The sequence below is a fragment of the Massilia consociata genome (assembly GCF_042432755.1).
GTDB classification, from domain to species: domain Bacteria; phylum Pseudomonadota; class Gammaproteobacteria; order Burkholderiales; family Burkholderiaceae_D; genus Telluria; species Telluria consociata.
In genome coordinates, this window is sequence record NZ_JBHLWP010000044.1 from 1 (window position 1) to 57,671 (window position 57,671).

Here is a 57,671-nt window from a genome sequence, read left to right on the forward strand (position 1 = left end):
TGGTACAAGCAGCGCTGGCAGATCGAACAGCTGTTTCGAACGCTCAAGCGACAGGGCCTTGGACTGGAATCGAGCCAGCTGGAAGAGTCTAGCGAACTGCTGAAGCTTACAAGCATCGCTACATTGACAGCCGTGCGCACGCTCCAACTAGTCAATGCACGCGACAACGACACTGGGCAACCAGCAAGCGATGCGTTTGACGACGATGAGATCGACGTGCTGAGCAAGCTGCAAGAAAAATTCCAGGGCAAGACCGCCAAACTGAAAAAACCATTTGCCTTGCGCAGCATGGCTTGGGTAGCGTGGATCATTGCCCGGCTGGGTGGCTGGAAGGGCAGCCCTAGCGAAACCAAGGCTGGCCCTATTACCATGCTGCACGGCCTCCAGCGGTTCAACGGAGTGATGCAGGGTTGGAGACTTGCAAAGATGTGGGGCTAGGTTAGGGCGCAGGCCGGGATCCAGTTTCGCCGCACCGCGTTAGCCTGACCGTCAGTGCGCATGCTCATGATCATGCCCATGCCCATGCCCGTGCCCGTGCCCGTGCCCCTCCAGCGCACATCCATGCTGCGTCGTCCCTTCCTCCACCTGCAAGGTGCAGTGGTGGATCGCAAAATCGCTGCGTAGCTTCGCCACCATCTCGTCCAGCACCCGGTCCCCCGGATACCCGCCCGGCATCACCACGTGCGCCGTCAGCGCATTTTCCGTCGTGCTCATCGCCCAGATGTGCAGGTCATGCACCTCCTTCACGCCGGGCTGGGCCGCCAGGTAAGCGTGCACCGCGCCGGCATCCACGCCGGGCGGCACCGCCGCCATCGACAGCTGCACCGACTCGCGCAGCAGCGACCAGGTGCCGACCACGATCACGAGCACGATCGCCAGGCTCACCGCCGGGTCGATCCAGGTCCATCCGGTTCCCATGATGACCAGGCCGGAAATCACCACGCCCAGCGACAGCGCCGCGTCGGCCGCCATGTGCAGGTAGGCGCCGCGCAGGTTCAGGTCGCCCTTGCTGCCGGCCATGAACAGCCAGGCCGAGAAACCGTTGATGACGACCCCGATCCCCGCAACGATCGAGACCGTCATGCCCTGGACCGGCGCCGGGTCGGTGAAGCGCTGCACCGCTTCCCAGGCGATGGCGCCGCAGGCCACCATCAGCAGCAGGCCGTTGGCCAGCGCTGCCAGGATCGAGGAGCCGCGCAGGCCGTAGGTATAGCGGCCGCGTGGCGTGCTTTTCGCGAGCACCGCGGCGCCCCAGGCCAGCACCAGGCCCAGCACGTCGGACAGGTTGTGGCCGGCGTCCGCCATCAGCGCGGTGGAGTGGGCGAGGAAGCCGTAGATGAACTCGATGGCGACGAACAGCGTGTTCAGGCCGATCGCAAGCGCGAAGGCGCGCCCGTGGCCGGCCGGGTCGGGCAGGTGGTGATGGTGGTGCCCGAGTCCGCCGTGGTGCGCGTGGCCGTGGTGATGCCCATGATCGTGGTCGTGATGATGTTGGCTCATGCGTCCATTCCGGTCGAAGGTTCGGCGATGTGCTCGAACATGTTGGCGAGCAGGCTGCTGATGTGGGCGTCGGCCGCCGAGTAGAACACCTGCTTGCCCTGGCGCTCGGCCTTGACGATGCGGGCGGCGCGCAGCAGGCGCAGGTGGTGGCTGACCAGGGAACTGGACAAATCGAGCGAGGCGGCGATGTCACCCACGGCCGTGGGCTGGGCCAGGCAGGCCAGCACGATGCGCAGGCGGGTGGCGTCGCCGAGCAGGTGGAACAGGTCGGCGAGCTGGTCGACCGCGCCGGGTTGGTATTCTGGATGAACTAACATATTCAACATGTGAAGATTTGTTCACATGTTAGGTCAAATCCTCGCGCCCGGCAAGGTCGGCGGGCGCCGGCCCGCTCAGGGCCGGGGAGCGGGCAGCTGTCCGTCGCTGTCGCGCAGCTCCGCCTGGCCCAGGCCCAGCGGCTGCAACTGCGGCAGGATGCGGCGCCGGTCGCCCACCGCTACCACTTTCAGCTGTTCCGGCTGCAGATACTTGCGCGCCACCGCCTGCACCTGCGGCGCTGTCACGGCGCGCAGCTGGTCGGGCAGGCGCCGGTAGTAATCCGGCGGCAGGCCATACAGGTAGATCTCGGCCAGGCTGGCGCCGATGTCGGCATTGGTCTCGAACTGGCCCGGCAGCGACAGCACCTGCGCGTCGCGCGCGGCCGCCAGCTCGGCGGCAGGCAGGGGCGCGTCGCGCATGGCGCCGACCTCCTTGAAGATTTCGCGCACCGAGGCGCCGGTTGCGTCACGCCGCACGCTGGCGGCGATGATGAAGGGGCCGGGCGTGCGGTCGAGGCGGAAGTACGAATGGATGCCGTAGGTGTAGCCCTTGGTTTCGCGCAGGTTGTCGTTGAGGCGGCTGGAGAACATTCCGCCGAGCGCGCCGTTCATGACCTGCAGCGCGGGGAAATCCGGCGTGTCGCGCGCGACCCCGATGCTCGTCACGCGCAAGGCGGTCTGGCCTGCGCCCGGCTGGTCCACCACGACCAGGCGCGCGCGGGTGCCGGCCGGGGCCCCCGAACGGTCCGGCGGCGCTTTTGCACGGGGCCAGGCGCCGAAGCGCGCTTCCACCAGTGCCTTCAGCTCGCCGCGCGAGATGTCGCCCGACACCACCAGCGCGGCATTTTCCGGCACGTAGTGGCGGCGCCAGAAGCCGACCAGGTCGTCGCGCGTCACGCTGCGGATCGCCGGCTCGGTGCCGAGCTGGCCGTAGCCCTTGGGGTGCTTGCTGCCGTACAGCGCGCCGGCCGCGGCCACCGCCGCCACGGTCTCGGCATCGTCGCGCTGCTGGATCAGCTCACCCACGCGGTCGGCGCGCTGGCGCTCGACTTCGGCGGTGGGAAAGGCCGGGCGCAGCACGATGTCGGCCATCACGTCGAGCGCCGGGGCGATGGTCGAGCGCAGCGACAGCAGCGACACCATCGAGGCATCGGCGCTGGTGCCGGTGTCGAGGAAGGCGCCGAGCTGCGCGATCTCGTCGGCGATCTGCGGCGCGCTGCGGGTGGCCGTGCCTTCTTCCAGCATCTGCGCCGTGAAGCCGGCCAGCCCCGGCAGGTTGTCCGGATTGGCGGCGCTGCCGCTGCGCACCACCAGCTGGGTCGAGACCAGCGGCAGCGCCGGGTTGTAGTGATGGATCACCGTGAGGCCATTGGCCAGCGTGAACGATTCGCCCTGGGGCAACGTGAAGCCCGGCGCCGGCCCGGCCTTGGGCGGGTGCGCGCGCCACGGCTCGGGCGGGTTGATGCCCGGGTCCGTGGCCGCGCCCGCGGTGCTGCCGGCCTTGGAGGCGGACGACACACGTGGCGCACGCGCCGCGCGTGGAAGCGGCGGATCGTTCAGCACCGGCTTGCCGGGCAGGCCGGTGACGACGGCGCGTGCCTGCTGGCGCAGGTAAGTGCGCACGGCGCGCTGCACGTCGGCGGGGGTCACGCGGCGCAGGCGTTCCAGGTCTTTCGCCAGGTAGCCGGGGTCGCCCGTGTACTGGTTGTAGTGGTTCAGCTGGTCCGCCAGCCCGTCGCCGCCGAGCTTTTCGATCGAGGACAGCAGCGCCGTCTCGAGGCTGTTGCGCGCGCGTTCCACCTCGCGCTCGGAGGGGCCGAGCTCGCGCAGCTGCGCCAGCTCGGCGTCGATCGCCGCCTCCAGCTCGCGCGCGCTGTGTCCGCTGCGCGCGGTGACGTCGATGACGAAGGTCGAGGTCAAGCCGTAGGAGTTCTGGCTGGCGTCGACTTCCTGGGCGATCTGGCGCTCGTACACCAGCGTCTTGTACAGCCGGCTCGACTTGCCGCCGCCGAGGATCTCGGCCGCCACCGCCAGCTCGGCGTCGCCGGCCTGGTAGGCGGGCGGCGTGAGCCAGCCCATGAACACGCGCGGCAGCTCCACCCGGTCGTGCACGACGACGCGGCGTTCGCGCGTGATCGGCGGCGTGGCGATTGCCGGACGCGCCACCGGCGGGCTGCGCCGGAAGCTGCCGAAGTAGCGCTCGACCAGGGCGCGCGCCTTGGCCTTGTCGATGTCGCCCGCGATGACGATGCTGGCATTGTTCGGGCCATAGTAGCGCGCGAAGAACTGGCGCACGTCTTCCAGCCGGGCGCTCTGGATGTCGGCGTGCGAGCCGATGATCGAGGCGTGATAGGGGTGGTCCTTCGGGAACAGCGCGTGCGCCAGGGCTTCCTCGACCACGCCGTAGGGTTCTTCCTCGACCGTCTGGCGGCGTTCGTTGCGCACCACGTCCTGCTGGTTGGCCAGCGCTTTCTGGTCGAGCACGTCGAGCAGGTAGCCCATGCGGTCGGCATGCACCCACAGCGCCAGCTCCAGCTGGTTCGACGGCACGGTGTCGTAGTAGCTGGTGCTGTCGTAGCCGGTGCCGCCGTTGCTGTCGGTGGCGCCGGCGCCCTCCAGCAGGCGGTCGGCCATGCCGCGCGGGATGTGGCGGGTTGCGGCGAACATCATGTGCTCGAACAGGTGCGCGAAGCCGGTCAGTCCCGGCGTCTCGTTGGCCGGGCCGACGTGGTACCAGATGTTGACCGCCACGATCGGCAGCCGCCGGTCTTCGACCAGGATCACCTGCAGTCCGTTGGCCAGCGTGGTTTTTTTGAAGGCGACGACGGGAACCGGCGGCGCTACCTGCGCTCCGGCGTCATCCGCGACCATGCACACCCATCCCAGCAAGGCCAGCAGGAGGATTTTCATACCGCACTCCGTCGGCGCCGCGCGCCATGAGGGTCGAGGAAATCATGCTAGTGACAAACCAATCAAATTCAGTGACAACTCAGTAAAAGCTCAGTGAAAGCTCAGTGACAACGACCGCGCCCGTGGTCCAGGCGCGCCCCCGCCGGCACGCGCCCGGGGTCGGCCGGCAGGAAGCGCCACTCGTAGGCGCCGTCCAGCAGGCGCAGCGCCAGCACGCCGTCGAAGCTGGCCTCGCGCACCTCGCTGTTGTCGAGGATGCGCAGGAAGGGCGTGGCATAGGCGCCGCCGGTGCCGACCACGAACTGGCGCACGCCGCGCGCGCGGTCCAGTTTACCAGTTGCGTCCTGCGGGGCGAAGCGTTCGTAGTCGTGGTCGTGTCCGGACAGGAGGATCTCGACGCCGGCCGCGTGCAGCAACGCAAAGGCGTCGCGCATCCAGCCCGATTGCCGGTGCCCGCCCGAGGTGAACGCCGGGTGGTGCCAGAAGGCGAGCGTGCAGCGGCTGGGTGCGCGCGCGAGTTCGGCGCGCAGCCAGTCGAGCTGGGCGGCGTGCGCCGCGCCCTTCAGGTTGCTGTCGAGCGAGATCACCTGCCAACTGCCCAGCCGCACGCTGTAGTAGCTCCGTCCTGCGCTCCCGGCCCGTTCGCCGAAGTAGGCGAAATAGGGCCGGGCACCCGGCGTGGCGTATTCGTGGTTGCCGGGCGTGGGCCAGGTGCGGTCGCGAAAGCGCCCCCAGGTCGGGCCATAGCAGTCGCGGAACTCGGCCGCCGTGCCCTTCGGGTAGGTGTGGTCGCCCAGTGTCAGCACCGCGGACTGCGGGTCGGCGCGCAGCAGGTTTTCCACCAGCGTGGCGGTGGCGGCGGCGCCGGACCAGCGCGGGTCCGGGTGCTTGCAGCGGGCGATGTCGCCGGCCGCATAGACGGTATAGGCCGCCGTGGGAGCGCCGGTATCGGCAGCCGCGAAGGTGGGGCCGGCGCAGGCGAGCAGCGCCAGGCCGCCGGCCAGGCTGTGGAGCAGGCTGCAGGTCGGCCCGCTGGCCGCTCTGTACTGGGCACGGCGCAAGGCGCGGGGCACGGAGGACGCCGGACGCCGCTGTTTATTCGATGAAGCGCAGCAGGCCGCGCAGCGCATGCGCCACGGTCTGCTCGCGCACCGCCTTGCGGTCGCCCTGGAACACCAGCCGCTCAGTCAGGGTGGTGCCGCCGCGCGACCAGCCGAAGCAGACCGTGCCGACCGGCTTGCCCGGCACGGCGCCGGTCGGGCCCGCGATGCCGGTGGTCGATACCGCGACATCGGCGGTGCTGTTGGACAGCGCCCCTTCGGCCATCTTGCCGGCGACTTCCTCGCTGACCGAGCCGAACTGCGCGATCAGCGCGGGCGGCACGTCCAGCAGCTCGGCCTTCGAGGCGTTGGAATACGTGACGAAGCCGCAGTCGAACCAGCCGGTGGAGCCGGCGATTTCGGTGATCGCCTGGGACACGCCGCCGCCGGTGCACGATTCGGCGGTGGCCAGCACCAGGCGCTTGGCCTCCAGCGCACGGCCAACTTGGGTAGCAAGGTCGAGAATATCGTTCGTCACGTGAGGCTCCTTTGAGTGCGGCCTGGGCCGATTGCGCCTGCCTGCTGCCTGCTGCCTGCTGCCTGCTGCGCCAGGCCGGCGTCGCTGGGAAGGTGGTGCACGCACGCGCGTGCACGGTTCATTCTAGCGCGCTCCGCCCCGCCGTGGCACGGCTCGCATGGTTAAAATGCTACCCGTGCCGCATGGCCTGCACGTGGGTGCGTCGGCGATCAGGCGACAGCGTGAAATCAAAATGGTTCCGTGCGACATGTGGCCCGGGGCTTACGTTATGCTGGAACAGTTGCCGGGACTCCCGGCCACACCCTAATCCGTTTTTTCGTAGGACTGAAATGCCGCTCGAACGACACGCGCGTGACCGGATGGCGCCGGCGCAACCGTGCGGCAGGGCCGTCATGGCGCGCTCCGCTTCCCAGCCGATGGGCCGGCATTCCCGTGCGGTCGGCCCATGTTCGCCCGGCGGGCCGGCGCCGGAGGCCGCATGATCGGACCGCGTTCGATCCGCAAGAAGCTGGTGGCAATCGTGATGGCGACCACGCTCGCCGCACTGCTGGTGTCGATCGCCATCATCATCGGCTACGACCTGCGCAGCTACCACCGCACCCTCGTCAACGACCTCGCCACCCAGGCCGAGCTGGTCGGCCACATGAGCTCGGCCGCGCTGACCTTCGACGACCCGCGCCTGGCCAACGAGAACCTGGCGCTGCTGCGCACCCGCCCGCAAGTGCGCGCCGCCGCGATCTACGACGCCGGGGGCGCCCTGTTCGCGTCCTACCTGGCCCAGGGCGAGACCCGCGCCGTGCCTGCCGAGCTGACCGGGGCGCCGCGCAGCGATGACGACGATTTGGTCCTGCACCAGCGCATCGTCGAGGATGGCGATGCGATCGGCACGGTCTACCTGCGCGCCGAGAACCAGCTGCTGGCACGCACGCTCGACTACCTGAGCATCGCCGTCGGCGTGACCCTGCTGGCGATGGGCGTGGCGTATCTCCTGATCCGGCGCATGGGGCGCATCGTGACGGCGCCGATCGTCGCCATCACCGAGATCGCGCGCGACGTCGTCGCCACCCGCGACTATTCGCGCCGCGCGCCGCGCATCAGCGACGACGAGGCGGGGGAGCTGGTCGATTCCTTCAATGCGATGCTGCTTGAAATCGAGGGGCGCACGCGCGAGCTGGAAACATCGAGCAGCGAGATCGCGCGCGAGGTCGCCGAGCGTTCGCGCGCCCAGCAGGAGATCATGCGCCTGAACGAACAGCTCGAGCAGCGCGTGGACGAGCGCACCCTGCAGCTGGCGCTGGCCAACGCGGAACTGGCCAACGCCATCGAGGAAGCACGCAGCGCCAACCAGGCCAAGTCGGCCTTCCTGTCCTCGATGAGCCACGAGCTGCGCACGCCGCTCAATGCGATCCTGGGCTTTGCCCAGATCCTGACATCAAGCACGCTGCCTTCGACGCCCGAGCAGAAGAAGGAATTCGCCAACCACATCTTGAAAAGCGGCCGCCACCTGCTCACCCTGATCAACGAGATCCTCGACCTGGCCAAGGTGGAGTCGGGCACGGTGACGCTGGCGATGGAGCCGGTGCCGCTGGCCGACACCCTGCTCGAGTGCCGCACGATGGTCGAGCCGATCGCGGCGGGCCGCGGGGTACGCGTGCTGTTCCCCGAGACGCCGGGGGCCGTGGTGCTGGCCGACCGCACGCGCCTGAAGCAGGTGCTGCTCAACCTGCTGTCCAACGCCGTCAAGTACAACCGCGAGTCCGGCGTCGTGGTCCTGTCCTGCGAGCAGGTGGCGCCGAACAGGCTGCGGCTGTCGGTGCAGGACACCGGCGCCGGCCTCGACGCCGCGCAGGTGGCGAGCCTGTTCCAGCCCTTCAACCGGCTCGGCCAGGAAGGCGGCCAGCAGGAGGGCACCGGCATCGGCCTGGTGGTCACCAAGCGCCTGGTGGAGCTGATGGGCGGCGAGATCGGCGTGAGCAGCAGCCCCGGCGTGGGCAGCGTGTTCTGGATCGAGCTGGCCAGCACGGCGCCGCTGGCGCCGTCCGCCCCCGAACCGGCCGGCGCGGGACGTGCGGAGGTGCCGGCCGTGCCGGTCGAAGGGGGGGCACAGCTGACCCCGCACCTGCTGCTGTATGTCGAGGACAATCCGGCCAACCTGCGCCTGGTGGAAGAGATCGTGCGCTTCCGCCCCGACCTGCGGCTGATCTCCGCGGCGGACGGGCACACCGGCCTGGCGCTGGCGCGCAAACGGCTGCCCGACATCATCCTGATGGACCTGAACCTGCCCGGCATGAGCGGCATGGAAGTGCTCGGGCAGCTGCGCGCCGACGCGGCCACCGCATCCATTCCCGTGATCGCCCTGACCGCCAACGCCATGCCGCGCGACATCGAACGCGGCCGGGCGGCGGGCTTCATGCATTATCTGACCAAACCGATCGACATCGACAAGTTCACCGAAGCGATCAACAGTACGCTGGCGCTGCTTCACCCCGTGGAAGCGGAAGCGGAACCAGCCGGAAGGAAGGCCGAATGATTTCACCGTTGGATATCCGCCGCGCGCGCATCCTCGTCGTCGACGACGAACCCGTCAACGTCCAGCTGCTCGAGTACCTCCTGAAGACGACGGGATATGAGAACGTCTCGAGCACGAACGACCCGCGCCAGGTGGTATCGCTGCACCTGAAGCACCGCTTCGACCTGATCATCCTCGACCTGCACATGCCCGGCATGGACGGCTTCGACGTGATGGAGGCCCTGAAGCCGCTCGAGAGCGATTCGTGGCTGCCGGTGCTGGTGGTGACGGCCGAGCCGGACAAGAAGCTGGCCGCGCTGGAGGCCGGCGCGCGCGACTTCATCGGCAAGCCCTTCGACACGGTCGAGGTCATGACGCGCATCCGCAACCTGCTGGAAGTGCGGCTGCTGCACCGCGAGTCGCAGGACTACGGCGTGCAGCTCGAGCGCGAGGTGCGCGAACGCACCGCCGAGCTGGCGCGCTTTCGCGGCGCGATGGACGCCACGCCGGACGCGATCTTCCTGATCGACACCGCCAGCATGGCCATGGTGGACGTGTCCGACGGCGCCTGCCGCATGCTCGGCTTCTCGCGCGAGGCGCTGTTGCGCATCGACCCGGTGGCGCTGGGCCTGGGCACGCGCGAACTGCTGGAACGGCACCTCGCGGCCGACGCGCCGGCTGCGCGGCAGGGGGAAGAGGAAAAAGTGGAATTCGGCGCGCTGCCGGGCGACATCGTCGAGACCGAACTGCTGCGCGCGGGCGGGCAGGGCGCGGTGCCGGTGGAGATCAGCTGGAAGCTGCAGGACCTGGGCAAGAGCCGCATGCTGATCGCGGTGGCGCGCGACATCAGCGAGCGCCTGCACGCGCAGGAGCGCATGCGCCACATGGCCAGCTACGATGCGCTCACCGGCCTGCCGAACCGCACCCTGTTCTTCCAGAACCTGCGAGACGCGATCGAGCTGGCGCGCGACAAGAACTGGCGCGTGGCGGTGCTGTGCATCACGCTCGACCGCTTCAAGATCATCAACGATTCGCTCGGCACCGTGCTCGGCGACGAGCTGCTGCGCCAGTTCAGCACGCGCCTGGTGCGCGTGGTGCGCCTGCGCGAATCGGCCGGCCGGCTGGGGGGCGACGAGTTCGCGCTGACGCTGACCATGACGCGCGACCAACAGGAGGCGGTGAACGTGGCCAACGAGGTGCGCGAGGCCCTGCGCGCACCGTTCGACCTGCACGGCCAGCAGGCGGCGCTGACGGCCAGCATCGGCATCGCGATGTACCCGGAGGATGCGACCGAGCCCGGCACGCTGGTCAAGTATGCCGACACGGCGATGGTGCGCGCCAAGGAAGCGGGCCGCGACGGCTACCGCTTCTTCACCGCCGGGATGAACGTGCAGGTGCTGGCGCGCCTGGACCTGGAGCTGGCGCTGCGCGGCGCGCTCGAAGGCGGGCAGTTCGTGCTGTACTACCAGCCCAAGCTGGAACTGAACACCGGCCGCATCTCGGGCGTGGAGGCGCTGCTGCGCTGGAACCGCCCTGGCTACGGGCTGGTCTACCCGGCCGAGTTCGTGCCGGTGATGGAAGAGACCGGCCTGGTGGTGCGGATCGGCGAGTGGATCGTGGACGAGGCCTGCCGCCAGATCGCGGCCTGGAACGCCGAAGGCGTGCGCGACGTGCGGGTGGCGGTGAACGTGTCGAGCCGCCAGTTCGTCGAGGGCGACCTGGAAGGCGTGATCCGCGCCGCGCTCGAGCGCCACCAGGTGGAGCCTGGGCTGCTGGAGCTGGAGCTGACCGAAAGCGCGCTGATGTCGAATGCGGAGCACACCATCGCCGTGCTGGGCCGGCTGAAGGAGCTGGGCATCCGCATTGCCATCGACGACTTCGGCACCGGTTACTCGAGCCTGGCCTACCTGAAGCGCTTCCCGATCGACAAGCTCAAGATCGATATCGCCTTCGTGCGCGACATCGTGACCACGCCGGACGATGCGGCGATCGCGCTGGCCATCATCAGCATGGCGCACAGCCTGCACATGCAGGTGATCGCCGAGGGCGTGGAGACGCGCGCGCAGATGGCCTACCTGCGGCGCCACCGTTGCGACGAGATCCAGGGGTTCCATTTCTCGCGCGCGTTGCCGAGCGACCAGCTGGCGCGCCTGGTGCAGGACAACCGCGCGCAGCCGGACAAGCCGCAGGAGCAGGACGACAAGGTGCAGACCCTGCTCATCGTGGACGACGACGTGAACGTGCTCACGGCGCTGCACCGCCTGTTCCGGCGCGACAACTACCGCGTGCTGACGGCCTCTTCGCCGGCCGAAGGTTTCGAGTTGCTGGCGCTGTACCGGGTGCAGGTGATCCTGTGCGACCAGCGCATGCCGGTAATGAGCGGCACCGAATTCCTCAGCAAGGTCAAGGAGATGTATCCGGAGACGATCCGCATCATCCTGTCCGGCTACACGGGCGTGGAGTCGGTGCTCGACTCGATCAACCGCGGGGCGATCTACCGCTTTTATACGAAACCGTGGCACGACCTGCAGCTGAGGGAGAACATCCGGCTGGCGTTCCGGCATTACTGGCTGACGTACGGGCCGTACGACGACCGCAAGACGCCGCGGGACGACGACGGAAAATCAGGCGTTGCCTGAACGCGCGGTCGGCTTGTCCAAGCGCGCGTTCAACCGAAATGGTCCCACCCGCTCAGTTTCAGGTCCAGCGGCGCACCCTGCGCATCCACCATCCGCAAGCCCGGTTCCGCCTCGATCCGTCCGACGCGCGTCACCGCCGTCCCGCTGATCCGCCCGGCTTCCAGCACCGCTTCCCGATTGGCTACCGGCGCCGTGAAGCACAACTCGTAATCGTCCCCGCCCGCCGCCGTGAACCGGCGCCGCAGTTGCAGTTCCTGCCGCGCCAGCACCGGACCGGCCGGCAGCGCGTCCACGTCGAGCGTCGCGCCGACCCGCGAGGCCGCCAGGATGTGCCCCAGGTCGCCCACCAGTCCGTCCGAAATGTCCAAAGCGGCATGCGCCACCGGCTGCGCCGCCAGCGCCAGGCCGAGGGCCACTCGCGGCGTGGGCATGTGCATCCGCTGCGCCGCCTGGGTATGTTCGTGCGCCGCGAGCGCGACTTCCTTCCAGTAACCGGCCAGGGCCAGGCGCGCATCGCCCAGCGTTCCGGAAATCCAGATGTCGTCCCCGGCCCGCGCCGCATCGCGCCTCAGCGCATGTCCGGGCGTCAGTTCGCCGAACACCGTAATGCAGATGTTCAACGGGCCCTTGGTCGTATCGCCGCCGACCAGCTCGCAGCCGTGCGCGTCGGCCAGCGCGAACAGCCCGCGCGAGAAGCCCTCGAGCCAGGCCGGATCGGCAGCGGGCAGCGCCAGCGCCAGCGTGAAGCCGACTGGGCGTGCGCCCATCGCGGCCAGGTCGGACAAATTCACCGCCAGGCTTTTATGGCCCAGCATGAACGGATCGGCGCCGGCGAAGAAATGCCGGTCCTCGACCAGCATGTCCGACGAGATCGCGAGCTGGCGGCCAGGGGCCGGGGTGAGCAGGGCGCAGTCGTCGCCGATGCCGAGGTCGGCGCGGCCGCGGCGGTCGCGCTGGAAGAACTGCTTGATGAGGTCGAATTCGGAAAGCATCCGGGAATTATAGGGGAGGGCGCCCTCCGGCCGAATTGATGCTGCGATAACGTTCCTGGCATCGCTTGCAACAGCCGGGACGTCAATCTATTAGCTCGACAAATAAATAAACTTGAAATATCTGCAAAACTTATGGATCCTGAGACTGCTTGTTGAAAATACGTAGCCTTTGTCAACTGTTCGTCTGATAAAATTGGAGGTTCCCCTCTAGTTTCAGGAAGGCTGCCCGGCATGGACTCGTCATCGGACAAGAAAGAAGAATTGCGTCAACAACTGCGTGCTGCAGCGCTCGAATATCACCAGATTCCCCGCCCCGGCAAGATCAGCGTCACCCCGACCAAGGGACTGCTGAACCAGCGCGACCTGGCGCTGGCGTATTCGCCGGGCGTTGCCGCGCCTTGCGAGGAAATCGTCAAGGACCCGGCCAATTCGTACAAGTACACCGCGCGCGGCAACCTGGTCGCCGTGATCTCGAACGGCACCGCCGTCCTCGGCCTGGGCAACATCGGCCCGCTGGCCTCGAAGCCGGTCATGGAAGGCAAGGGCGTGCTGTTCAAGAAATTCGCCGCGATCGACGTGTTCGACATCGAGATCAACGAGACCGATCCGGACAAGCTGGTCGACATCATCGCCTCGCTCGAGCCGACCTTTGGCGGCATCAACCTCGAGGACATCAAGGCGCCCGAGTGCTTCTATATCGAGCGCAAGCTGCGCGAGCGCATGAAGATCCCGGTCTTCCACGATGACCAGCACGGCACCGCGATCATCGTCGGCGCCGCCATCCTCAACGGCCTGAAGGTCGTGGGCAAGGATATTAAACACTGCAAGCTGGTGGTGTCCGGCGCCGGCGCGGCCGCGCTGGCCTGCCTCGACCTGATCGTCGACCTCGGCTTCCCGATCGAGAACATCTACGTGACCGACCTGGCCGGCGTGGTCTACAAGGGCCGTACCGAGCTGATGGACCCGGACAAGGAACGCTTCGCCCAGGATACCGAGCACCGTTCCCTTGGCGACGTGATCCCCGATGCCGACATCTTCCTCGGCCTGTCCGCCGGCGGCGTGCTGAAGCAGGACATGGTCGCGAAGATGGCGCCGAACCCGCTGATCCTGGCGCTGGCCAACCCGAATCCGGAGATCCTGCCGGAAGACGCCAAGGCCGTGCGCAGCGACGCCATTATCGCCACCGGCCGTTCGGATTACCCGAACCAGGTCAACAACGTGCTGTGCTTCCCCTACATGTTCCGCGGCGCGCTGGACTGCGGCGCGACGACCATCACGCGCGAGATGGAAATCGCGGTGGTGCACGCGATCGCCGACCTGGCGCACGCCGAGCAGTCGGACATCGTGGCTTCGGCCTACGGTATCGCCAACCTGTCGTTCGGCCCGGAATACCTGATCCCGATGCCGTTCGACCCGCGCCTGCTGACCCACATCGCGCCGGCGGTGGCCAAGGCGGCGCAGGACGGCGGCGTGGCGACGCGTCCGATCGAAGACCTGGCGGCGTATGCCGAAAGCCTGCAGCAGTTCGTATACCGCAGCGGCACCTTCATGAAGCCGCTGTTCTCGGTGGCCAAGGCGGCGCAGGCGGAAGTCAAGCGCATCGTCTACGCCGAAGGCGAGGACGAGCGCGTGCTGCGCGCGGTGCAGGTTGTGGTCGACGAGAAGCTGGCGCGCCCGATCCTGGTCGGCCGCCCGGACGTGCTGGAAAAACGCATCGAGAAGTTCGGCCTGCGCCTGAAGCAGGGCGAGCATTTCGACGTGATCAACCCCGACTTCGACGAGCGCTACCGCGACTACTGGCAGACCTACCACCAGATGGTGATGCGCAAGGGCGTGACCGCGGACATGGCCAAGCTGGCGATGCGCCGCCGCCATACCCTGATCGGCGCCATGATGGTGCACAAGGGCGACGCCGACGGCCTGATCTGCGGCACCTACGGCACCACCTGGACCCACCTGGAGTTCGTCGACAAGGTGCTGGGCAAGCGCCCCGGCAGCAACGTGTACGCGGCGATGAACATCATCATCACGCCCGAACGCCAGCTGGCGATGCTCGACACCCACGTCAACGACAACCCGGACGCCGAGGAAATCGCCGAGATGACGATCATGGCGGCCGAGGAGCTCGAGCGCTTCGGCATCACCCCGCGCGTGGCCCTGCTGTCGCATTCGAACTTCGGTTCGTCCAACAGCGAGTCGGCGAAGAAGATGCGCGAGGCGCTGGCGCTGGTGCAGCAGAAGGCGCCGAACCTGGAGATCGACGGCGAGATGCACGGCGACGCGGCGCTCGATTCGAAGATGCGCGCCAAGATCATGCCGCAGTCGACGCTCAAGGGTGACGCCAACATGCTGGTGATGCCGAACATCGAGTCGGCGAACATCGCTTACAACCTGCTCAAGACGGCGGCCGGCAACGGCATCGCGGTCGGTCCGATCCTGCTCGGCTGCTCCCGCCCGGTGCACATCCTGACTCCGTCGGCGACCGTGCGCCGCATCGTCAACATGACCGCGCTGTGCGTGGTGGACGCCGTTTCGCAGCGTTGATGCGTACGGTGCACGGCGGTGCGGGGCTTTCTCGCACCGCTGCAAGCCATAATGTCTAGCACATGTCCGGATGCGGTTTTTGCGCTGCATCCGGGACAAGTGTCATCATTCGTCGCCAATTGTCTTCGCACAAATACAACGGTAACAAACCGTAAGCGGGCGACGTACCCCAGCCGTTTCAGGGCATAATGCACAGATAACTGTTGCTTTTCTTGCACCTATTTCTATTGTGCAAAGGTGCCGGTGCTCCTCTCTGTTACAATCCGGCCTGTCTTTCTTGCGGCCGCGAGACCATCTTCAAGAATCCAAGAACATGCAAACATCAAAAAGAGCCTTGATCACTGGCATTACCGGCCAGGACGGTGCCTATCTGGCGCAGATTCTCCTGGAAAAAGGTTACCACGTGACCGGCACTTACCGACGCTCCAGCTCGGTCAATTTCTGGCGCATTGAAGAACTCGGCATCGAGAAACACCCGAACCTGTCGCTGGTCGAATACGACCTGACCGACCTGTCCTCGAGCATCCGCCTGGTCGAGAACGCACGCCCGGACGAGGTGTACAACCTCGCTGCCCAGAGTTTCGTCGGCGTTTCGTTCGAGCAGCCGGTCGCCACCGCCTCGATCACCGGCCTGGGCGCCGTCAACCTGCTCGAAGCGATCCGCATCGTCAACCCGAAGGCCCGTTTCTACCAGGCGTCAACCTCCGAAATGTTCGGCAAGGTGCAGGCCATCCCGCAGGTCGAGGACACGCCGTTCTATCCGCGCAGCCCGTACGGCGTCGCCAAGCTCTATGCCCACTGGATGACCGTCAATTATCGCGAGTCCTACGGCATCTTCGGCTCGTCGGGCATCCTGTTCAACCACGAGTCGCCGCTGCGCGGCCGTGAATTCGTCACCCGCAAGATCACCGACTCGGTCGCCAAGATCGTCCTGAACAAGCTCGACGTCCTCGAACTGGGCAACCTCGACGCCAAGCGCGACTGGGGTTACGCCAAGGAGTACGTCGAAGGCATGTGGCGCATCCTGCAGGCCGACGAGCCGGACACTTTCGTGCTGGCGACCAACCGCACCGAGACCGTGCGCGACTTCGTCACCATGGCCTTCAAGGGCGCCAACATCGACATCGAGTTCAAGGGCGAGGGCGAGGGCGAGACCGGCCACTGCGCCCGTACCGGCAAGGAGCTGGTGCGCGTGTCGCCCAAGTTCTACCGTCCGGCCGAAGTCGACCTGCTCATCGGCGACCCAAGCAAGGCCCGGCGCGTGCTCGGCTGGGAGCCGAAGACCACGCTCGAGGAGCTGTGCCAGATGATGGTCGACGCCGACCTGCGTCGCAACGAAATCGGATTCTCGTTCTGACATGGAGCGCATGGCCACGGATGACATCCCGGCGTTCATCGGCGGGAGGGAAGGCGAGGGACGCCGCGCGCTCATCACGGGCCTGCGCGGTTTCACCGGCTACTACATGGCGCAGGAGCTGACGGCCGCCGGCTATCGCGTCTACGGCACCGTCATGCCGGGCGAGGAGCTCGGTCCCGACATCGTCGCGCTCGACCTGTGCGACCGCGAGGCGGTGGCGCGCATGGTCGACGAGGTGCAGCCCGACGTCGTCGCGCACCTGGCCGGCATCGCCTTCGTGGCCCACACGAACGCAGAACTGATCTACCGCGTCAACGTCGTCGGCACGCGCAACCTGCTGGAAGCGCTGGCCAATGGCAAGCACCGCCCGACCAGCGTGCTGCTGGCCTCCTCGGCCAACATCTACGGCAACGCCAGCGTTGCCGTCATCGACGAGAACGTCGTGCCGGCGCCGGCCAACGATTACGCCGTCAGCAAGCTGGCCATGGAATACATGGCGCGCCTGTGGATGGACAAGCTGCCCATCACCATCGCCCGCCCGTTCAACTACACCGGCGTGGGGCAGGCCGAGAACTTCCTGCTGCCGAAGATCGTCTCGCACTTCCGCCGCAACGAAAAACGCATCGAGCTGGGCAACCTGGCCATCGCGCGCGACTTCTCCGACGTGCGCATGGTGGCGCGCGCCTACCGCCGCCTGCTGGCCGTGGCGCCGGCCGGCGAAGCCTTCAACGTCTGCTCCGGCAGCTCGCATTCGCTGGCCAACCTGATCGACATGATGAGCGAGATCGCCGGCTACCACATCGACGTGCACGTCAACCCGGCGTTTGTGCGCGCCAACGACGTGCTCACCCTGTCGGGCAGCAACAGCAAGCTGACCGCCGTCATCGGCCAGCTCGACCCGACGCCGCTGTCCGAGACGCTGCGCTGGATGTACCTGGCGTGAGCGCAGGCGGTCTCACCGTCGGTCTCGGGACGACCATGATCGAACCGGGCCTGACCGGCGGCCGCCTCGACGGCATTGGGGTGTACACCGGCGCGCTCCTGCGCCACCTGCCGCGTGCCGGCTGCACCGTGCGCCCGTATTCCTGGCCGCGCATGCGCGCTTTCGGCAAAGGCAACGGCGGCGCGGCGGGCATCAGCATCGGCCAGCCGCTGCCGCAATCCTTCGAGGCAGCTTCGCTGGTCGACCTGGCCACGCCCGGCGCGCATCGCGTCCATATGCCGGCCGACCTGTTCCACGCCACCGATTACCGCATCGTGCGCATGGACTGCCCGGTCGTGGCGACCCTGCACGATGCGCTGCCCATCAAGTATCCCCAGTGGTGCAGCCCGCGCCTGCGCAGGGCCAAGAACTGGTTGCAGCGCAAGGCGATCGCCAAGGCCGACCATGTGATCGCGGTGTCGCATTTCGCCATCGACGAACTGGTCGAATGCTTCGGCGTCGACCGGCGCCGCATTTCGGTGGTGCCCAACGGCGTGGACGACGAATGGCTGGAGGTGCCGGACATGGCGGCGGTGGCGGCCACCCTGGCCAGGCACGGACTCGCGCCAGGTTACTTCCTCTCCGTGGGCACCCTGCAGCCGCGCAAGAACCTCGAGCGGCTGCTCGACGCCTGGCTGGCGCTGCCCAAGGCCATGCGCGACGAGCGCGCGCTGGTCGTGGTCGGCGCGCGCGGCTGGCGCTGCGAGGAACTGGTCGCCCGGCTGCAACGCGCGCGCGCGGACGGCGAGAACGTGGCCTGGCTCGACCGGCTCACCGATCCGCAGGACCTGCGCCACCTGTACCTTGGCGCCGGCGTATTCGTGTTCCCGTCGCTGTACGAAGGTTTCGGGATCCCGGTGGTGGAAGCGTTTGCCTCGCGCGTGCCGGTGGTGGCGTCGAACGCCAGTTCCCTGCCCGAGGTGACGCAAGGGGCGGCGCTCGAGGTCGACCCGCTCGACGCCGGCCTGCTTGCCGAAGCCATGCGCACCTTGGCCAGCGACAGCGCCGAGCGCGCGCGCTGCATCGCCGCGGGGCGCCGGCGCGCCGAACAACTGACCTGGCACTCCAGCGCACGGCAGACCGCCGATGTGTACCGCGCCGTACTTTCGCAGTAAGCTTTCAAACATGCGTGTCCTTCATTTCTACAAGACGTACTATCCGGACTCGGTCGGCGGCATCGAGCAGGTGATCCGCCAGCTGTGCGTCGGTACGACGCGTCTGGGCGTGACCAACACCGTGCTGTCGCTGTCGCGCCAGCAGGACCTGGCGCCGATCGCGTTCGACGGCCATACGGTCCACCGCGTACCGCTGAACTTCGAGGTCGCCTCGAATGCCTGCTCGCTGCAGGCGCTGGGCGCGCTGTCGCGCATGGCCGAGGAGGCCGACGTCGTGCACTACCACTTCCCGTGGCCGTTCATGGACCTCGCGCATTTCGTTGCGCGCGTGCGCAAGCCGACCGTGGTGAGCTACCATTCCGACATCGTGCGCCAGAAGCGCCTGCTGCGCCTGTACCAGCCGCTCAAGCACCGCTTCCTGGCCAGCGTCGACACCATCGTCGCGGCCTCGCCCAACTACCTGGCATCCTCGACCGTGCTGGCGCGCTACCGCGACAAGACACGCGTCATCACCTACGGCCTGGACAAGTCCACCTACCCGAGCGCCGAGCCGTGCCGCCTGGCGCACTGGCGCGCCAGGGTCGGGCCGAAGTTCTTCTTGTTCGTGGGGGTGCTGCGCTACTACAAGGGACTGCACGTCCTGCTGGAGGCGGCGCAAGGGCTCGACTACCCGATCGTCATCGTCGGCACCGGGCCGGAAGAAACCGCGTTGAAGGAGCAGGCTGCGCGCCTGGGCCTGAAGCACGTGATCTTTACCGGCGCGCTCGATGAAGCCGACAAGGTGGCGCTGCTGAGCCTGTGCTATGCCGTCGCCTTCCCCTCGCACCTGCGCTCGGAGGCGTTCGGGATCTCGCTGCTGGAAGGCGCCATGTACGGCAAGGCGATGATCTCGTGCGAGATCGGCACCGGCACCACCTACATCAACGTCGATGGCGAGACCGGCCTGGTGGCACCGCCTTCGGATCCTGCCGGATTGCGCGCGGCGATGCAGAAGTTGTGGGACAACCCGGAGCTGGCGCGCCAGATGGGTGTGCGCGCGGAGGCGCGTTACCACGAGCTGTTCACGTCGGAGCAGATGGCGCTGGATTACACCGCATTGTACAAGGAGCTGGTGGCGCGCAGGGCCACCGAGAGCTCCGCTGCCGGCGTGGGATTGGCGGGCGTGCCGCCGACACGATAGCTCAAATCACGGTAGGGCTACCCGTACGGTCGGGGGGCATCCTACGCCTCCGCCCAGCGCTGCTGCACCGCGCGCACGGCCGGCATCTGCTCGATGAACAGGTCCACCAGCCCCGGGTCGAAATGGCGGCCCTTCTGCTCGCGCAGGAAGGCCAGCGCTTCCTCCTCGCTCCACGCCTTCTTGTACGGCCGCTTCGACGTCAGCGCGTCGAACACGTCGGCGATCGCCACGATGCGGCCGGCCAGCGGGATCTCCTCGCCGCGCAGCCCGCGCGGGTAGCCGCTGCCGTCGTACTTCTCGTGGTGCGTGAGCGCGATCAGCGAGGCCAGCGCCAGCATGCCGCCGTCGTGCTCGCCGATGATCTCGGCGCCGATGGTCACGTGGCTCTGCATGACCTTCCATTCCTCCGGATCGAGCGGACCGGGCTTTTGCAGGATGCGGTCCGGGATGCCGATCTTGCCCACGTCGTGCATCGGCGCCGCGTGCAGCAGGTCGTCGGCTTCGACATCGCTCATGCCGGCGGCGATGCCGAGGATGCGCGAGAAATGGCTCATGCGGATCACGTGCATGCCGGTCTCGTTGTCCTTGTACTCGGCCGCCAGGCCCAGGCGCTGGACGATCTCGAGCCGCGTGGCGCGCAGCTCTTCCATGCGCACCAGCGACAGGTGGGTGCGCACGCGGGCGCGCACGATCGGCGGGCTCACCGGCTTGGTGATGTAGTCGACGGCGCCGGCCTCGAAGCCTTCCAGCTCGTCGGCGGTGTCGGTCAGCGCCGTCACGAAGATCACCGGGATCGCGGCCGTCGCCGGGTTCGCCTTGAGCGCGGCGCACACTTCGTAGCCGGACATCCCCGGCATCATCACGTCGAGCAGGACCAGGTCCGGGATTTCCTGGCGCGCCAGGTCGAGCGCGCGGGCGCCGTCCTTGGCGAACAGCAGGCGGTAGTGGTCTTGCAGGATCTGGCGCAGCAGTTGGAGGTTGCTGGCCTCGTCGTCGACCGCCAGGATCAGCGGCCGGTTGTTCGGTTGGGTCATGCGGATACGTCCTGTAAAGCTTATTCGCCCAGCGTGGCCATCACAGCCTCGAGCTGTTCCAGGGCGAGGTCGAATTCGAAGTCGCCGATCGCGCCCTGGACCTGGGCAACGCGCGGCGCCACCGGATGGCCTGCCAGCGCGGCGGCCAGCCCCGCCATCGCAGCGTCGTCGAGGGCGCCGCGGCGCAGCGCCTGCAGCAGCACCCCGCCGGCGCGGCGTGCGCGCGGCAGGTCGAATGCGGCGGCGGCTTCAACCGGCGCTGCCGGCTGCGCGCTGCCGGCGCGGATTGCCGCCAGCGCCTCGCCAAGGGCGGCGGTCGAGGATTCGAGCGCCGCGGCGGCTTCGCGCTCGTCGGTCGGCACGGCGTTGGTGGCCTGCTCGAGTTTCGACAGCGCATCCGACAGCTGTTCCAAGCCGACGTTCGCCGCCACGCCGCGCACCTTGTGCGCCAGCATGCGCAGTTCGCGGTGGTCGCCGGCGGCCGCATGCATCTGCAGCGTGCTGCCCAGCTCCCGATATTGCCGGCCGAAGTGGTCGAGCGCTTCCAGGTACACGTCTTCCTTGCCGCTCCAGCGGTGCAGGCCCGCACGGCGGTTCAGCACTTCGCGCGCCGGTTTCGGGATGCCCTCGAGGTCCTTGTCGACGGCCTGGTGGGCGATGCCCAGCACGCGTGCGATTTCGTGCGACAACGAGAACCAGTCCACCGGTTTGCTGGCGAAACCGTCCATGCCGACCTCGGTGCTGGCGCGGCGGTGCTCGGCCAGCACGCTGGCGGTCATCGCGATCACCGGGACGCGGCGCGCGCCGCTGGCGGCTTCGTGGGCGCGGATCGCACGGGTGGCGGAGAGGCCGTCGAGCACCGGCATCTGGAAGTCCATCAGGACCAGGTCGAACTGCTGGCTGGTCGCCAGCTCGACCACGGCGGCGCCGTCCGAGACGGCCGTGAGCGTGTGGCCGCGGCGGCTCATCAGGAGCTGCAGCAGCTCCAGGTTCTGCGGCACATCGTCGGCCGCCAGCACGCGCAGCGGCGGCAGCACGGCGGCGCTGCGCACGCGCGGGGCCTGTTGCGCGAAGCGCGCCAGCACCAGCGGCAGGTGCACATGGAAGCTGGTGCCCTTGCCGACTTCGCTCTCGGCCCAGATCTTCCCGCCCATCAGCTCGACCAGCTGCTTGCAGATCGTGGTGCCCAGGCCGGTGCCGCCGAAGCGGCGCGTCATCGAGGCGTCGGCCTGGGTGAACGGGTCGAAGATCGCCTGCAGGCGGTCTTGGGCGATGCCGATGCCGGTGTCGCTGACGATGATGCACAGCTGGTCGCCCTCGGCCCGCACGCGCAAGGTCACGGTGCCGCTCGGCGTGAACTTGATCGCGTTGTCGAGCAGGTTGGTCAGCACCTGGCGCACGCGCAGCTCGTCGCCGCGCAGGCCGGTCGGCAGCGCCGGGTCATACTGGATGTCGAGGTGCAGGCCCTTGGCGCGCGCGTTTGCGGCCAGCGTCGACGACAGTTCGTCGATCAGCGACAGCAGGTTGTAGTCGTTCTGCTCCAGCTCCACCGCGCCTTTTTCCAGCTTGGCGGTGTCGAGGATCTCGTTCAGCAGGCGCAGCAGGGAACGCCCGGCGCTGCGGATGGTGTCGAGGTGGCGCCGCTGGTCCTTGTTCAGTTCCCCGTCGAGCAGCACGTCGGTGAAGCCGAGGATCGAGTTCATCGGCGTGCGGATCTCGTGGCTCATGTTGGCGACAAAGGAAGCGCGCGCCGCCGCGGCCTGCTCGGCCTTCTCCTTGGCCTCGCGCAGCGCCTCTTCTATCTGGCGGCGTTCGGTGATGTCGAGGATGACGCCGTCGAGCCAGGACAGTTCGCCGGCATCGTTGCGCACGCCGCTGCCGTTTTCCCACATCCAGCGCACGCTGCCATCGGCATGCAGGAGGCGGTATTCGATCAGGTAGGGGCGTTCCTCGCGCAGCGCGACCTCGACCTCTTCCGCCACGCGCACGCGGTCGGTGGCGTGGATCATGGCGCCGAAGGTGCGGCGCGGCGGCGTGCCGACGAAGTCCACGGCCGGGTAGCCGGTCACCCGTTCGACCGCGTCGCTGATGAAGACCATCGGCCAGTCGCCGGTGAGCGCGCTGCGGAACGAGATGCCGGGGATGTTCTTGATCAGGGAGCGGAACTGTGCCTCGCTGGTGCGCAGCGCCTGCATGATGGCGCGGCGTTCGCTGATGTCGGTGATGAAGCAGACGAACAGGTCCTGTTTGCCCAGGCGCGCGTGGCCGATCGCGCGGCGGATCGGCACCAGGCTGCCGTCCTTGCGCTTGCCCATGATCTCGCTGCCCTTGGACAAGGCTTCGGTGTAGCCGTCGCGCATGATGCCCAGCAGGCCGTCGTGCGAGGTCGCATCGTCGTCGGCGATCAGGATGCTGGCGTTGCGGCCGACGATCTCGTCGTGCCGCCAGCCGAAGATGCGTTCGGCCGAGGCGTTGAATTCGGTGATGGTGCCGTCGCGTGCGATGGTGATGACGCCGTCCACGGTCGTGGTGAGCAGGGCGCGCATCCAGGCTTCGCTGCTGCGCAGGTCGAGGAACATCTGGCGGTAGCGCAACAGGCCGTTGGCCGCGACGACCAGGCCCGTGAACACGACGGTGATGAGCGAAATCGCCAATGCCAGGAACGAGCTGTTCGAGGTGTCGAGGCCTTCGGGGTGGGCCTCGCCGATGAAGCGTGCGGCGGCCATGCCGGTATAGTGCATGCCGGCAATGGCGCAGCCCATCACGATGGCCGACAGCAGCAGGCGGCGCGATTCGCTCATCGACTTGAAGCGGGACAGGCCGAAGCGTACACCGAGCGCGACAGTGGCAAGCACGACCGCCACCACGATCGACAGCGCGAACATCGCCGGATCGTAGCGCAGCTGCAGGCTCATCTGCATGCCGGCCATGCCTGAATAGTGCATGGCGCCGATGCCGGCGCCCACGACCACGCCGCCGGCCAGCAGGCCGGCCGGCCCCAGGTGCGGGCGCGAGATCAGCGTCAGCGCCACCGCCGACGCGCCGATGCTCGGCAGCGCGGACAAGATGGTGGTGAGGGGATCGTAGGTGATCGGCGTGCACAGGTTGAAGGCCAGCATGCCGATGAAGTGCATGGACCAGACGCCGGCGCCCAGCGCCAGGCTGCCGCTGCCGAGCACAAGGGCGCGGTGGGTGCGGCTGGCAGCCGCCTGGCCGGCGATCTGCAGGCCCATCCAGGACGAGAAAATGGCGATCAGGACCGACAGCAGCACGAAGCGCGGTTCGTGCACGCCATAGGTGAGCAGCGACGGATCATCCGGTACTGAGAATAATTGCAGCATGGGCGGCTTGGTTGCGATAGCTGGGCAATGTTGCGCCCGAGAATGGTTTGTTGAGTATCGCATTTTCGCAGCGGAAAGTCCCGATGAACGCAGGAATCATGCGGGTTTCGCAAGCTGCGTGTCGCGTCAACGCCACCCCGTCTGTACATTCGTTTTGGAAAAATTCTTCGGTCTGTTATGCTGGAAGCATAAGCGCGCAAGCGTTGTCCTTGCAGGTAGGCATGTTGCTGAATCGATTTATTGGAGTAGTACTCACGGTGGCCGCCGGCCTGGCAGGCGCCACCCCGGCGCCGGCAGCCAAGCCACGCCTGTACCTCACCACCGAGTTGTCGGCGCCGTCGAGCATGCTGGATGGTGGACGGGTGGCCGGCATCGCGACCGACAAGGTGCGCGAAGCGATGCAGCGCGCCGGCGTCGACTACACCATCGCGATCCTGCCCTGGAAGCGCGCCTACAACGCGGCCCTGCAACGGCGGGACGCCTGCGTCTATTCCACTACCCGCACCCCGGAACGGGAGGCCCTGTTCAAGTGGGTTGGCCCGACCGATATCGCCCAGTGGGTGCTGATGGGGCGCGCCGACCGGCGCCTGCAATTGCGTTCGCTCGAGGATGCGCGCGGCCTGCGCATCGGCACCTACAACGGCGATGCGCGCGACGCCTACCTGCGTACGCGCGGCTTCACGGTCGATGCCACGTCGAACGACCTCGCCAATCCGGAAAAACTGCTGCTCGGCCGGATCGACCTGTGGGCGGCCAGCATGCGCAGCGGCAGCACCGTGCTGGCGCGCCTCGGCTACGACAAGCAGGTCGTACCCCTGTTGGTATTCAATGAGACCGGCGTTTACCTGGCGTGCAACCGGGGCGTGCCGGACGAGGTGGTGGCGCGCCTGAATGCCGCCTTCGACGGGATTGCCCGCGACGGCACGGGGCGGCGGATCGAACGCGGCTACGAGAACTGGGTGCCGCCGGCGCCGCGGCCTTGAGCCGCTGCCCTGGCTGGTGCGCGATGCCGCCAGCCAGGTTCCAATCCTTGGCTTGCCGGACCCTGGTCCTGCACAGAAACGAAAAAGCCCGCACGAAGCGGGCTTGCGTGTCTAAAACTGGACTTCAGGCTGCCTGGCGCCGTTGGCGGCGTGCGGCGTAGACGCCGAAGAGGCCTGCTCCGAGCAGGGCGATCGACCCTGGTTCCGGTACCGCTGCGCTCGCCGATACGAATACATGGTTCCATGCGCCACCGCCGAGCGCCGCACGGTCGGAGCCGACGTAGGCGGAAAAATCGCCGACAGTGTTGTAGCCGGCGGGACCCACGTCGACGAGGTAGTTTTCGGCCAGGGCAACGCCGCCGCCATACATGTTATAGGTAGGCAGATGGGTGCCGTCACCATAGCCGTCATACCAGGCAAGGTGATTCACGAAACTGTCCACGGTCGAGATTGCATAGGTTTTCGTCCCTGACAAGGCGCCGAAAACAAGGGTCGCCGCCTCGATTGCCGAGTACAGGCGAGGGTTGGCGCCCCAGGACGGACCTGCGCCGACATCGTAATTGCCGATGTAGGTCCAGTGCTTGCCATCGCTGTCCTGGTAATTCTGGCCGACCACGAGGGCGGCGTTGGCGTCGAGGGCGACAGCAGTGAACAACGCTGCGACGAGGTGCTTGACGTTCATGTTTTTCCTTTTTCTTATCAGGGACATTCCTGCTCGTGGTCCGAGCAAAACTCATGCCATTAGGAAATTTGTCTTTCTAAACAAGAATTTATCAATACACTTGCTGTGGTTGGCAGAGCATTTGTAAAGCCTGCCGACAGTGCTGCATGACCAAGATTGCGATGGATAGAGAACGCGGCGGTGTACAGCGTTAAATAGTTCAGCAATGTGGCTTGCAGGTCGGCCCTGCTATCGAAGCGGGTCTGCTGCAGCAACTCATTGATGCGCCCGTCGAAGCGCTCGACCATACCATTGGTTTACGGATGGCGCGGCGGCGCCAGTCGGTGTTCGGTGGGCAGGCCTTGCGGAACAGCGTATCGAACGACTCGGTCGTAATTCCCAATATGGCCGCACCTCCTGCCGACATGGGCAGCCCAGGCAGGTTGACCGCGCTTCGATAGCGGTACTTTCCTCTTTGTCCCGTTCTTCGTTTCGGTCAACGTGGCAACGCGGCCGACGATGTCTTGCGGCAGCAAATCGCAGATTTCGCCGGCACGCATGGCGGTTTCGATCGCGAACAAGAGCGCGACGGCAACGCGCTGGCTGATTGTGGCTGCTGGCTGCTCGTTGTCCGAGGTCGAAGCCCAGGGCAGGGCAGAAGCGTTCGATCTCGTCATCGGCGTACAAGCGATCGCGCGTCTTCGAATCCTTGGGCCGGCGTACCTCCGTGGTCGGGCTGGCCAAGATCCACTTCCATTCTTGGCTGCGACTGTAAAAACGTTCGACAGCAAATTCAGCTCGCGGTTGACGTTTGAACCGCTGACCTTGCCGGTGTTCAGCCGGTGGCCCTCCCACTTCCCCAGTACCTCGGGTGTGCCGTCGACGAGCTTCATGTCGCGGAACGGCTTCTCCTGGATCTTCCAGCTACCGGTCGCAGCGAGGCGAAGCAGCTCGAACCAATGTCCGTGCTTCGTGGTTGGCACCTTGTTTTCGTAGCGGTCGAAGACATCGCCAACCCGTCCGCCCTACTTGGATTCCGGTCACTTGCCGGCACGGATTTCGGCCTCGCGTGCAGTCGCCCAGGCGATCGCCTCGGCTTTCGTTGACATTACCTTGGATCTCGGACGCCCTGGATCGCATCTGGGCCCGCCAGCAGCCCGCCCGCTCTGCATATGAAGCCACGCTTTAAATTCCTGCCGAGTGTTCCGTGCGTAGTTATTACGCAAAACGTGCGTAATGAGCGGGGAGATAAAGCGGTGAAATGCCGGAAAGTGTCGAGAGCCCTCGGGCCTGCCGCGCTTCCCAAGTGCTTGTTTTGCTTAGGAAGCGGGATAATGCGGTGTGCTGCGTTGGGTATTGTTGGTGCCTCCGGCCGGAATCGAACCGGCACGCCTTTCGGCGCTTGATTTTGAGTCAAGTGCGTCTACCAATTCCGCCACAGAGGCCCAATAGCAGGCGCGCATCTTAGCACATGGTTTGTGTTACTGACCAGTGCCACGTGTCGCAGGAGAATGCGCGCCGGGGCATGCCATGCTCAGCACGCGATGCGCTGCTGCAGCAGGCGCAGGCTGCCCACCGGACCCACGACCTCCAGCGCATGCGGCTGCACGGCCACGACGATCGCGCCTTCGCGCCCGCGCAGCCACGGCCGCGGACGGAAATAGCTGATGCGGTCGGGGCCGGAGGCGGTGCGGCAGTAGCCCAGCGAGGTCAAGGCCTCGTCCAGCGTGTTGATCATGTAGCGGGCATCGAAACGGGTGTTCATCTCGAAGCGGCCGGGGCCCATCATCATCATCGGCAGCAGGCCGCCGACAAGTGCCGGCAGCACGATGAAGGGCAGTGGCGTGCCCGGATCGATGAGGTGCAGGGCCAGCATGAGGAGCGGCAGACCCAGCGCCAGGGTCAGCGCCCATGGCAGCAGTTGTCGCCAGGTGGCGCAACGGCCAAGGAAGAACGGTCGCTCGTGGATCCTGACGATTTCAGACAAGGTAACGCTTTTCATAAGTCTCTCCTTGCAGCGCTGATCGACTGGTTGGGTCCGTTGAAAAAGCGACCAGCTTCATTCTGAACGCCAACCCCCGGGAGTAATTGAGCCCCCACAAACGCACCGCCATACGCATATAGATTCTCACATCAGGCCGGCTTGCCGCGCACTGATGGAAAAATACATGCAGGAATCGTGCCAGAAAGAAAAAAGCCGCCCGCGATGAGGCGGGCGGCTTTTATGCGGGGAAAGCTTTGGTCAGCGCTGGCGGCGGAACAGGCGGAAGCGTTCGTCGCGGTCGGAGGCGCGCCGGCCTTCCCACAGCACGGCGGCGCCGCGCACGCCGTGGCGGCGCGCCAGGTCGTCGTCGTTGCGATTCCGGATGCTGTCCTGCAGCAGTACATAGTTGCAGCGTTCGCCCGCCAGCGTGGCGAAGGGCAGGCGGCCGAAGTAGGCGAACGAGGCGCGCTGGGCCGGGCCGACATTCGTGTCGATGCAATCGGCGTCATGCGGCAGGCGCGCCGCGATCTGCTGGGCCACGCCGGCGTAGCTCTTGCTGTAGTTGAGGTCCGGGAGGAACAGCGTCATCAGGAGCACCCACAGCAGGATCAGGCCGCTCGAGGACAGCACCACGGCGCGCCACAGCACGGAAGGCTGGCGCGACAGGCGCCAGTGGACCAGCATGATCCAGCCGATGCTGGTCGCCGCGGCCACCAGGAAGGCGATGATGCCGAATTCCGGCTTGAACCCGGGCACCAGCTTGAGCGCGTTCTTGGCCAGCTGGGCCGGCCAGCCGGTGAGCTTGGCGATCCAGAACAGCCAGATGAGCGCGCCGAGGATGGTCAGCACCATCACCGAGAACCAGTCGATCGCGTTGATGGCGCCGCGCTTCATGGTCGGCAGGCCGAAGGCGGCCATCAGCGCCAGCGGGGCCAGCATCTTGAGGAAGTCGCCGTTTTCCGGATCCGGGTCGCACAGCATGAGCAGCGTGAGCGCGATGAAGAAGGTCACCGGCAGCACGATGTGCAGCAGGTTGTCCTGGCGGCGCCAGGCCCAGATCGCCCACAGGGCGAACGGCCACGCCGGCCAGAAGAACCAGATGCCGATGCGGAAGTAACCCTTCAGCGAGGTCCATCCCGGCAGGCCGATCTGGCTCGCGTTCCAGTCCAGCCATTCGCCGACCGGCGACAGGCCGTAGGGCTGGACGATTGCCGCCGGCAGGATCCAGAGCAGGGTGATAAGAAATCCGACACCCGATGCGATGCCCAGGTGGCGCAGGGTCTCGGCGGTCGGCAGGTTCAGGTAGCGGGTGCAGGCGAACAGCGCCAGCACCAGCACGAACGGCGGCATGATGCCGCGCGTGAGTGCCAGGGCGCCGAGCGACAGGCCGACCAGCACGGCATTGCGCGTGGAGGTGTGCTCGACATAGCGCACGGCGCGGTACAGGAAGTAGGCGAGCAGGGCGCCCTGCAGGGTGGCCGCCAGGGTCAGGTGGCTCTGCACCAGCAGGCCGAGGCAGCCGAGGTAGATCAGGACGGCGGTGTCGCCGAGGGTGCGCCCGTAGTCGTCGGGTTCGGGCTGGCCGCCGAAGGCCAGGCGCAGCGGCTGGGCCTCCGCGCGGCGTCCCAGGTGGAACGCGGTGTACCAGAGCGACATCGCGCCGGTCACGAAGATGCCGATGGTCGACACGCGCGCGGCCAGCACGTCACCCAGGATCCAGCCGAACAGCTTGATGCACAGCGCGCCGAGCCAGAAGGCCAGCGGCCCTTCCTCGGCACTGGCCAGGCCGGCGATGTTCGGGTACAGCCAGTCGTCCAGGCCGCCGTGCGCCATCGTCCACATGATGCCGAAGCTGCCGGCGTCTTCCTTCCACGGGTGGCGGCCGATCAGGCCCGGCAGGATGTACAGCATGCCCAGCGCGAGCAGGGCCCAGCGGGGCAGCGCCAGTGTGGCGGCGGCAGGAAGTCGGACGGGTTTCATCGGTCAGTCTGTTGCGGCAAGATAATAGTCGCGTAGTATAGACGCGAAAAAAAAAAGAAGCCGGGGAGGCGGCTTCTTTTTGAAAAGCCGGTGAACCGGCTTCTTTTCTGGCAACCCGGGCGCTGCGGCCCGGTGCTTGCGTGGTGCGTTGGCGAATCAGCCGTTGGCGACCGAGGTCTTCGAGCCGACCGCACCGAACTTCTGGCGGAACTTCTCGACGCGGCCGGCGGTGTCGACGATCTTGTGCTTGCCGGTGTAGAACGGGTGCGATTCAGCCGAAACTTCGATCTTCACCAGCGGGTATTCCTTACCTTCGTAGGTACCGGTTTCGCGGGTGTTGATGGTCGAACGGGTGATGAACTTGAAGTCGCACGACACGTCGTGGAACAGGACTTCGCGGTAATCCGGATGGGTATCGGTCTTCATGATGGTGCTTTCTCTAAGTTGGTAGCCAAACGGCACTTCGTCGGTCGACCTGCTCCTTGACCCGATTGCCGATCACTTGCCAGGGGTTGAATGTACTGAACCGTCGATTATAGAACGGCCGGCGCGGCAAGGCAACCTTGCCTGGTACCTAGGGTGGGCGGGAATGAAAAAGGCGGCCCGCAGGCCGCCCGTTCGCGCGATTGCTGCGTCGGCTTATTGGTGCATTAGCCGCCGCGGCGCATCATGTCAAAGAATTCGACATTGTTCTTGGTCGCGCGCATCTTGTCGAGGATGAACTCCATCGCCTCGATCTCGTCCATCGAGTACAGCAGCTTGCGCAGGATCCAGATCTTCTGCAGCTGGTCCGGCTTGATCAGGAGTTCCTCGCGGCGCGTGCCCGACTTGTTCAGGTTGATTGCCGGATAGACGCGCTTCTCGGCCAGGCGGCGCTCGAGGTGCACTTCCATGTTGCCGGTGCCCTTGAATTCCTCGTAGATCACGTCGTCCATGCGCGAGCCGGTCTCGATCAGGGCGGTGGCGACGATGGTCAGCGAGCCGCCTTCCTCGACGTTACGGGCGGCGCCGAAGAAGCGCTTCGGACGCTGCAGCGCGTTGGCATCCACACCGCCGGTCAGCACCTTGCCCGAAGCCGGGATCACGGTGTTGTAGGCACGCGCCAGGCGGGTGATCGAGTCCAGCAGGATCACGACGTCCTTCTTCATCTCGACCAGGCGCTTGGCCTTTTCCAGCACCATCTCGGCAACCTGCACGTGGCGGGTGGCCGGTTCGTCGAAGGTCGAGGCGACCACTTCGCCGCGCACCGAACGCTGCATTTCCGTCACTTCTTCCGGACGCTCGTCGATCAGGAGGACGATCAGGGTCACGTCCGGATGGTTGGCGGTGATGGCGTGGGCGATGTGCTGCAGCATGACCGATTTGCCGGACTTCGGCGAGGCCACCAGCAGGCCGCGCTGGCCCTTGCCGATCGGCGAGATCAGGTCGACGATACGGCCGGTGATGTTCTCGGCGCCGTTCATGTCGCGCTCGAGGCGCAGCGGCTCGTTCGGGTGCAGCGGGGTCAGGTTTTCGAACAGGATGCGGTGCTTCGAGGCTTCCGGCGATTCGCCGTTGACCTTGTCCACCTTTACCAGCGCAAAGTAACGCTCGCCGTCCTTCGGCGTACGTACTTCGCCTTCGATCGAGTCACCCGTATGCAAGTTGAACCGGCGGATCTGCGACGGCGAGATGTAGATGTCGTCGGTCGATGCCATGTAGCTGGCGTCAGGCGAGCGCAGGAAGCCGAAGCCGTCCGGCAGCACTTCGAGGGCGCCGTCGCCGAAGATCTGTTCGCCCTGCTTGGCGCGCTTCTTCAGGATCGCGAACATCAGTTCCTGTTTGCGCAGGCGGGCTGCGTTGTCGATGTCGAGGCCGATGGCCATCTCCAGCAGCGCGGAGACGTGCATTGCCTTCAGTTCAGATAAATGCATGTTTGTGTGGGTGTCCCGTGACGGGAAAGTAAAGGTAGGGGAGGGAACTACGTGGGTTAGTAGTTGGGAAGCACCGGAGCCGGTAGGCTTCCCGACAATGACGACAGCGCGGGCGCGCTGCCGCCGCTCATGGTATCAGTATCAGATGTTGCTGTCGATAAACTGAACCAGCTGGCCCTTGGCCATGGCGCCGACCTTCTGGGCAGCCGCTTCACCGTTCTTGAACAGGATCAGGGTCGGGATGCCGCGGATACCGAACTGGGCCGGCACGGCCTGGTTCGCGTCCACGTCGACTTTCGCCACCACCAGCTTGCCTGCGTACTGCTGGGCTACTTCTTCCAGGATCGGGGCAATCATCTTGCACGGACCGCACCACTCGGCCCAGAAGTCGACCAGGACCGGGAGCTCGGACTTGAGCACCTCGGCATCGAAGTTTGCATCGCTGATGTGTTTGATATTTTCGCTCATAGGTTCCTCAAAAGAGGTAAGGATCAATTAACGCCTGGCGGACAAGCCGATCCTGCTAGGTCCCGGCCGGCTTCCGTGCATTGCTAATAATAGCTGCTACACAATGGTGGAGGCACTGTGTGCAAAAACAATATGGAAGGACGGCAAGGGGGTGTCAGGCGGGGATGTGCCGAATAATACCCCATTTTTTTAAAAAGTGTGGGGAGGTTTGTACAAAATCTTAACATTGCACCGCGCGGCGCAGCTGGTCGAGCGCCAGCGGCTTGCGGAAGGCGCCGGCCACCTGCAATCCCAGGGCACGCGCCAGGTCGGTGGCGGCGTCGCGCACCCCGTCCGCAAGGGCGGAAACCAGGATGATCTTGCCCGCGAAGCCCTGGCCGGCGGCGGCCTGCAGGAATTCGATGCCGTCCATCTCGGGCATGGCCAGGTCGCAGATCACGTAGTCCGGCGCATGGCGCGGCAGCAGCGCCAGCGCGCTTCGGGCGTCGAGCTCGGCATGGACCTCGAACGGACCGACGCCGTCGAGCATGTCGCGCAGCAGCTCCAGCATGAAGCGGTCGTCATCGAGCAGCAGGACGCGCGGAGGCGCAGCGTGCGGTGCGGGCGAGGACAGGGGCGTCATGGTCGAAAGAGCGTGGGCTGCGTCAGGAGAAAGCCATTATGGCGAAGTTTTCCACTTCCGGCGAGATATTGAACAGTTGATGTTGCGGGAGCGTTGCGGGCGTGGCGCAACAGCGTCAGACACTCCCGGTAAACCGCGCCAGGTGACCAGGATGCCACATCGTGACGACCGATGCCACCCGTCCGCCCGATGTGGTGCGGCGATGCAGCACCAGGCAGGGCAGGCCTTCGCCGATGCCCAGCATGACGGCCACCTCCCGCGGCGCCGGCTGGGCCTCGATGCCGTAGGTGGCGCCCTGCAGCGGGGCGGCGGCCATCAGGTGCTCGTTCGGGGTGATGGTGGTGTAATCCTGTTCCAGGTAGGCCGGGGCACAGGCCGGGTTGACCCAGCGGTCTTCCACCTGGATCGGCACGTCGTTCTCGAAGTGGACGATGATGGAATGGTAGAGTGCCTCGCCGGGCGCCAGCTCGAACTCGGCGGCCAGCTCGTCCGTGGCGATCTCGGCGCGCAGCAGGCGCAGGTGGCTGCGGTGGGCGCGGCCGCGCGCGCGGATCTCGTCGGCAATGTTGCGGATCTCGACCAGCGTCGCCTGGTACTTCTGCGGCGCCACGTAGGTGCCCGAACCCTGGCGCCGCACCAGCACCTGCTCGGCCGTCAGTTCGCGCACGGCGCGGTTGACCGTCATGCGCGAGACGCCGAACTGGCGCACCAGCGCCTGCTCGGACGGCACCAGGTCGCCTTCCTTCCAGCGGCCGGACGCGATCTCGCCGACCAGGTAATCCTTGATTCGCTGGAAAATGGGGGTGCTGTCTTGCGCGATCGGTTCTTCCAAACTACTCTCCGGGAAGGCATGGGGCCGTGCGCGGCAGGCCTGCCGCGCACCGGGATTCTAGCATCGCCACGGCATCGCAATTCGAAAGCAAGCCCCGGAGTGCCGCCGGGAGGAGGGGCCGCTATGATGCGTCCATCTTCTGCTTCCACATTGTCCGCTCCCATCCTGACCTTGCCAAGGACTCCGCCATGGACGCCATGACCAGCTTGTACGACACCGACGAAGCGCGCTGGGCCGCCGTGCAGCGCCGCGACCGCGACGCCGACGGCCAGTTCTACTATTCGGTGCGCAGCACCGGCGTGTACTGCCGGCCCTCGTGCCCGTCGCGCACGGCGCTGCGCGCCAATGTCGCCTTCCACGCCAGTTGCGCGGAAGCGGAAGGCGCGGGTTTCCGCCCCTGCCGGCGCTGCGAGCCGGCGCTGCCGCCCCTGGCCGAGCGCCAGGCCGCCGCGGTGGCGCAGGCCTGCCGCCTCATCGACGAGGCCGCGGCTTCGTCCGACCAGGCCCCGTGCCTGGACAGCCTGGCGCAGGCCGTGGGCATCAGCCGCTTCCACTTCCACCGCATCTTCAAGGCGCATACCGGCATCACGCCGAAAGCCTACGCCGGCGCGCGCCGCACGGCACGCCTGCAGCACGGGCTGGCAACGGCAGCGAGCGTCACCGATGCGCTGTACGAGGCCGGCTACGGGTCGAGCGGGCGCCTGTACGAAGCCAGTGCCGACACGCTGGGGATGACGCCGGGGCGCTACCGCGCGGGCGGACGGGGCGAGACCATCCGCTTCGCCGTCGCGGCGTGCTCGCTCGGCGCGATCCTGGTGGCGAGCACGCCGCGCGGCATCTGCGCGATCCTGATCGGCGACGAACCGGAACCGCTCCTGCGCGACTTGCAGGAGCGGTTCCCGCGTGCCGACCTGGTCGGCGCCGAGCCCGGCTTCGAGCGCACGGTGGCGCAGGTGCTCGCTTTCGTGGAAGCGCCGCGCATCGGGCTCGACCTGCCGCTCGACGTACGCGGCACCGCCTTCCAGCGCCGCGTGTGGGAAGCGCTGCGCGCCATCCCGGCCGGTTCCACCGTCAGCTATGCGGAGCTGGCCGAGCGCGTCGGCCTGCCCGGCGGGGCACGCGCCGTGGCCGGCGCCTGCGCGGCGAATCCGGTGGCGGTGGCGATTCCCTGCCACCGCGTGGTGCGCCTCGACGGTGCGCTGTCCGGCTACCGCTGGGGCATCGAGCGCAAGCGCACGCTGCTCGACCGCGAGGCCGGACGGTGACGCCGCGGCTGGCACATTCGGGACCATCTTCGTTGCGCGTCATGGGCAAGCTTTGCCCCTCGCCTGCATTCCTATACACTTCCCGGTGCCGCGCCCACGAAGCGCGGACACCCACACAAAAAACGGAGAAACGAACGAATGCGCGCGCGTAAGAATCCCTTGTCTTCCCTGATCGTCCTGGCCGCCCTCGGCGTCCTGCCGGTCGCCCATGCCGACACGGTCATCACCAATGCCAACGGCTATACCCTGAACAGCAAGGGCGACCTGGTGCAGTTCAGCGCACTGGCCTTCGACGACAAGGGCCGCATCACCGCAGTCGGCAGCGCCGCCGAGGTGACGGCGAAAGCGCCGGGCGCGCGCCAGGTGGACATGCAGGGCCGTACCGTGCTGCCGGGCCTGGTCGACGCCCACGGCCACGTGTTCGGCCTGGGCCAGCAACTGACCCAGCTCGACCTGTCGGCCACCACGTCCTTGCAGGACGCGACGCGCACCATCGCGGCGTATGCGAAGGCGAACGCCGGCCATGCGTGGATCCGCGGCCGTGGCTGGAACCAGGAAAACTGGAAGCTGGGCCGCTTCCCGACCGCCGCGGAACTGGATGCCGTCGTGTCCGATCGCCCGGTATGGCTGGAACGCGTGGACGGCCACGCGGGCTGGGCCAACAGCCGCACGCTGGCGCTGGCCGGCATCACCAGGACCACCCCGGACCCGGCCGGCGGCAAGATCGTGCGCGACGCGAACGGCGATGCCACCGGCGTGCTGATCGACGCGGCGCAGGAACTCGTCACCAAGGTGATGCCGGCGCAAACCGAGGCCGAAGGGCGCGCCATGCTGGAGCGCTCGCTGCAGGAACTGGCGCGCGTCGGCCTGACCAGCGTGCACGATGCCGGCGTCGGCGTGGCGGAAGACCGCTTGTACCGTGCCTACGCCGACAGCGGCAAGCTCACCGCGCGCGTCTACGGCATGATCGGCGGTACCGACAAGGATTTTGACCAGTTGGCAAAAAACGGCCCGCTCCTCGATTATGGCGACGGCGTGTACGCGCTGCGCGCCGTGAAGCTTTACTCGGACGGCGCGCTGGGCAGCCGCGGCGCCGCGCTGATCAAGCCCTACAGCGACGAGCCGCATTCGCACGGCCTGCTGTTCTTCAAGACCGCGCAGATGGACGCCATGATGACCAAGGCCATGCGCAAGGGCTACCAGCTGAATGTGCATGCCATCGGCGACGCCGGCAACAAGCAGCTCCTCGACATCTACCAGAAGCGCGTCGCAGCCACCAAGAGTGCCGCCCAGCGCCACCGCATCGAGCACGCACAGGTCGTGTCGATCGCGGACATCCCGCGCTTCAAGGCGATCGGCATCATCCCGTCGATGCAGCCGACCCATGCGACCTCGGACAAGAACATGGCCGAGAGCCGCGTCGGCCCGGAGCGCATCAAGGGCGCCTATGCCTGGCGCAGCTTCCTGCGCCAGGGTTCGCGCATCGCCTGCGGTTCGGACTTCCCGGTGGAGTCGCCGAACCCCTTCTTCGGCATCCACGCCGCCGTCACCCGCATGGACCACGCAGGCCAGCCGGTGGCGGGCTGGTACCCGGACCAGGCGATGTCGCTCAAGGAAGCCTTCCGCTGCTTCACGCTGGATGCGGCCTATGCCGGCCACCGGGAGAACAGCGTCGGCTCGCTGGAGCCGGGCAAGCACGCCGACTTCATCGTGATCGACCGCGACCTGTTCCGCATGCCGACCTACGACATCTTCAAGACCGGCGTGCTGGAGACCTGGGTGGGCGGGAAGCAGGTATTCAAGAAGTGATCCGGTCGGTACGGATGCGTCGACGGACGCTGCAGGGTGGCCGGCGGAGCCGGCCACCCTACAAAGGCATCAAGGCAGTCGAACAAATGGATTGACTTGGTTGTATAGACAACCTAGACTCATTGCTGCACATGGTGCGCGGACTTCACGCGCGCCATTTCCAACCCAGGAGCCGCCATGAACTCACCGATGCCCATTGACCCCCGCTTCGATCCATCGCGCGTGATCCGCGCGCCACGCGGCAGCGAACTCGCCTGCAAGAGCTGGCTGACCGAAGCCGCCTACCGCATGATCCAGAACAATCTCGACGCCGAGGTCGCGGAGAACCCGCAGGCGCTCGTGGTCTACGGCGGCATCGGCCGCGCCGCGCGCAACTGGGAGTGCTATGACCAGATCCTGGCTTCGCTGCGCGCACTGGAAGACGACGAAACCCTCCTGATCCAGTCCGGCAAGCCGGTCGGCGTTTTCCGCACCCATGCGGACGCGCCGCGCGTGCTGCTGGCGAACTCCAACCTGGTGCCCAAGTGGGCCGACTGGGAGCACTTCAATGAGCTGGACCGCAAGGGCCTGTTCATGTACGGCCAGATGACGGCAGGCAGCTGGATCTACATCGGCACGCAGGGTATCGTGCAGGGCACCTACGAAACCTTCGCCGAAGCCGGCCGCCAGCACTTCGGCGGCGACATGGCGGGCCGCTGGATCCTTACCGCCGGCCTGGGCGGCATGGGCGGCGCGCAGCCGCTGGCCGCGACCTTTGCCGGCGCGGTCTCGCTGAACATCGAATGCCAGCAGAGCAGCATCGACTTCCGCCTGCGCACCCGCTACCTCGACAAGCAGGCGAAGGATATCGACGAGGCGCTGGCGATGGTCAAGGAGCATACCGGCAAACGCGAAGCCGTTTCCATCGGCCTGCTCGGCAATGCGGCCGACGTGCTGCCGGAACTGGTGCGCCGAGCCAAAGCCGGGGGCATGGTGCCCGACCTGGTCACCGACCAGACCTCGGCCCACGACCTGATCAACGGCTACCTGCCTTCCGGCTGGAGCGTCGAGGAGTGGAAGGCCGCCCAGCAGGACCCGGCCCAGCATGCGCGTCTCAAGAGCGCGGCGGCGGCATCCTGCGCCGTGCACGTGCGCGCCATCCTCGACTTCAAGGCCATGGGCGCCCACGCCGTCGACTACGGCAACAACATCCGCCAGGTGGCCAAGGACGAGGGTGTCGAGAACGCCTTCGACTTCCCGGGTTTCGTGCCGGCCTACATCCGTCCGCAGTTCTGCGAAGGGCGCGGCCCGTTCCGCTGGGTGGCGCTGTCGGGGGACCCGGAAGACATCCATAAAACCGACGCCAAGATCAAGGAGCTGTTCCCGCACCACGCGCGGGTGCACCGCTGGCTCGACATGGCGCGCGAACGCATTGCCTTCCAGGGCCTGCCGGCGCGCATCTGCTGGCTGGGCCTGGGCGAGCGCCACCTGGCCGGCCTGGCCTTCAACGAAATGGTGCGCACGGGCGAGCTGAAGGCGCCGATCGTGATCGGCCGCGACCACCTCGACACCGGCTCGGTGGCGAGCCCGAACCGCGAAACCGAGGCCATGCGCGACGGCACCGACGCGGTGTCGGACTGGCCGCTCCTGAACGCCCTGCTCAATACGGCGGGCGGCGCCACCTGGGTGTCGCTGCACCACGGCGGCGGCGTCGGCATGGGCTACTCGCAGCACTCGGGCGTCGTCATCGTTGCCGATGGTACCGACGCGGCCGCGAAACGCCTGGCGCGCGTGCTGGTCAACGACAGCGGCTCGGGCGTGATGCGCCACGCGGATGCCGGCTACGAAAGCGCAATCGACACGGCCAAGCGCAATGGCCTGAACCTCCCGATGATCAAGTAAGGCATTTAGCCAGGTACCAAGCATGAACAATTCGCATCAAGGCATCACCCTGCAACCCGGCCAGCTGGCCCTGCGCGACCTGCGCGCCGTCTGGGCCGGCCCCGTGCCGCTCGCCCTCGCATCCGAAGCGTGGGCAGCGGTCGAGGCGTCCTGCGCCCTGGTCGACCGGATCACGGCCAAGGGCGACCCGGCCTACGGCATCAACACCGGCTTCGGCATCCTGGCCAAGGCCCACATCCCGAACGACCAGCTGGCGGCGCTGCAGCGCAACCTGATCCTGTCGCATGCAGTGGGCACCGGCGAGCTGCTGTCGGACGCCGTCGTGCGCCTGATCCTGCTGACCAAGATCGGCAGCCTGGCGCGCGGCTACTCCGGCGTGCGTCCGCTGATCATCGAGACCCTGCTGGCCCTGTACAACGCGGGCATCATGCCGGCGATCCCGGCGCAAGGTTCGGTCGGCGCCTCGGGCGACCTGGCGCCGCTGGCGCACATGACGCTGGCGATGCTGGGCGTGGGCCCGGTACGCTACAAGGGCGAACTGGTGGACGCAGCAGAGGCGCTGCGCGCCGCCGGCATCGAACCGGTGACCCTGGCCGCCAAGGAGGGTCTGGCGCTCATCAACGGCACCCAGGTCTCGACCGCGCTGGCCCTGCACGGCCTGTTCATGGCCGAGCGCGTGCTGGAAGCGGGCATGGTGGCCGGCGCGCTGTCGGTCGATGCCGCGCGCGGCAGCGACGCGCCTTTCGATGCCCGCATCCATGCGGTGCGCGGCCAGCCGGGCCAGATCGCCGCGGCTGGCATCTACCGCGAACTGGTCAAGGGCAGCGCCATTCGCGCTTCGCACCTGGTGGGCGACGAACGCGTGCAGGACCCGTACAGCCTGCGCTGCCAGCCGCAGGTGATGGGCGCCGTGATGGACCTGATCGCCAATGCCGGCCGCACCCTCCTGATCGAGTCGAACGCGGTCACCGACAACCCGCTCCTGTTCCCCGCGGCGGGCGCTCCCGAGGACGGTGCGATCATCTCGGGCGGCAACTTCCACGCCGAGCCGGTCGCCTTTGCCGCCGACACCCTGGCGCTGGCGATCGCCGAGATCGGCGCGCTGTCCGAACGCCGCATCGCGCTGCTGATCGACGCCAACCTGTCCGGCCTGCCGGCCTTCCTGGTGCGCGAGCCGGGCCTGAATTCCGGCTTCATGATCGCCCACGTCACCGCCGCCGCGCTGGCCTCGGAAAACAAGTCCCTGGCGCACCCGGCCAGCGTCGACAGCCTGCCGACCTCGGCCAACCAGGAAGACCACGTCAGCATGGCCACCTTCGCGGCGCGCCGTCTGGCCCAGATGGCGCACAATACGTCGGTCATCGTCGGCATCGAACTGCTGGCGGCGGCGCAGGGCATCGAGTTCCACCGTCCGCTGCAAAGCTCGGCGCACCTCGAGCATGTTCACGCCCAACTGCGTGCGCGGGTGGCGCCGTACGACGCCGACCGCTTCTTCGCCCCGGACATCGAGGCCGCGCGCCAGATGGTCGTGGACGGCGAGCTGTCGGCCTCGTGCAAGGAACTGTTCGCGGTATTACATCCTTAACGTTACATGCTTAATGTTGCATCCTTAACCCTACACAGGAGAGGCAATGGATTTCCGGTTCAAGGCAGGCAGGCTTCCCATCCTGGTGTCGATGCCCCATGCGGGCACCGACATCCCGGACGAGGTGGCAAGCACGATGGCACCGTGCGCCACGGCGCGCGCGGATACCGACTGGCACCTGCCCGAACTGTACGGCTTCCTGGAAGAGATGGGGGCGTCGACCATCTCGGCGCGCTGGTCGCGCTACCTGATCGACCTGAACCGCCCGCCGGAGAATACCAACCTGTATCCCGGGATGGACACGACGGGGCTGTGCCCGGTCGACACCTTCGGCCGCGAGAGCCTGTACCTGCCGGGCAGGCTGCCCGACGAGGCCGAGGTGAAGCGCAGGCTGGAGCGCTACTGGATGCCTTACCACGCACAGCTGCGGGCCGAGCTCGACCGCCTGAAGGCGCAATTCGGCCGGGTGGTGCTGTGGGACGCGCATTCGATCGCATCGAGGGTGCCGCGCTTCTTCGAGGGCAGGCTGCCGGACCTGAACTTCGGCACCGCCGACGGCAGCTCCTGCGCGCCGGGGCTGGAACAAGCGATCGTCGGCGTGGCGCGTGAGCAGGACCGCTTCAGCATCGCCGTCAACGGCCGCTTCAAGGGCGGCCACATCACGCGCCATTACGGCCGGCCGCGGGACGATGTCCATGCGATCCAGCTCGAGATGTGCCAGTGCCTGTACATGAACGAGCAAGCGCCGTTCGAATACCGGCCCGAGGTCGCGGCCGAGGTGCAGCCGCTGCTGAAGGAAATGATCCGCTCCGCCGCAGGGTGGGCAACCGAGCGGGTGCGGGCATGAGGGCCCTGTTCGCACGTCATGCCTTGCTGCCGGAGGGCTGGCGGCGCGACGTGCTGCTCGAATGGAACGCGCACGGCGACCTGACCCGCGTGGAAGCGCAGGCCGCGCCGCCGCTGGCCGTCGCGCGTGCCGACTACGTGCTGCCGGGGATGGTCAACCTGCACTCGCACGCCTTCCAGCGCGCGCTGGGCGGGCTGACCGAACGCGCCGCGCCTGGCCCGAACTGCGGGCCGGACAGCTTCTGGACCTGGCGCGACCTGATGTACCGCTTCGCCGCCCGCATCACCCCTGAACAGATCGAGGCCATCGCCGCCCAGCTGTTCTCGGAATGCCTGCGCCACGGCTATACATCGGTATGCGAGTTCCACTACCTGCAGCGCGGCCCGGATGGCGAGACCTATGCGCGGCCCGCCGAAACCGCCGAGCGCGTGGCCGCGGCCGGCCAGGCCACCGGCATGGGACTGACCCTGCTGCCGGTGCTGTACAGCCATGCCGGCTTCGGCGAGCAGCCGCTGCGTCCGGAGCAGCGGCGCTTCCGTACGGATGTCGACGACATTTTGTCCATCGTGGACGCACTCGGTCCGCTGCGCGGCGGGCAGCTCGAAGTCGGGGCGGCGCCGCATTCCCTGCGCGCCGCGACGATTGCCCAGGTGCGCGAACTGGCCGCGGCCCTGGCGCCGGAACGTCCCCTGCACATCCACATCGCCGAGCAGCAGGGCGAAGTCGAGCAGAGCATCGCGTTTTCGGGCCGGCGCCCGGTCGCCTGGCTGATGGACCAGGTGGAAATCGACGCGCGCTGGTGCCTGGTGCATGCGACCCACCTGACCGGCGACGAAACAGCGGCGCTCGCACGCAGCGGCGCCGTGGCCGGCCTGTGCCCGACCACCGAGGCCAACCTGGGCGATGGCGTGTTCCCGCTGCAGTCCTTCATCGAGGCGGGCGGGCGCTTCGGCATCGGCAGCGACAGCCACGTGTCGCAAAGCCCGGTCGAGGAATTGCGCTGGCTGGAATACGGCCAGCGCCTGGTGCACCAGCGCCGCAACATCGCTTTCACGCCCGAACAGCGCGACGTCGGCCAGTACCTGTGGCAGGGCGCGCTGCGCGGCGGCGCCCAGGCCACCGGCCGCAAGGTCGGCGCGCTGGAAGAGGGGCGCCGCGCGGACCTGCTGGTGCTGGACGGGACGCATCCGAACCTGGAGGGAGCGCTCGACGAGGACGTGCTCGGCCGCTTCCTGTTCTGCGGTAACGACAACCTGGTGCGCGACGTGCTGTGCGGCGGGCGCTGGGTAGTGCAGGCAGGCCGCCACATGGCCCAGGACGCGATCGCCCGGCGCTACCGGCAGGCCATGCAGCAGTTACGTGAATCGAGTGAGGCAGGCACATGACCGTATTGATTCCCTTCGCAGGACTGTCGCCGGTGCCGTGGAAGAACGGCGGCGGCAGCACGACCGAGATCGCCATCGGCCCGCCGGATGCCGGCTTCGAGGATTTCGACTGGCGCGTGAGCCTGGCCACCATCGAAAAGGATGGCGCCTTCTCGCAGTTTCCGGGCGTGGACCGCACGCTGGCGCTGGTCGAGGGCCATGGCATGCAGCTGGAGATCGACGGCGAGCCGACGCTCGTGACCGAGCTCGACCCGGTCGTCGCCTTCGACGGCAGCTCGACGGTCCTGGCAAAGCTCAACCGGGGCGGCAGCACCGACTTCAATGCGATGACGCGCAGCGACCGCTGCTACCACACCTTCGGGCGCCGCCGCCTGTCCGGCGCCTCTACTTTTGTCGCGCGCGCCGACGTGACCGTGCTGTTCCTGGCCGAAGGCGACGCCCTCGAGCTGCGCAACGAGAAGGAGCGCATCGGCCTGGTGCGCTTCGATGCGGTGCTGCTCGATCCGGGCTCGGTGTGGAAGCTCGAAGCGGGGCAGGGCATGATCTTCATCGTCGACATCTGGTACCACAACGAGGAAGAGGACGAGGAATCCTATGAGTGAAGCGGCGGACCTGCTGTTCACCAACGTGAAGCTGGCCACGATGGTGGCGACGGCGGCGGACGGCTATGGCGCGCTCGAGGATGCGGCGCTGGCCGTCAAGGACGGCCGCATCGCCTGGCTGGGCGCACGCCGCGACGCGCCGGCGGCAGCGGCAACGCACGATTGCGGCGGCGCCTGGATGACGCCGGGCCTGGTCGACTGCCACACGCACATCGTCCATGCCGGCAACCGCAGCAACGAATGGGAAGCGCGCCTGAACGGCGCCAGCTACGAAGACATCGCGCGCCAGGGCGGCGGCATCATGTCCACCGTGCGCGCCACGCGCGAAGCGGATGTGGACGCGCTGCTGGCCCAGAGCCTGCCGCGCGTGGCGGCCCTGTTGGCCGAAGGCGTCACCACGCTCGAGATCAAGTCGGGCTACGGGCTCGAGTTCGCGGCCGAGGAGCGCATGCTGCGCGCGGCGCGCCAGGTGGCGCAGCGGCTGCCGGTGCGCGTCGCCACGACCTTCCTCGGTGCGCATGCGCTGCCGCCGGAATTCGCCGGACGCGCCGACGACTACGTGGACGCACTGTGCGCCGACATGCTGCCGCGGCTTGCCGCGCTGGGCCTGGTCGACGCGGTGGACGCCTTCTGCGAACGGATCGGTTTCACCAATGCACAGACTGAACGGGTGTTCGCCGCTGCACGGGCGCTCGGGCTGCCGGTGAAGCTGCATGCCGAGCAACTGTCGGACCAGGGGGGCGCCGAACTGGTGGCGCGCCATGGGGGGCTGTCGGCCGACCATCTCGAGTACCTGACCCCGGCCGGCATCGATGCCATGGCGCGCGCGGGCACCGTGGCGGTGTTGCTGCCGGGTGCCTACTACTTCCTGCGCGAGACCACGCCGCCGCCGATCGCCGCGTTGCGCGAGGCGGGCGTGCCGATGGCGGTTGCCACCGACTGCAACCCCGGCACCTCGCCGATGACCTCCCTGCTGCTGGCAATGAACATGGCCTGTACCTTGTGGCGCCTCACGCCGCAGGAAGCCTTGCTGGGCGCGACCAGCCACGCCGCGCGCGCGCTCGGCCTGCATGCCGAGATCGGCACGCTCGAAGCAGGCAAGCGCGCCGACCTGGCACTGTGGGACATCGCCCGCCCGGCCGACCTGGCCTATGCAATGGGCTTCAATCCTTGCCGCGCCGTGGTGAACGGCGGGATCGTCCGGCCGCCGCACATCACGCCCGGTGCTGCCTAACAGCGACGCGTGAATGCTGCGTGGCGGGTACCGCGGGGCCCGTATCCGTTACGCATGCACAATCTCTCTACAGCTGAATCCGTTGTCCTTGAGCGGCGTCAAATCGCCAAATTCCCACTGGGGAATGATGAGCTTAACGGCAGTAAAAACAAGCAGTAACAACCGTAACCAGTTGTAAGGCTTAATTGATTATTAAGGATCCACACCTATAGTCTGAAGCGTGTGATTCATCATCTCCCCTCCCCATTTGATGAAAATGGGTTCGCCCACGGCGCCTTCCGGCCCGTGGGTTTTTCTTTGTGCGTTCGCTGAACGCCTTGCGTCGTCCCGGGTTGCGTCAGGCGCGGCGCGCGGCCAACGCGTCGAGGGTGTCGCCGGTAAGGCGGCAGGTGCGCCAGTCGGGCAGGATATCGGCGCCCATCGCCTTGTAGAACTGGATCGCCGGCTCGTTCCAGTCCAGTACCGACCATTCGAAGCGGCCGCACTGGCGCTCGACGGCGATCTGCGCGAGGCGGGTCAGCATCTGGGTGCCGTAGCCCTTGCCGCGGTGCGACTGGCGCACATACAGGTCTTCCAGGTACAAGCCCTTTTTGGTCAGGAAGGTCGAGAAGTTATGGAAGAACAGCGCGAAGCACACCACTTCGCCGTCTTCCTCGCCGATGATAGCCTCGCACGACGGGCGCGCCCCGAACAGGCCTTCGTGCAGCAGGGCTTCGGTGGCAACCACCAGGTGCTCGAGCTTTTCGAACACGGCCAGCTCCACGATCATCGAATGGATATGGGCGACATCTTGCGGGGTGGCGGGACGGATGGAAAAAGTGGTCATGGTGTTTCGAGTGGATTGTTCAGGTTCGCGGATTGCACCGGTTTGGCCGCGGGTGCGCGCAGGGCCCAGGCCACGCTGGCCAGGCACAGGATCATGCCGGCGAATTCGAGCGCGCCAGGACGGTAGCCTTCGAGCTGGATCGACAGCAGCACCGACAGCACCGGCGTGATGACGCCGATGTACACGGTCTTCTGGGCGCCGATGCGGTTGATGAGCGTGAAATAGGCGAAGAAGGCGATGACGGAACCGAAAATCGACAGGTACACCAGGCCGGCCCAGTAGGTCACGCTGGCGGGCAGCACGAAACTGTCGCCATGCAGCAGCGACCACACGGTGACCAGCGAAGCACCCCACAACATCGACCAGGCCATCGTCAGCGGCAGGTTGTCGCACTGTTCCTTCACCTTGGTGACCACGATGCTGCCGGCCGAACTGGCGATGGTCGCGGCCAGCGCCAGGATCACGCCGGCGATGAACTTGGGACTGCCACCAAGCTGGTAATCGGCCCATGCCTCGCCGATCGAATGCCAGAACAGCAGGGCGACACCGGCGAATGCGACCACGCCGCAGCCGATGGTGCGCCGGCTGATGCCGGTGCCGAAGAACAGGCTGCTCAGGAGCGGCGTCCAGAACACCATCAGCGCGAACACCACCGCCACCAGGCCCGAGACGACGTACTGCTCGGATTCGTAGGTACACAGGTAGGAGATGCAGAAGGTGAGGATACCCTGCAGCGCAATCCACTTGTGGGCGCGCAGCGGCAGCGACAGGCGGTCGCGCCGCACCAGGCAGATCGCGAACAAGGTGGCGGCGGCGAGGAAGAAGCGATAGGCCACCGAAACGGCGGGCGGTGCTTCGCCCAGTTGCAAGGTGATGGCGAAGAAGGTCGAGCCCCAGATCAGCGAGGCGACGGTGAAGAGGACGGAAGAAGGCATCGCGGGAGTATACGTGCTCCCGCATTTTCCCGCACGTGCGATGCGCCGGTTCTCGTAGGGTGGGCGGACAAGCCGTGCACCCTACGCTAATACGCGAGCTTCATGCGGCGGTACAGGAACGACAGCACGAACAGCGGCCCGATGAGCAGGAAGCGCAGGTCCTCGAAGAATGAAGGCTTCTTGCCTTCGATCTTGTGGCCGATGAACTGGCCGATCCAGGCCACCACGAAGATCGCGATCGACACCGGCAGCACGGTCATGTCGGGCAGCAGCGCGAGCAGGCCGAGCATCACGGCGCTCATGACGCCCATGCCGACCGCGAACTGGCGCGACAGCTTCGTGTAGTAATAGAGCGAGGCGAGCGTCGTCGCCACCGCCACCAGCGGATGGATCGCCCACAGGATGCCGAGCAGGCTCAGGACGATCAGCGGGATGCACACGAAGTGGATGATCTCGTTGGTGTGGTTGCGGTGGCTTTCGGCGTAGCGCGCCAGCAGGATATCGATGTGGCGTGGTTGCGAACGGTGTTCCATGGGTGTCTCCGGCTTTGATGTCGTGGTCGACGTTTTTTGACCGATTCTACACCGTCTCCTCCTGTATTTGCGCTGCAGGCGCTGCCGCCCGCGGCGCCTGCAGGCGCAGGTTCGGGTGGTTGGCGAACAGCTCGGAAATCCATTCGACGAAGACGCGCACCTTGGCCGAGAGGTGGCGGTTCTGCGGGTAGACGATATGGACCGGCAGCGGGTCGACATGCCACTCCGGCAGCAGCTGCACCATGCGGCCGGCGGCAATGTGCTGGTCCAGCAGGTAGTCCGTGATGTTGATGATGCCCAGGCCGGCCAGGCCCGCATGCACATAGGCGTTCGAGTCGTTCAGGGCGATCGTGCCGGGCAGGGCCACCTCGATGCGCTCGCCGTCGCGCGTGAAGTCCCACTTGGAGATCTTGCCGGTCTTGGCCGAGAAGTAGTTGACGCAGCGGTGACGGTCGAGCTCGCGCGGGTGCTGCGGCATGCCATGGCGTGCGATATAGCCGGGGGAGGCGGCGGTGAGAAAGTTGATCACGCCGATGCGGCGCGCGATCAGGTTCGGGTCGAACAGTTCGCCGCCACGCACCGCGCAGTCCACGCCTTCCTCGACCAGGTCGACTGGGCGGTCGGTACTGCCCAGTTCCAGGGTGATGTCCGGGTAGCGCTCGAAGAAGGCGGGAAGGGCGGGAATCAGGATTTCCGATGCCAGGCCGGTGGGCGTATCCACGCGCAGCCGCCCGCCGGGACTAAGGCGGTGGCGCGACAGCGATTCCTCGGCGTCGCGCACGTCCGCCAGGATCTGCACGCAGCGCTCGTAATAGGCCGCGCCGTCCGAGGTGATCATCACCTGGCGCGTGGTGCGGTGCAGCAGTTTGACGGCCAGCGTCGATTCGAGCGTCTGGATCAGTGTCGAGACGGTTGCCTTGGGCAGGTTCAGCATGTCGGCCGCCTTGGTGAAGCTGCCGCAGTCGACGACCTGGATGAACACTTCCATTGCCTGGAGCTTGTTCATGGCACGGCCTCCTTCAGAAATCTCGTTATTGTTCGGCAAACCTGAATAATCTATTCGGTATTGCCATCTTTATCCGATTGTAGTTGAAGACTATAGTGTGTGCATCGCAACAAAAAGACAACATACGGAGCCGGTCATGAGCATGCGGGACGGAATCTTCACCACGGTCGCGGTCGCCCTCAGCGGGCTTGCGCTGGCGGGCCTGCTGGGAACAGACGCCTATTCGCGGGCTGCCGGCGCCGAAGCGCGCGGCCTGAAGGCGCTCTCGATGCAGGTCGAGATGCAGTGCGGCACACCCTGTGAAGGGAACGATGCCGAACGCTGGGCCGCGGCGCCGAAAGGAGGCCGTCCATGAGCGCGGTACTGGAAGACGTCGGCGCGAGCGCGGTCGAGGTGCGCGAGCTCGAAGTCGGTGGTGCGGACGGTCCGCTGGCAGCCCGGCTGTATGTCGCCAATGGGGTGTCCAGGGCTGCGGCCGGCACCCCTGCCAAGCGCGACACCCTCGTCGTCTTCTTCCATGGCGGCGGCTTCGTCTCGGGCGACCTGCAGGAGGCGGACGAGTTCCTGCGTCACCTGGCGCAGTGCAACGACGAGCGCGCCGTGCTGGCATCGAATTACACGCTGGCCACCGTAAAACCCTTCCCGGCGGCGGTGGAAGACGCGCACGCGGTGCTGCTGTGGACGACGAAGAACAAGGCAAGGCTCGGCTGGTCCGGCAAGAAGCTGGTGGTGGCCGGCATCGAGGCGGGCGCCAACCTGGCGGCCGTGTGCGGGCTGATGGCGCGCGACCGCGCCGCGCCCAAGCTGGCCGGCCAGATCCTGATCATGCCGATGCTCGATCCCGGCCTGTCGACCTGCTCGATGCGCCAGATGAACCAGTGCCCCGACCGCGAAAGAGTGACCAGCAGCTGCGCCGAGGCCTACCGCGGCTACCTGCCGCATGCGGCCGACCGCGCGCATCCGTACGCCTCGCCGCTGCGCTCGACGCGCCTGAAGAACCTGCCGCCGGCCCTGATCCTTTCGGCCGAGGATGATCCATTGTGCGACGAGGCCGAACAATACGGCGCAAAACTCATCAATGCCGGGGTGCGCACCACGGTGCGGCGCATGCCGCCGGCGCCGCTGGTGGAGCCGGGAGGACGCAACGAATGTGCATGCAAGGTGCACGCGCTGGCGGAGATCGCCAACTTCCTTGCAGGGCTGGACCGCTGACCGGCCAGCAGTACCCGAACAATCGCTGTCTCCTGTGTTACCGCGCCTTGTGGCGCGGGGAGGCCCTGTTTTTCCCAAGACCCGTCGCCACGGCGACGTGAGGGAGTTTTTCAAGAGAGGTGAGCCATGACGCATTCGCATGCAAACGCGCACACAGCCGCACCGCCCGGCCACCCTCGCGCCATGCGCTGCCGATGTCGGCATTGACGCCGGTGCCAGGTCGCGCGCACTGAGCGGAACGCTCCGCTCCCGATAACCCAGTCAGGAATCCGGCCGCCACGCCCACGGGCGCGGACAGGCCCCCTTTTATCCTCGCATCCGGCCCCGTTCCGGCTGCGACAGGGATGGTTTTGTCTCTTAGTTTGTCATCATAAGAAAGGTTCATCATGAACAACCAACAACGACGGATGGGCACAGTCAACACGCTCGTGGGACTGCTTGCGGCCGCGGGCCTGGCGGGCGCGGTCTTGACGGGCTGCGCCGATGCCAACAGCAAGGCCGAGCCGGCGGCGCCCGCTGCGCCGCCGGTCTCCGCAGCGGTGGTCATCGAAAAGCCGGTCGCCGAGACCCAGGAATTCTCGGGCAGGCTGGAAGCGGTCGAGGTGGTCGAGATCCGCCCGCGCGTGAGCGGCTACATCACCGCCGTTCATTTCAGGCCGGGCGCCGAGGTGAAGCAGGGGGACGTGCTGTTCGTGATCGACCCGCGCCCCTACCAGGCCGAAGCCGACCGCGCCGGAGCGGCCGCGAGTGCGGCCCGTGCCCGCGCCGACCTGGCGCGCCTGGAACTGCAGCGCGCCGAGCGGCTCCTGGCGGACAAGGCGATCGCCCAGCGCGAGTTCGACGAGAAAGCCGCCGCCCAGAAGGAGCTCGACGCCAACGCAAGAGCCGCCCAGGCCCAGTTCGAGGCGGCGCGCCTGAACCTGGCCTACACCCGGATCACCGCGCCGATCGACGGGCGCGTCTCGAAAGCCGAGATCACCCTCGGCAACCTGGTCGACGCCAGCGCGGTGCTGACCTCGGTGGTCTCGCTCGACCGCATCTACGCCAGCTTCGACGGCGACGAAGAAACCTACCTGCGCGTCGGCACGCGTGCCCAGCGCGGCCAGGCCGCCATCGTCAAGGTCGGACTGACCAATGAAGAAGGCTTCCCGCACGAAGGCAGGCTCGAATTCGTCGACAACCAGCTCGACCCCCGTACCGGCAGCGTGCGCATGCGCGCCACCCTGGACAACGCCGACCGTGCGCTCGCCCCGGGCCTGTTCGCCCGCGTGCAGGTCGGCAGCGGCGTGGCCGGCAAGGCCGTGGTGATCAACGAGCGCGCGGTCGGCACCGACCAGAGCCGCAAGTACGTCGTGGTGGTCGGTCCCGACAGCAAGGCCGAATACCGCCCCGTCACGCTCGGCCCGGTCGTCGACGGCATGCGCGTGGTGCGTTCGGGCCTCAAGCCCGGCGAGAAGATCGTCGTCAACGGCCTGCAGCGCGTGCGTCCGGGGGCGCCGGTCGCGCCGCAGATGGTGGCGATGGATGCCGACCCGGCCGCGGCGGCGAAGGCCGGGGGCGCGCAAGTCGCCATGAACACCACGGGCAAGGAGTAAGACCATGAATTTCTCCCGCTTCTTCGTCGACAAGCCGATCTTCGCGGTCGTGCTGTCGGTGATCGTCTTCGTGGGCGGCCTGATCTCGATCTTCCAGCTGCCGGTATCCGAGTATCCCGAGGTCGTGCCGCCTTCGGTGGTGGTGCGCGCCCAGTACCCGGGCGCGAACCCGAAGGTGATCGCCGAAACCGTGGCCGCGCCGCTGGAAGAGCAGATCAACGGCATCGAGGACATGCTCTACATGAGCTCGCAGAACACCTCGGACGGCGCCCTGGCGCTGACCCTGACCTTCGCGATCGGCACCGACATCGACCGCGCCGAGAGCCAGGTGCAGAACCGCGTCCAGCGTGCGCTGCCGCGCCTGCCCGAGGAGGTGCGCCAGATCGGCGTCACCACGGTGAAAAGTTCGCCGAACCTGACCATGGTGGTGCACCTGAATTCGCCTGACGGCCGCTACGACGACCTGTACCTGCGCAACTACGCGGTGCTGAACATCAAGGACCAGCTGGCGCGCCTGGACGGCATGGGTGACGTCCAGCTGTTCGGCTCGGGCGACTACGCCATGCGCGTCTGGCTCGATCCGCAAAAGGTCGCTGCGCGCAACCTGACCGCCGGCGACGTGGTCGCCAGTATCCGCGAGCAGAACGTGCAGGTCGCCGCCGGCGTGGTCGGCCAGGGCCCGAGCAAGGACGCGCAGTTCCAGTTGACCGTCAACACCCAGGGCCGCCTGTCGAGCGTGGAGGAGTTCGGCGACATCGTGGTCAAGGCCAACGAGGACGGCGCCGTCACCCTGCTCAAGGACGTGGCGCGCCTGGAAATGGGGTCCAGCTCCTATGCGCTGCGTTCGCTGCTGAACAACAAGTCGGCAGTGGCGATCCCGATCTTCGAGGCGCCCAACGCCAACGCGCTGCAGCTGTCGAGCGATGTGCGCGCCAAGATGGAAGAGCTCTCGAAAGACTTTCCGGAGGGCGTCGAATACAGCATCGTGTACGACCCCACCCAGTTCGTGCGCCAGTCGATCGACTCCGTCATCCACACCCTGCTCGAAGCCGTGGTGCTGGTGGCGCTGGTCGTGATCGTGTTCCTGCAGACCTGGCGCGCCTCGATCATCCCCTTGCTGGCCGTGCCGGTCTCGGTGGTGGGCACGTTTGCCGTGATGCTGATGTTCGGCTTTTCGATCAACACGCTGTCGCTGTTCGGCCTGGTACTGGCGATCGGCATCGTGGTCGACGACGCCATCGTGGTCGTGGAAAACGTCGAGCGCAACATCGGCAATGGATTGAGCCCGCACGACGCGACCATCCAGGCCATGAAGGAAGTGTCCGGCCCGATCATCGCCATCGCCCTGGTGCTGTGCGCCGTGTTCGTGCCGATCGCCTTCGTCGCCGGCCTGACCGGCCAGTTCTACCGCCAGTTCGCCCTGACCATCGCGATGTCGACCGTGATCTCGGCCTTCGTTTCCCTGACACTGGCGCCGGCGCTGTCGGCTGCGCTGCTGAAGGCGCACGATGCACCGAAGGATGCGCTGACGCGCTGGATGGACAGGCTGTTCGGCCGTTTCTTTGCCGCCTTCAACCGCTTCTTCGGCCGCTCCTCGCAGCGCTACGAAGGCGGCGTGAAGACGGTCTTGCGGCGCAAGAGCGCGACCCTGGGCGTGTACCTGGCGCTCGGTGTCGCCGCGATGTTCATGTTCAAGGCGGTGCCGCCCGGCTTCGTGCCGGCCCAGGACAAGGGTTACCTGATCGGCTTTGCCCAGTTGCCGGACGCCGCCTCGCTCGACCGCACCGACGCCGTGATCCGCCGCATGTCGTCCATCGCCAGGGAGATTCCGGGCGTGGAATCCTCGATCGCCTTTCCCGGCCTGTCGATCAACGGTTTCACCAATGCGCCGAACGCGGGCATCGTGTTCGTCGGGCTCAAGCCGACCAGCGAACGCAAGGCCAGGGAACTGTCGGCCGATGCCATCGCACATGAGATCAACAAGCGCATGGGCGCGGTGCAGGATGCCTTCGTGATGGTGCTGCCGCCGCCCCCGGTGAACGGCCTGGGCACGACCGGCGGCTTCAAGATGATGCTGGAGGACCGCGGCAACCTCGGCTACGACGAGCTGTACAAGGCGACGCAGGCGCTGCAGGCCAAGGCATGGGACACCCCGGAACTGGCGGGCGTGTTCTCGAGTTACCAGATCAACGTGCCGCAGCTGTTCGCGGACGTCGACCGGGTGAAAGCCAAGCAGCTCGGCGTGCCGCTGGCGACCATTTACCAGACCCTGCAGGTGAACCTCGGTTCGCTCTACGTGAACGATTTCAACCAGTTCGGGCGCACCTACCAGGTGCGGGTGCAGGCCGACGCCCAGTTCCGCTCGCAGCCCGAACAGATCGCCCAGCTGAAGGTGCGCAACGACAAGGGCGAGATGATCCCGCTGTCCAGCCTGATGCGGGTGAAGGACAGCTACGGCCCGGACCGCGTCCAGCGCTACAACAACTATGTGGCGGCCGATATCAACGGCGGCCCGGCGCCGGGCGTGTCCTCGGGCCAGGCCCAGGCCATCATGGAACAGCTGGCCAGGGAAACGCTACCGAAGGGAATCGCCTACGAATGGACCGACCTGACCTACCAGGAAATCCTGTCCGGTAACACCATGCTTGTCGTGTTCCCGCTGTGCGTGCTGCTGGTGTTCCTGGTGCTGGCCGCGCAGTACGAAAGCTGGACCCTGCCGCTGGCGGTGATCCTGATCGTGCCGATGTCCATCCTGTGCGCCCTCGCCGGCGTGAAGCTGACCGGCGGCGACAACAACATCTTTACGCAGATTGCGTTGTTCGTGCTGGTCGGTTTGGCCTCGAAGAACGCCATCCTGATCGTGGAATTCGCGCGCGAGCTGGAGGACCACGGCCGCAGCGTCGTCGAGGCCGCGCTGGAAGCGTCCCGCCTGCGCCTGCGCCCGATCCTGATGACCTCGATCGCCTTCATCATGGGTGTGGTGCCGCTGGTGTTCTCGAGCGGCGCCGGCGCCGAGATGCGCCATGCGATGGGCGTGGCGGTGTTCTTCGGCATGCTGGGCGTGACCTTCTTCGGCCTGTTCCTGACGCCGGTGTTCTACGTCCTGCTGCGTACGCTGGGCAAACGGTTCGACAAGAAGGCGGTCGTGGCGAAGGCGCCGGCCAGCCTGGAAGGAGTGCATTGACATGAACAGCATGATCGCAAGGGGCGTGGCCCCGCTGCTGGCGGTGCTGTTGCTGACTGCCTGCGCCACGCCGGCATTCAAGCAGCCGGCCGTCGAGACGCCGGCGGCATTCCGCGAAGCGCAGGTGCCTGCTTCCGGGCTGACAAGCGCCGACGGCGCGCGCTGGAAGAAGGCAGAGCCGGCCGAAGCGCAGCCGCGCGGCCAATGGTGGCTGGCTTTCAACGACCCGGCGCTGACGGCGCTGGTCGAGGAAGCCGGCGCCAACAATGCCGACCTGGCGGTGGCGGCAAGCCGCGTGAAGCAGGCGCGCGCCATCGCCGGCATCGTCGGGGCGGAGCGCGTGCCGCAGGTGGGTATCGGCGTCGGCGCCCAGCGCGCCCGCCCGTCGGCGCTGGAAGCGAACCTGCCGCAGGGGACGTCCACCCAACCCGCAAGCACTTACACGGCAAGTCTCAGCGCCAGCTATGAAGTCGACCTGTTCGGCCGCGTGGCGGCGGGTGTGGCGGCAGCGCGCGGCGATGCGGCAACGAGCGAGGCGAACTACCGTTCTGTGCTGCTGGCCCTGCAGGCGGACGTGGCGCAGACCTATTTCCGGCTGCGCGCCCTCGATGCGGAACTCGACACGCTGGCGCGCACCGTGCGCCTGCGCGAAGAAAGCGTCAATGTGAACCAGCGCCGCTTCGAGCTGGGCGACATCGGCGAGTTCGACCTGTCGCGCGCCCGCCTTGAGGCGGCGACGGCGCGCGCCGAGGCACTCGGCCTGCAGCGCCAGCGCGCCACCACCGAGCATGCGCTTGCGGTCCTGCTGGGCAAGCCGGCATCGAGCTTCGTGGCCGGCGCCAATCCGCTGCGCGATTCGATGGCGCTGCCGGCGGTTCCGGCCGGCTTGCCGTCCGCGCTGCTCGAACGCCGTCCCGACATCGTGGCCGCGCAGCGTGCGATGGAGGCGTCGAACGCCCGTATCGGCGTGGCGCGCGGCGCGATGTTCCCGGCGCTGACCATCAGCGCCGCGGGTGGCGGTGTCGGCGGCGCGTTCTCGGACGTGTTCCGGTGGAGCAGCCGCTCCTGGGTGCTGGGCCTGTTGACCGCAATGCCGCTCATCGACGGCGGCCGCAACCGGGCGAACGTGGAACGCAGCGAAGCGGTGCTGGAGGAATCGGTGGGCGCTTATCGCCAGAGCGTGCTCGTTGCGTTCGCCGAGGTCGAGGACAACCTGGCCGGCCTGCGCATCCTGGCAGGCCAGGCCGAGCAGATCGACGCGGCGCAGCTGGCGGCGCGGCGCTCGGCCGAGCTGGCGCAGAAGCTGTACGATGCCGGCCGCTCCAGCTACCTCGAACTGCTGGATGCGCAGCGCAACCTGGCTGCCGTCGAACGAACGGCGGTGCAATTGCGCGGCAACCGTGCGATGACGACGGTGGCGCTGATCCGCGCGCTGGGCGGTGGCTGGGACGCGTCCCAGCCGGGCGGAGCCAAGCTCGCAAGCAACTGATCATTCATTCGATTCGTGTGCCTTACGGCGGTACGCGCAAGCGTCCGCCGTTTTTTTTGCTGAGGTAGCAAAACTACAGAGTTTAGGAAGAATTCAATTGACACATAAAAAGTTAACACCCAAAATTTCCCCGTCCACACATGTATTGACGAGGTTTGGCCGCTCTCTTGGTAGTCAAATTACTCGTTAAGCATGGTTGTTGACTGTTGTTATCGCTTTCTCAGAACGACCTCATTACCAATCCGTACCAAAAACCCGGAGGAGACATGAAGAAGAAAGTAAGCGTTGCAGCCGTGCTTGCAGCAAGCACCATCATGATGTCGATGCCTGCCACTGCGGCCACGCCGCCGGCCCAGGCAGGCAACAGTTCAGCCGTCCTGCTGCAGGGATTCCACTGGAACTCGGCCGGTTACAGCAACCCGAACTGGTACAACACCTTGCACAATAATGTGGCAGACCTGAAGGCGATGGGCTTCAGCCATGTGTGGTTCCCGCCGTCGTCGGATTCGGCGGCAAGGGAAGGCTACCTGCCGCGCCAGCTGAACAACCTCAATTCCAGCTACGGCAGCTCGGCCGAGCTGACCAACGTGGTGCGCGCCTTTACCAATAACGGCATCCATGCGGTCGCCGATATCGTGGTCAACCACCGTGTCGGATCGACCGGCTGGTCCGATTTCACCAACCCGAACTGGACCCGCCACACGATCGTGAACAACGACGAATGCAACTGCGGGCTCGGGAATGCGGATACCGGCTCGGGTTTCAACGCCGGCCGCGACATCGACCATACCAATGTCGGCGAAACCCAGAACGGCATCATCAATTGGCTCAACTACACCCTGAAACCGGTCGGCTTCAGCGGGCTGCGCTTCGATTACGTGAAGGGGTTCGGCGCACAGTACGCCGGGCAGTATGCGAACGCCTTCAACGCCCAGTTCTGCGTGGGCGAGCTGTGGACCGACCTCAACCTGAACAACATCGACGCCCACCGCCAGCAGATCATGAACTGGATCAACGGTACCGGCAACAGCTGCGGCGCCTTCGACTTCACGACCAAGGGCCTGCTCAACGACGCGCTGCACAACGGGAATTACTGGCGCCTGCGCGATTCCACCGGCAAGCCGCAGGGCGCGGTAGGCTGGTGGCCGGCGATGGCGGTGACCTTCGTCGACAACCACGATACCGGTCCTTCGGAAAGCTGCGGCGTGGGCCAGAACCACTGGCCGGTGCCGTGCGGCGCGGTGATGCAGGGCTACGCCTACATCCTGAGCCATCCGGGCATCCCGACGGTCTACTACCCGCACATCTACAACTGGAACCTCAAGACGCCGATCAGCGCGCTGATGCAGGCGCGCCGCACGGCGGGCGTGCATTCGACCTCGCCGGTCGCGATCCAGGCCGCCACGCAGGGCCTGTACGCGGCGATCATCACCGGCAGGACGCGCCAGCTGGCGATGAAGATCGGTCCGAACAGCTGGAGCCCGGGCACCGGCTGGACGCTGCAGACCTCCGGCACCAACTACGCGGTCTGGATGAAGTAAGGTCGCTCCTTGCCTGCGCCGCCGAGTCACTGCGGCGCGCGGGCAGGCAAGGGAACGCGGCGCCTCCACGGCGCCGCTACAATGCGGGCATGACGACCGCAGCTTCCCCGACCCTGACCGGGCTTGCCCCGGTCATCGATGCCGACGTGCGCATCCTCGTGCTGGGCAGCTTTCCCGGCGCGGCCTCGCTCGCCGCCGCCCAGTACTACGCTCAGGTGTTTATGCACGACGAGGTTTGTTCAGCGTGTATCTAAAACGGGCCTTGAATCCGCGCGAAATCTGGCGCTGGAGTTATCCACATCGTCAAAATCTGAGATGAAGTGTTCATTTCGAATATTGCTTCGTTTAACTTACTATCAAGCAAGGTTGCCCAATGTTAGTTGGCTTGCCTCCCATTCTTGATCAGCAAACCCGTATTGTCATTCTTGGAAGTTTTCCTGGTGAGGCTTCGCTTTCGGCAAAGCGATACTATGCCCACCCTAGGAATCAATTCTGGCGGCTTATGTCTGCAGTGACCAATGAGCCTCTTGCAGATATGGATTACAACGACCGATTGGATCGCTTGCTTGCTCACCAGATCGGCCTGTGGGACACCATCGCTGCTTGTGAACGTGAAGGAAGCCTGGACGCTGCCATTCGTCAGGCACAGACCAACGAATTCGGTGTTTTGCTACAGCACAGCCCTCAGCTTTTCCGCGTCTGCTTCAACGGTAAGACCTCCGGAAAATCCGCACAACGCTTTGGGGTGGCAGGCTTCGAAACCCTCGTATTGCCGTCGTCATCACCAGCCTATGCTCATATGTCTTTCGACGATAAGCTGGCTGTTTGGAAGAAGATCGTGAAACCTTAGCGATAGCGGCGACAGTCGGCATACGTAGAGCGGCCCATATCGTGCACGATATGCCATTCTAAATGTCTGCAATGTCGACAGCGGGCTGTCGTGACAATCCGCGATTTTTCAACTTGGGCAACCTGCTATGCTTAGTCAAACGGCCGCGATCTGCCAAAAGCGGAAGTGAATGAGTGGCGGCCGTTGGGTGCGCTATCCGCTCAATATACAAATATCGAATCGCCGATGCCGCAATACCTCCGAACTAGCAGTGTCCGGCTCATCGAGGCTAGCCAGGAAGCGCTGCATTTAGCGTTTGTCGGGCTAGGGTTGCCTGCGCGCCAGGAGCTCCGCGTTGGTGCCGCGCAGTTCGCTGCATCTGCTGGGCTTATTGGTGTGGCAGTTGAACAAGTTCTGTCCGCCATACTTGTGCAGGTATTGGGCGAAGATGCGTTAATGTCGAGCCGGACCC

General features: G+C 66.5%; 46 protein-coding genes, 1 tRNA gene and 2 pseudogenes (1 of these 49 running past the window's edge). 26 read left to right on the top strand and 23 right to left on the bottom strand.

The window, feature by feature from the left end; translation table 11 throughout:
* Window positions 1-438: transposase (locus ACFFJK_RS22455; RefSeq protein ID WP_379681880.1), on the top strand; the 438-nt coding region annotated here is incomplete at its 5' end.
* Between the two features lie 51 nt (window positions 439-489).
* Here ACFFJK_RS22455 and ACFFJK_RS22460 read toward each other — a convergent pair.
* The 5 genes from ACFFJK_RS22460 to ACFFJK_RS22480 form a co-directional block, all read right to left on the bottom strand.
* Window positions 490-1,500, bottom strand: a complete 1,011-nt coding sequence (locus tag ACFFJK_RS22460; RefSeq protein ID WP_379681881.1) for a cation diffusion facilitator family transporter — start codon at window positions 1,498-1,500, stop codon at window positions 490-492.
* Complete coding sequence (locus tag ACFFJK_RS22465; protein ID WP_379681882.1) at window positions 1,497-1,817, bottom strand: ArsR/SmtB family transcription factor; 321 nt, start codon at window positions 1,815-1,817, stop codon at window positions 1,497-1,499. The genes ACFFJK_RS22460 and ACFFJK_RS22465 overlap by 4 nt, the downstream gene beginning before the upstream one ends.
* Before the next feature lie 75 nt (window positions 1,818-1,892).
* Complete coding sequence (locus tag ACFFJK_RS22470) at window positions 1,893-4,727, bottom strand: M16 family metallopeptidase (RefSeq protein WP_379681883.1); 2,835 nt, start codon at window positions 4,725-4,727, stop codon at window positions 1,893-1,895.
* A 101-nt stretch (window positions 4,728-4,828) separates the two neighbouring features.
* Window positions 4,829-5,800: a metallophosphoesterase family protein gene (locus tag ACFFJK_RS22475; protein ID WP_379681884.1), complete on the bottom strand. Its 972-nt coding sequence runs from the start codon at window positions 5,798-5,800 to the stop codon at window positions 4,829-4,831.
* 22 nt (window positions 5,801-5,822) lie between these two features.
* Window positions 5,823-6,305: a CinA family protein gene (locus ACFFJK_RS22480; RefSeq protein WP_379681885.1), complete on the bottom strand. Its 483-nt coding sequence runs from the start codon at window positions 6,303-6,305 to the stop codon at window positions 5,823-5,825.
* Between the two features lie 478 nt (window positions 6,306-6,783).
* On the opposite strand from ACFFJK_RS22480, the gene ACFFJK_RS22485 reads away from it, so the two are divergent.
* On the top strand, window positions 6,784-8,835 hold the full coding sequence (locus ACFFJK_RS22485) for a sensor histidine kinase, YfiR-like protein-associated (protein ID WP_379681886.1): 2,052 nt from the start codon (window positions 6,784-6,786) through the stop codon (window positions 8,833-8,835).
* Entirely contained in the window at window positions 8,832-11,453 is a 2,622-nt protein-coding gene (locus ACFFJK_RS22490) for an EAL domain-containing protein (protein WP_379681887.1), read from the top strand. Before ACFFJK_RS22485 ends, ACFFJK_RS22490 begins: the two co-directional genes overlap by 4 nt.
* Window positions 11,454-11,482: 29 nt before the next feature.
* Here the strand turns inward: ACFFJK_RS22490 and thiL are convergent, their stop codons facing one another.
* Window positions 11,483-12,445: a thiamine-phosphate kinase gene (thiL, locus tag ACFFJK_RS22495; protein WP_379681888.1), complete on the bottom strand. Its 963-nt coding sequence runs from the start codon at window positions 12,443-12,445 to the stop codon at window positions 11,483-11,485.
* A gap of 231 nt (window positions 12,446-12,676) precedes the next feature.
* On the opposite strand from thiL, the gene ACFFJK_RS22500 reads away from it, so the two are divergent.
* From ACFFJK_RS22500 to ACFFJK_RS22520, 5 genes are all read left to right on the top strand, one after another.
* Entirely contained in the window at window positions 12,677-14,989 is a 2,313-nt protein-coding gene (locus ACFFJK_RS22500; protein WP_379681889.1) for an NADP-dependent malic enzyme, read from the top strand.
* Between the two features lie 313 nt (window positions 14,990-15,302).
* The gene (gmd, locus tag ACFFJK_RS22505) at window positions 15,303-16,346 is read left to right on the top strand and encodes a GDP-mannose 4,6-dehydratase (protein ID WP_379681890.1); all 1,044 of its coding nucleotides are present in this window, start codon (window positions 15,303-15,305) and stop codon (window positions 16,344-16,346) included.
* A gap of 10 nt (window positions 16,347-16,356) precedes the next feature.
* The gene (locus ACFFJK_RS22510; RefSeq protein ID WP_379681891.1) at window positions 16,357-17,289 is read left to right on the top strand and encodes a GDP-mannose 4,6-dehydratase; all 933 of its coding nucleotides are present in this window, start codon (window positions 16,357-16,359) and stop codon (window positions 17,287-17,289) included.
* Window positions 17,286-18,443, top strand: a complete 1,158-nt coding sequence (locus tag ACFFJK_RS22515; RefSeq protein WP_379681892.1) for a glycosyltransferase family 4 protein — start codon at window positions 17,286-17,288, stop codon at window positions 18,441-18,443. Before ACFFJK_RS22510 ends, ACFFJK_RS22515 begins: the two co-directional genes overlap by 4 nt.
* Window positions 18,444-18,453: 10 nt before the next feature.
* On the top strand, window positions 18,454-19,623 hold the full coding sequence (locus tag ACFFJK_RS22520) for a glycosyltransferase family 4 protein (protein WP_379681893.1): 1,170 nt from the start codon (window positions 18,454-18,456) through the stop codon (window positions 19,621-19,623).
* Window positions 19,624-19,664: 41 nt separating this feature from the next.
* Here ACFFJK_RS22520 and ACFFJK_RS22525 read toward each other — a convergent pair whose 3' ends face one another.
* Together ACFFJK_RS22525 and ACFFJK_RS22530 are read right to left on the bottom strand one after the other, a co-directional pair.
* Window positions 19,665-20,657, bottom strand: a complete 993-nt coding sequence (locus ACFFJK_RS22525; protein ID WP_379681894.1) for an HD-GYP domain-containing protein — start codon at window positions 20,655-20,657, stop codon at window positions 19,665-19,667.
* 20 nt (window positions 20,658-20,677) lie between these two features.
* Complete coding sequence (locus ACFFJK_RS22530) at window positions 20,678-23,998, bottom strand: MHYT domain-containing protein (protein ID WP_379681895.1); 3,321 nt, start codon at window positions 23,996-23,998, stop codon at window positions 20,678-20,680.
* A 221-nt stretch (window positions 23,999-24,219) separates the two neighbouring features.
* Here ACFFJK_RS22530 and ACFFJK_RS22535 point away from each other — a divergent pair, with 221 nt between their 5' ends.
* Window positions 24,220-24,981 (top strand): substrate-binding periplasmic protein, encoded by a 762-nt coding sequence (locus tag ACFFJK_RS22535; protein ID WP_379681896.1) that lies wholly within the window; start codon window positions 24,220-24,222, stop codon window positions 24,979-24,981.
* A 124-nt stretch (window positions 24,982-25,105) separates the two neighbouring features.
* On the opposite strand, the gene ACFFJK_RS22540 is transcribed toward ACFFJK_RS22535, so the two are convergent.
* The 11 genes and pseudogenes from ACFFJK_RS22540 to hutC all read right to left on the bottom strand — a co-directional run bounded on the left by ACFFJK_RS22540 (window position 25,106) and on the right by hutC (window position 33,441).
* A complete protein-coding gene (locus ACFFJK_RS22540) occupies window positions 25,106-25,663 on the bottom strand; it encodes a PEP-CTERM sorting domain-containing protein (RefSeq protein WP_379681897.1) in 558 nt (185 codons plus the stop codon).
* Window positions 25,664-25,809: 146 nt separating this feature from the next.
* Window positions 25,810-25,992, bottom strand: a pseudogene (locus ACFFJK_RS22545) (integrase core domain-containing protein); the annotation flags it as partial.
* Window positions 25,993-26,103: 111 nt separating this feature from the next.
* Window positions 26,104-26,535, bottom strand: a pseudogene (locus ACFFJK_RS22550) (site-specific integrase); the annotation flags it as partial.
* A gap of 467 nt (window positions 26,536-27,002) precedes the next feature.
* A tRNA-Leu gene (locus tag ACFFJK_RS22555) sits at window positions 27,003-27,087 on the bottom strand.
* 89 nt (window positions 27,088-27,176) lie between these two features.
* The gene (locus ACFFJK_RS22560; RefSeq protein WP_379681898.1) at window positions 27,177-27,644 is read right to left on the bottom strand and encodes a hypothetical protein; all 468 of its coding nucleotides are present in this window, start codon (window positions 27,642-27,644) and stop codon (window positions 27,177-27,179) included.
* Window positions 27,645-27,884: 240 nt separating this feature from the next.
* On the bottom strand, window positions 27,885-29,606 hold the full coding sequence (locus ACFFJK_RS22565; RefSeq protein WP_379681899.1) for an ArnT family glycosyltransferase: 1,722 nt from the start codon (window positions 29,604-29,606) through the stop codon (window positions 27,885-27,887).
* 156 nt (window positions 29,607-29,762) lie between these two features.
* Window positions 29,763-30,032 carry a type B 50S ribosomal protein L31 gene (locus tag ACFFJK_RS22570; protein ID WP_379681900.1) on the bottom strand — a complete coding sequence of 90 codons (270 nt, stop codon included), beginning with the start codon at window positions 30,030-30,032 and terminating at the stop codon, window positions 29,763-29,765.
* 224 nt (window positions 30,033-30,256) lie between these two features.
* Complete coding sequence (rho, locus tag ACFFJK_RS22575) at window positions 30,257-31,519, bottom strand: transcription termination factor Rho (protein WP_005665081.1); 1,263 nt, start codon at window positions 31,517-31,519, stop codon at window positions 30,257-30,259.
* Window positions 31,520-31,660: 141 nt separating this feature from the next.
* A complete protein-coding gene (gene trxA / locus ACFFJK_RS22580; protein ID WP_379681901.1) occupies window positions 31,661-31,987 on the bottom strand; it encodes a thioredoxin TrxA in 327 nt (108 codons plus the stop codon).
* 220 nt (window positions 31,988-32,207) lie between these two features.
* The gene (locus ACFFJK_RS22585; protein WP_379681902.1) at window positions 32,208-32,609 is read right to left on the bottom strand and encodes a response regulator; all 402 of its coding nucleotides are present in this window, start codon (window positions 32,607-32,609) and stop codon (window positions 32,208-32,210) included.
* A gap of 115 nt (window positions 32,610-32,724) precedes the next feature.
* Complete coding sequence (gene hutC, locus ACFFJK_RS22590) at window positions 32,725-33,441, bottom strand: histidine utilization transcriptional repressor HutC (RefSeq protein WP_379681903.1); 717 nt, start codon at window positions 33,439-33,441, stop codon at window positions 32,725-32,727.
* Window positions 33,442-33,629: 188 nt separating this feature from the next.
* On the opposite strand from hutC, the gene ada reads away from it, so the two are divergent.
* The 8 genes from ada to hutI all read left to right on the top strand — a co-directional run bounded on the left by ada (window position 33,630) and on the right by hutI (window position 44,049).
* On the top strand, window positions 33,630-34,706 hold the full coding sequence (ada, locus tag ACFFJK_RS22595; RefSeq protein WP_379681904.1) for a bifunctional DNA-binding transcriptional regulator/O6-methylguanine-DNA methyltransferase Ada: 1,077 nt from the start codon (window positions 33,630-33,632) through the stop codon (window positions 34,704-34,706).
* A gap of 138 nt (window positions 34,707-34,844) precedes the next feature.
* Complete coding sequence (locus ACFFJK_RS22600; protein ID WP_379681905.1) at window positions 34,845-36,515, top strand: amidohydrolase; 1,671 nt, start codon at window positions 34,845-34,847, stop codon at window positions 36,513-36,515.
* A gap of 177 nt (window positions 36,516-36,692) precedes the next feature.
* The gene (hutU, locus tag ACFFJK_RS22605) at window positions 36,693-38,396 is read left to right on the top strand and encodes a urocanate hydratase (protein ID WP_379681906.1); all 1,704 of its coding nucleotides are present in this window, start codon (window positions 36,693-36,695) and stop codon (window positions 38,394-38,396) included.
* 22 nt (window positions 38,397-38,418) lie between these two features.
* Window positions 38,419-39,981, top strand: coding sequence for a histidine ammonia-lyase (hutH, locus tag ACFFJK_RS22610; RefSeq protein WP_379681907.1), 1,563 nt, complete (start codon window positions 38,419-38,421; stop codon window positions 39,979-39,981).
* 46 nt (window positions 39,982-40,027) lie between these two features.
* Window positions 40,028-40,828, top strand: coding sequence for an N-formylglutamate deformylase (hutG, locus tag ACFFJK_RS22615; protein ID WP_379681908.1), 801 nt, complete (start codon window positions 40,028-40,030; stop codon window positions 40,826-40,828).
* Window positions 40,825-42,213, top strand: a complete 1,389-nt coding sequence (locus ACFFJK_RS22620; RefSeq protein WP_379681909.1) for a formimidoylglutamate deiminase — start codon at window positions 40,825-40,827, stop codon at window positions 42,211-42,213. The genes hutG and ACFFJK_RS22620 overlap by 4 nt, the downstream gene beginning before the upstream one ends.
* Complete coding sequence (locus tag ACFFJK_RS22625; RefSeq protein WP_379681910.1) at window positions 42,210-42,815, top strand: HutD/Ves family protein; 606 nt, start codon at window positions 42,210-42,212, stop codon at window positions 42,813-42,815. The genes ACFFJK_RS22620 and ACFFJK_RS22625 overlap by 4 nt, the downstream gene beginning before the upstream one ends.
* Window positions 42,808-44,049, top strand: coding sequence for an imidazolonepropionase (gene hutI, locus ACFFJK_RS22630; protein WP_379681911.1), 1,242 nt, complete (start codon window positions 42,808-42,810; stop codon window positions 44,047-44,049). Before ACFFJK_RS22625 ends, hutI begins: the two co-directional genes overlap by 8 nt.
* Window positions 44,050-44,386: 337 nt before the next feature.
* Here hutI and ACFFJK_RS22635 read toward each other — a convergent pair whose 3' ends face one another.
* The 4 genes from ACFFJK_RS22635 to ACFFJK_RS22650 form a co-directional block, all read right to left on the bottom strand.
* Complete coding sequence (locus tag ACFFJK_RS22635) at window positions 44,387-44,875, bottom strand: GNAT family N-acetyltransferase (protein ID WP_379681912.1); 489 nt, start codon at window positions 44,873-44,875, stop codon at window positions 44,387-44,389.
* Window positions 44,872-45,810, bottom strand: coding sequence for a DMT family transporter (locus ACFFJK_RS22640; RefSeq protein WP_379681913.1), 939 nt, complete (start codon window positions 45,808-45,810; stop codon window positions 44,872-44,874). Before ACFFJK_RS22640 ends, ACFFJK_RS22635 begins: the two co-directional genes overlap by 4 nt.
* Window positions 45,811-45,896: 86 nt before the next feature.
* Window positions 45,897-46,343 (bottom strand): Mpo1 family 2-hydroxy fatty acid dioxygenase, encoded by a 447-nt coding sequence (locus tag ACFFJK_RS22645; protein ID WP_379681914.1) that lies wholly within the window; start codon window positions 46,341-46,343, stop codon window positions 45,897-45,899.
* A 46-nt stretch (window positions 46,344-46,389) separates the two neighbouring features.
* Window positions 46,390-47,349 (bottom strand): LysR family transcriptional regulator, encoded by a 960-nt coding sequence (locus ACFFJK_RS22650; RefSeq protein ID WP_379681915.1) that lies wholly within the window; start codon window positions 47,347-47,349, stop codon window positions 46,390-46,392.
* 136 nt (window positions 47,350-47,485) lie between these two features.
* On the opposite strand from ACFFJK_RS22650, the gene ACFFJK_RS22655 reads away from it, so the two are divergent.
* From ACFFJK_RS22655 to ACFFJK_RS22695, 9 genes are all read left to right on the top strand, one after another.
* Window positions 47,486-47,704: a hypothetical protein gene (locus ACFFJK_RS22655; RefSeq protein ID WP_379681916.1), complete on the top strand. Its 219-nt coding sequence runs from the start codon at window positions 47,486-47,488 to the stop codon at window positions 47,702-47,704.
* Window positions 47,701-48,561, top strand: a complete 861-nt coding sequence (locus tag ACFFJK_RS22660) for an alpha/beta hydrolase (RefSeq protein WP_379681917.1) — start codon at window positions 47,701-47,703, stop codon at window positions 48,559-48,561. The genes ACFFJK_RS22655 and ACFFJK_RS22660 overlap by 4 nt, the downstream gene beginning before the upstream one ends.
* 386 nt (window positions 48,562-48,947) lie before the next feature.
* Window positions 48,948-50,156 carry an efflux RND transporter periplasmic adaptor subunit gene (locus ACFFJK_RS22665; protein WP_379681918.1) on the top strand — a complete coding sequence of 403 codons (1,209 nt, stop codon included), beginning with the start codon at window positions 48,948-48,950 and terminating at the stop codon, window positions 50,154-50,156.
* Between the two features lie 4 nt (window positions 50,157-50,160).
* Window positions 50,161-53,340 carry an efflux RND transporter permease subunit gene (locus ACFFJK_RS22670; RefSeq protein WP_379681919.1) on the top strand — a complete coding sequence of 1,060 codons (3,180 nt, stop codon included), beginning with the start codon at window positions 50,161-50,163 and terminating at the stop codon, window positions 53,338-53,340.
* A 1-nt stretch (window position 53,341) separates the two neighbouring features.
* On the top strand, window positions 53,342-54,829 hold the full coding sequence (locus ACFFJK_RS22675) for an efflux transporter outer membrane subunit (RefSeq protein WP_379681920.1): 1,488 nt from the start codon (window positions 53,342-53,344) through the stop codon (window positions 54,827-54,829).
* 266 nt (window positions 54,830-55,095) lie between these two features.
* On the top strand, window positions 55,096-56,370 hold the full coding sequence (locus tag ACFFJK_RS22680) for a glucan 1,4-alpha-maltotetraohydrolase domain-containing protein (protein WP_379681921.1): 1,275 nt from the start codon (window positions 55,096-55,098) through the stop codon (window positions 56,368-56,370).
* Between the two features lie 89 nt (window positions 56,371-56,459).
* On the top strand, window positions 56,460-56,624 hold the full coding sequence (locus ACFFJK_RS22685; RefSeq protein ID WP_379681922.1) for a uracil-DNA glycosylase family protein: 165 nt from the start codon (window positions 56,460-56,462) through the stop codon (window positions 56,622-56,624).
* 119 nt (window positions 56,625-56,743) lie between these two features.
* On the top strand, window positions 56,744-57,220 hold the full coding sequence (locus tag ACFFJK_RS22690; RefSeq protein WP_379681923.1) for a DNA-deoxyinosine glycosylase: 477 nt from the start codon (window positions 56,744-56,746) through the stop codon (window positions 57,218-57,220).
* Between the two features lie 183 nt (window positions 57,221-57,403).
* Window positions 57,404-57,671 carry the 5' portion of a hypothetical protein gene (locus tag ACFFJK_RS22695; RefSeq protein ID WP_379681924.1) on the top strand. The gene runs 1,382 nt beyond the window's last position, so only the first 268 of its 1,650 coding nucleotides appear in the window; the start codon lies at window positions 57,404-57,406; its stop codon lies beyond the right edge, outside the window.

Coding starts and splice junctions, on each gene's coding strand:
- gmd (WP_379681890.1), top strand. CDS start 15,303: ATGCAAACATCAAAAAGAGCCTTGATCACTGGCATTACCGGCCAGGAC.
- ACFFJK_RS22540 (WP_379681897.1), bottom strand. CDS start 25,663: ATGAACGTCAAGCACCTCGTCGCAGCGTTGTTCACTGCTGTCGCCCTC.
- rho (WP_005665081.1), bottom strand. CDS start 31,519: ATGCATTTATCTGAACTGAAGGCAATGCACGTCTCCGCGCTGCTGGAG.
- hutH (WP_379681907.1), top strand. CDS start 38,419: ATGAACAATTCGCATCAAGGCATCACCCTGCAACCCGGCCAGCTGGCC.
- hutG (WP_379681908.1), top strand. CDS start 40,028: ATGGATTTCCGGTTCAAGGCAGGCAGGCTTCCCATCCTGGTGTCGATG.
- ACFFJK_RS22670 (WP_379681919.1), top strand. CDS start 50,161: ATGAATTTCTCCCGCTTCTTCGTCGACAAGCCGATCTTCGCGGTCGTG.
- ACFFJK_RS22490 (WP_379681887.1), top strand. CDS start 8,832: ATGATTTCACCGTTGGATATCCGCCGCGCGCGCATCCTCGTCGTCGAC.
- ACFFJK_RS22625 (WP_379681910.1), top strand. CDS start 42,210: ATGACCGTATTGATTCCCTTCGCAGGACTGTCGCCGGTGCCGTGGAAG.
- ACFFJK_RS22640 (WP_379681913.1), bottom strand. CDS start 45,810: ATGCCTTCTTCCGTCCTCTTCACCGTCGCCTCGCTGATCTGGGGCTCG.
- ACFFJK_RS22510 (WP_379681891.1), top strand. CDS start 16,357: ATGGCCACGGATGACATCCCGGCGTTCATCGGCGGGAGGGAAGGCGAG.
- ACFFJK_RS22525 (WP_379681894.1), bottom strand. CDS start 20,657: ATGACCCAACCGAACAACCGGCCGCTGATCCTGGCGGTCGACGACGAG.
- ACFFJK_RS22600 (WP_379681905.1), top strand. CDS start 34,845: ATGCGCGCGCGTAAGAATCCCTTGTCTTCCCTGATCGTCCTGGCCGCC.
- ACFFJK_RS22675 (WP_379681920.1), top strand. CDS start 53,342: ATGAACAGCATGATCGCAAGGGGCGTGGCCCCGCTGCTGGCGGTGCTG.
- ACFFJK_RS22655 (WP_379681916.1), top strand. CDS start 47,486: ATGAGCATGCGGGACGGAATCTTCACCACGGTCGCGGTCGCCCTCAGC.
- ACFFJK_RS22535 (WP_379681896.1), top strand. CDS start 24,220: ATGTTGCTGAATCGATTTATTGGAGTAGTACTCACGGTGGCCGCCGGC.
- ACFFJK_RS22650 (WP_379681915.1), bottom strand. CDS start 47,349: ATGAACAAGCTCCAGGCAATGGAAGTGTTCATCCAGGTCGTCGACTGC.
- hutU (WP_379681906.1), top strand. CDS start 36,693: ATGAACTCACCGATGCCCATTGACCCCCGCTTCGATCCATCGCGCGTG.
- ACFFJK_RS22520 (WP_379681893.1), top strand. CDS start 18,454: ATGCGTGTCCTTCATTTCTACAAGACGTACTATCCGGACTCGGTCGGC.
- ACFFJK_RS22660 (WP_379681917.1), top strand. CDS start 47,701: ATGAGCGCGGTACTGGAAGACGTCGGCGCGAGCGCGGTCGAGGTGCGC.
- ACFFJK_RS22585 (WP_379681902.1), bottom strand. CDS start 32,609: ATGACGCCCCTGTCCTCGCCCGCACCGCACGCTGCGCCTCCGCGCGTC.
- ACFFJK_RS22685 (WP_379681922.1), top strand. CDS start 56,460: ATGACGACCGCAGCTTCCCCGACCCTGACCGGGCTTGCCCCGGTCATC.
- ACFFJK_RS22485 (WP_379681886.1), top strand. CDS start 6,784: ATGATCGGACCGCGTTCGATCCGCAAGAAGCTGGTGGCAATCGTGATG.
- ACFFJK_RS22560 (WP_379681898.1), bottom strand. CDS start 27,644: ATGAAAAGCGTTACCTTGTCTGAAATCGTCAGGATCCACGAGCGACCG.
- ACFFJK_RS22690 (WP_379681923.1), top strand. CDS start 56,744: ATGTTAGTTGGCTTGCCTCCCATTCTTGATCAGCAAACCCGTATTGTC.
- ada (WP_379681904.1), top strand. CDS start 33,630: ATGGACGCCATGACCAGCTTGTACGACACCGACGAAGCGCGCTGGGCC.
- ACFFJK_RS22570 (WP_379681900.1), bottom strand. CDS start 30,032: ATGAAGACCGATACCCATCCGGATTACCGCGAAGTCCTGTTCCACGAC.
- ACFFJK_RS22530 (WP_379681895.1), bottom strand. CDS start 23,998: ATGCTGCAATTATTCTCAGTACCGGATGATCCGTCGCTGCTCACCTAT.
- trxA (WP_379681901.1), bottom strand. CDS start 31,987: ATGAGCGAAAATATCAAACACATCAGCGATGCAAACTTCGATGCCGAG.
- ACFFJK_RS22645 (WP_379681914.1), bottom strand. CDS start 46,343: ATGGAACACCGTTCGCAACCACGCCACATCGATATCCTGCTGGCGCGC.
- ACFFJK_RS22460 (WP_379681881.1), bottom strand. CDS start 1,500: ATGAGCCAACATCATCACGACCACGATCATGGGCATCACCACGGCCAC.
- ACFFJK_RS22465 (WP_379681882.1), bottom strand. CDS start 1,817: ATGTTAGTTCATCCAGAATACCAACCCGGCGCGGTCGACCAGCTCGCC.
- ACFFJK_RS22565 (WP_379681899.1), bottom strand. CDS start 29,606: ATGAAACCCGTCCGACTTCCTGCCGCCGCCACACTGGCGCTGCCCCGC.
- ACFFJK_RS22500 (WP_379681889.1), top strand. CDS start 12,677: ATGGACTCGTCATCGGACAAGAAAGAAGAATTGCGTCAACAACTGCGT.
- thiL (WP_379681888.1), bottom strand. CDS start 12,445: ATGCTTTCCGAATTCGACCTCATCAAGCAGTTCTTCCAGCGCGACCGC.
- ACFFJK_RS22470 (WP_379681883.1), bottom strand. CDS start 4,727: ATGAAAATCCTCCTGCTGGCCTTGCTGGGATGGGTGTGCATGGTCGCG.
- ACFFJK_RS22680 (WP_379681921.1), top strand. CDS start 55,096: ATGAAGAAGAAAGTAAGCGTTGCAGCCGTGCTTGCAGCAAGCACCATC.
- hutI (WP_379681911.1), top strand. CDS start 42,808: ATGAGTGAAGCGGCGGACCTGCTGTTCACCAACGTGAAGCTGGCCACG.
- ACFFJK_RS22620 (WP_379681909.1), top strand. CDS start 40,825: ATGAGGGCCCTGTTCGCACGTCATGCCTTGCTGCCGGAGGGCTGGCGG.
- ACFFJK_RS22665 (WP_379681918.1), top strand. CDS start 48,948: ATGAACAACCAACAACGACGGATGGGCACAGTCAACACGCTCGTGGGA.
- ACFFJK_RS22635 (WP_379681912.1), bottom strand. CDS start 44,875: ATGACCACTTTTTCCATCCGTCCCGCCACCCCGCAAGATGTCGCCCAT.